Source organism: Bacillus sp. 05T21, from assembly GCF_056396785.1.
Map to the genome: position 1 here is coordinate 1 of NZ_JBFTMD010000033.1, position 40,499 is coordinate 40,499.

Genomic DNA, 40,499 nt, shown 5'->3' on the forward strand with positions numbered 1-40,499 from the left:
TTCTCTTTCTTCAACTCTTCAATTGCCATAGGATAGGCTGGGTTCTTGTCTACTGTGATAACACGGGGCTTTGAAACATGAAAAGACCGCAAAGCTTTCTTGAAAAAGCGCTTTGCAGCCTTATGATTTCTTGTTTTACTTAAATAAAAGTCAATCGTATTTCCTTTTGAATCAACGGAACGATATAGGTACATCCATTGACCTTTGACTTTCACATACGTCTCATCGACTCGCCAAGAATCATTGGTTGGCTTAAGATGACACCTTAATCGCTCATCTAATTCAGGGCCATATTGATGAACCCAACGCATGATGGTTGTATGAGCAATAAATAGCCCGCGTTCTTCCATCATTTCGACTAAATCACGAAAACTGAGATTGTACCGTAGGTACCATCTCACGGTTAATAAAATAATATCAGGTTGATAATGTTTCCACTTGAATAGATTTTTCTTTTTCATACTGATCACGTCCTTTTTTAGAGTACTAGTATCAGTATGTCCAAGTTTGGGAGATTACTTCCAGATATTTTGAATTTTTTGCACCAGAACCAAATTAACTCCTATTTCACAGAAAAATAGTCTAAACGTACAGTAAGCCCCTTAAATTGTGCCCAAAATGTGTCTAAACGTACAATTTTCTTTTTTTGATATGGTGACCCATGTCCATCAACTTAAGAGCGAGAACAACCTGATCTTTCGGATCATCGGATCAAAACATTCCTACAATAAAATCATACATCTTGCCAGTTCTTCAAAAAATACAGGTGTAACATATCCCTGAAATTCTTCCACAAATGGTTGTAGTTCATCCTTAAGTGAAAAATTCATAAAAAAACGTCATCCTTTCCTATAATTCTCCAGAAAAGATAACGTCTTTATAGCTTTATTGATTTTATAGCGATGTATCAGCGCCTTATAAACCTGTTTAATCATTATTTCTGTTACCTTTATACATTTACATAATCTTCATTATCAGAAATGCAAAAAGCTAGTATTTTACTAGCTTTTTTATCAGTAAAAAGTCATATGCTTTTTATCTTCTTTATAATATTGTAAACGATCTTGCAAAGTACCAGTATGAAACTCAAACTTGTGCCCATCGGGATCTGTAAAATAAATAGACCGTTTATCTCGGTCATCTCTTTCTCGTCCAGGTAAGATATTAACATGATTTTGAATTAATATTTCTTTTAAAGAATCAAACTCATTATTTGTTACAGTGAAAGCTATATGTGTGTAAGAGTACTGAACTTCATTTCTTGGTATACTTTCTTCCACATTTAGAGCAATCCATAAACCATTTAAATCAAAATAAGCTAACTTTCTACCTTTTACTAATAATTTCGCTTGAAGTATATTTTGATAAAACTCAATAGCCTTCTCTAGATTTATAACTGAAAAACAAATGTGGTTAATACTTTGTATCATGTTCCATTCTCCTTGTTAATTAATTAAGTTACATATCCCATTATAAGTAAAAAGACATTTTACTACTAGGAGTATAAACTTATCACCAGCAAGCTAAGGAAAGAAAATCTTCCAAGACGAGAAGAATAGCATCTCAACCAAAAAATGTACATTTTTTTGTTTTAGGACATGATAAAATTCTTAAGTTGATGGGCAAAGGGTCCCGCTAGCATTTCGGAAAAAACAACGCTAAGCAAAGAAATAAGCTGTCCATATAGGCAGCTTATTTACATAAAATTCGTTATTGGAAGTTAGATCTTGTAATATTCAAAGGTAAATCCTCCTATAAAAATCATGATGGAAACAACTGAAATGACAATACTAATTCTTTTAATATTCTTTTTTTGAACACTCATTGCGATCACCAAAGACAATAAAAAAACGAAGAGACTTATTGTTGTTAATACAGCAATTAATTTATCCAAGAAATACAGCCTCCATTTCTTATTCTGATTCTGATGTGGGACATGCTGATCCTATAACGGATAGAGGAAGAACAACGGATTCTAGAATGATTAGAAAAATAAGTAGTAACATGCTATCTTTTGGTCCTAGAAATAAAAGACCAAAAAATAAAATAAGTGTTATAACTAGTGTGATTCTAGATATTTTTCTTATTTTTTTCATTGATCTCACCTTAATTTTGATTTGTTTTTATTTTTAGCAAATAAGATGAGTTTATGCTTATTTTATCGTGGATTATATGTATACCATATTCATGCTCAGTTAACATAACGTCTCATTATCAGTAGTCAATATATCTTGAAACCTACCAAAGTCACTTGAGAGGTTTTTTCCAATTTGAATAATAATAAATGAACTGAATTATTAAAGTCATTATTGCAATGCCAGTTAAGACTACAAAATTAATTAATCCAAAATCTAATAAATATATAGCTATTAGTGAAATGACTACAAGAGGGGTTGAAGCTAATACATTGTAAAAACGTTTTTTATAAAAAAGTTCGTCTTTTGCGATTATATAATTATTGAACATGAATATTCCTTCTTTCCTATATAAATTTATTGTATACCTAAATTTTACAACATATTAGTCGTTTTTCGTGAAATATTCAAAAAACAACAATAAATCGAATAACTTTTAATTTCTTAGGGATTATTTTATGTTCCAAAAGGTACACCTTTTTTAGCACAGTAAACTCTATTAAATTCAGTGCTTCAAAAGGTTCGAAAACACACTTTTGAAGTACTAAATAATTAATGACACCTTTTGAAGTATATTTGTTATAATTTCATTAGGAACAATTTTGAAGGGATGTCTATTTATTTTGAATACAAGAAAATTTGGATATATAAGAGTCAGTAGCAAAGATCAAAATGAAGATCGTCAGCTCGAAGCAATGAAACAACTCATCACTGACGAACGAGATATTTTTGTCGATAAACAGAGCGGAAGAAACTTTAACCGTGAACAATACCAACTTGTAAAACGCATGTTAAGAAAAGATGATATTTTATATATTCACTCCCTGGATCGTTTCGGAAGAAATAAAGAAGCAATCCTTCAGGAATGGAAAGATATTACCCAAAATATACAAGCTCATATTATCGTATTAGACATGCCACTTCTAGATACAACTCAATATAAAGATAGTTTAGGAAATCTTATTACTGACTTGGTACTCCAAATCTTGTCTTGGCTTGCTGAAGAAGAACGAACGAAAATAAAAACTCGTCAACGTGAAGGAATTGAAGCTGCAAAGAAAAAAGGTAAGCATTTGGGTAGACCCAAAACTGAAATAACACCGGAATTTATCGATGCATATAACGATTGGAAAGACGGAAAGAGCACAGCGCTATACGCTATGAAAAAGTGCAATATGACAAGCCCTACATTTTATAGAGTAGTCAAAAGGTATGAAGATAAGGAGTGAAAAATATAGTATGACTACAAAAGAGACCCAAAATACAATACAAGGATTCTCTTCGTATTTATCAAACAAAGGAAGAAAACCTTCTACAATTAAACGATATATTTACGATGTGGAAAGCTTCATTCAATGGATGCACCAATCAAAAAAATTCTCGAACAATAACACTTGGGAATCACTACACAAAAAAGATTTCAAAACATTTTTTGACTATTTAAAAGAAGAACGCCAATACTCTGATAAAACTGTACACCGTATATACATAGTCCTAAACAGGTTGTACGAATACTTAGATTTACCAAGCCCGATAGAAGGTGTTATTCACATAGATCCACCTAATCGTGCATTGCGTAAAGAAGATTTCATTTCTCCACATGAAGAGAAGCGCCTAAAACAAGTAGTTTCTTCATTAGAAGGCCTAACAGAAAAGCAAAGTTCTACACGCCCTATGCTATTAGAACGTAATCTTTCTATTATAATCTTACTCCTGGACTACGGATTATCTTTACAGGAACTCGTTTCTTTGCAAATGAAACATGTTCATTTCGAGAGTAACACGCTATCTATTCCTGAAGACTCAAAAATAAAGCGTACAATCCATTTGAAAGAAGAAGACAAATTACATTTATACCATTACTATAAAACCATTCCTGAGCCTGTTCGTCCTAAGTATCACAGCAGCGATCCACTATTTGTTGCTTTTGACTTTACTCGTGGGACATACCATTGGAGCTATGACGATGATGCACCGAAATTTTTAACTGAAATCTCGGTACAAAAAATGATTCGTTTAGAAGTGAAACGTGCCAATCTTCGAAAGGGAATTTCTGCCCAACATTTTCGGAACACCTTTGTTTTAAGGGAAATTAATCAGAAAAACACACCTGAACATCTCATGCAGAAAGTTGGATTTAAATCTCACTTATCTCTAAAAAGATATTACGATTACTATAAGAAAAACGAAGTAAAAACAAATTAGAAATTAGCATTTAATATGTGATTTTTACACACCTACAGGATTTCAATTATTTTAAGGAGGAAAAGAGGATTTATAATGAAGAAAAACGAGGAATCATATTATATACATGAATATATCTTACGAGATAAATCCACTAAATCTATCAAGATTGAACCCTGGCGCTCATTAAAAGAAGAAATGCTAGTTTTGGGCATAAAAAAATAACATAGTGTTGTTTTAGAATAAAGTTAGGGTTCAGCCGAGATATACACGTATCTCGGCTGAACCCCTAATAGTGAAAACTCTTACATTTATGGACATAAGCGATATCTCTAAATATAAAAAAGAAGCTCACACCATTTTAGGATAGAACTTCTTGGATAAAACTTTTTAGATTAAATTCTTAAATATTAGCAACCACAGTGCTGAAATATAACGTTACCAGTACGTGGATTGATAATTCCTGTCGCATCAGTTTCTTCAAAAGTATAACAGTGTGGATAGTCATAATAACATACAATTTCTGCTGGTACTTCTTGACTTTTACCAAAAAGACTACTAAATAGTTTTTTCATTTTGAATATTCCCCTTTTTCAGATATTTACATAAACAATTATAACACACCTTGTTGAGAAATATAGCATTTTTGCCATTTTTTATATTTTTTACCTAATATAATCTATAAAAGAAAAATTCATTATGATATGATGAAGAAAATTATAGGGCAGGTGGAATAGCATGCGTATTTTTTTTAGGTTAACAGGAATTCTTTTCTTATTTTTATTAATAGTTGGTTGTTCGGATATTCAAACTTCACGAACAAGTACTTCTAAAACACCATCAAATGCTTCACAACCAAAAGAGGCGACCACTACTGATGAAAATACAGTAGTGTTTAATATGGGGAAAACAACTCAATTATCCCGTCTTTTAGAGTTTATAAAACATACCAAAACAGGACAAACAGATAATGTTAAAATACAAGTAATTACTGCTAATAAGAAAGCAAACAAGAACTTACAGTATGATGGAAATCAAATTACATATAAAAATGAAAAAGGAAAGACACTGGTATGTAAAAATATAGATATAAGTGAGCAAGCTTCAAATGCTGTATATGAAGTGAATGGTTGTGAAGGTGAAATAAATTCAGAATGGGTATTTCAATCAAGTGTGAGCGCATTAAAAGAAGCTGAAAAAGAGCATTCTTCTACTTTTAAAAATTAGTCTTATAGCTTAACTAGCATGTTAAAAACCTTTATAAATAAGAACAAAGAGAGTGTAGGATTAATCTCCTATTCTCTCTTTGTTTTCGTTTGAAACATTAAATGTAAATAAGTGTTTTTCTAATGTTAATTTTCGTTTCACTAGTTTTTGTTTTTTTATAGGAGATTGAACGATTCTTGTATTAAAAACATCTTGAATTCCTTCCGTCATTACTTTAATTGTATAAATGGTAATAAAGAATGCAATTAAAGGACTAAGTATAATCCAAGGAGAAACCATTAGTTCATAATTATTTATTCCTATTAGCCCTGACCACTCATTAGATAATGAAATATTTTTAAGAGTATTGTCATCTATAGGTACCAGTCTCTGACCACCTATAAATACATGTAATATTCCTAAATGTGTAAATAAAATTAGTGATTGCACAATATTTTGCATAAATAAGATAAGTAATTTGTCCTTTAAATATAGCCAAATATGTGTACGAATTAAGTGTAACTTAGTTGCTCCCATTATGATAGAGCTCATAACATGCTCATTTTTTTTATATTCATCTATCTCACTGGCAATAAATACAGAGACTGTTGGTACGCCTATACCAATCGCAACAAAAAGTTGATAAGTAATAAGCGCCCATTGTATAGCAACCGAAGTATCCTCACCTGTTACAGAAACATACAATGGTTTGATAAGAATAAATGCTAGAAAAATTGTTGGTATATAGTCAAACGCTTGACTTAATCCCCTAATAAATCCTTTTAGCCTTTTCATATACAAGCTGATAAATAATCCTATAACTGCCCCAAAGAATACACGGAAAAAACTTACAAATACCGCCAATCCAATTGTGTATTTTGCTCCTTCTAAAATCTTATTAAAGATCGGTACTCCTAAACGATCAGAACCAAATGGAGGCATCTGAATAGGAGTAAAAGGCGCAGAAGCCATTAACTCTCTTTCTTGATTAAATAGTAACCTTTTTTGAGTTGGAAGTATCTCCTTTAATAATGGATCATACAATATACTAGATAGTAGAAGAATCCCTAAAAAAATCACTCCAAACCTCACACGTTTAGAGGCCATTATTTTGCGTATCATAGTAGCCCCTCCTTATTTGTTACACGTCTAATTATAATAGAGATTACGCAGAACATTATATAAAACGGAACAAAAATAAGGAAGACCGCAGTTAGACTAATAACTGGATTTTGCGAGCCATAATCAAGTAAAAATTTCATTAAACCATTAATATTAAAAATATATTCTAAAACAAATAAGTTAGAAATCATAAAAAGAAAGATACTTTTAGAATGATAAAAGAGGTGAATGATTACGTTGCGAAATAAATGTACAAGTACAATATAGGGTTTCGTCAACCCTTTTCCTATTAGAAGTTCTACATAAGGTTTATACTGTTCTTCCTCTAAATACAAAATAAGAAAGCGGAACACTTGGATAGTTGGTAAGATACATAAACATAAAATAGGTAAGGCATATGCTCTATTTTCTTGAAAAGATAAAATTGTAAATGGCGCAAATTCCGTTTTTTTATAAATCCAAATAAAAAGGGCTTGTACAGAAATAATTACCATTATATCTGGGAATGACTCAAATACCAATAAAACTTGCTGTATCCATTTTCTTTTTCTGTGAGAGACCAACATATAAATATATGCCATGCTACATGCAAAAACAAAAGCTATAATAAAAGAAATGACAATAAGAGATATCGAATATATGTAGTTATTTAATAAATATGGTAGAAAAGGGTAAGTCTTTAAATGTGTACCATTGTGAACTTGAAAAGTAACATCATTTAAATGAAATAACTGTTTTAATGTATCTTCTAATGAAAACATATATAGAAACGGCTGAAAAGAAATTTTTTGATTATACGCTAACAAATAAGGTAAACATAGTACACATAGAATTCCAAATAAAATGATGAAAAAATTCATACCCATTTTTGATATTATTTTTATCATATGGCACTCCTTTAATAAAATTCAAACTCATTAAATATCAAGCAACGAAATTTTATATTGTAGAACAAGTTTCTGAAGCAATTTTTAAGCGTTAGATAAAATTCTTGATTTCTTTCTTTTTGTACTTTTAAGATCATTTTTTAGTTTAGTTAAATTGTTGATTGGACCTTTATTTATGACTTTACCCACATCATCTAAAATTACATAAAACGGAAATAGTTTAATGTTATTTTCCATTAGAAGTTCTTTAGATCTAATTGTAGGTAAATTTAGCCTTTCAAATTTCCCGATGTATTTACTTATTTCATCTGAATTCTTATCGTCTAAAAATGCTAGAAAGTTATATTCTTTAAGGAAAGAACGGTGAGATTCCAATGACTCAATGAGACTCTCACAAGGTGGGCACCCTACTGCAAAAAAAAGAATGACATTTGGATACTCGCCCCTGAAGTTCGTATTCTGTGTATGGTTTAATATACTTGGGAAAAAGCTTCCTACTTTCGGGCCAAATTCTTCTTTATTTTCATCTTGATTACTCATGTTTTTTTTAATAAATGCGATTTCTTTTATTAGTCTATATACAATTAGTATTAATAATAAAATTATTATTGATTGTAAACAGTAAGCGACTATCCCTACCCTTGACATAAAGCTTCACTCCCTCTAATCATTAAGTCTAGCAAATGCTCTTAAAACCAAAATAAATGCATACAGCAAAACAAAAGTAGTTACTATATATAGCACAGATTCATTATACAGAACTGATATATCTCCTAATTTTAAATATGCATCTACAGTACCTAACTCATGAGGTGAATAATTCATAAAGATTACTACTAATAAAAAAACTATATTTCTAATTACAAGTTTCCATGAAATTTTGGAGTCACCTAGTATACCTCCACAACCACAACTTAAATCATAGTTTCCTCTTATCAGGTTTACAATCATTGCAAATGCATATAATGATAATAGAAAGGCTGCTATAAGATTCATAAAGTTTACCATAATCCCTAATATCATTCCTATTCCAATAATCAATTCTAAAGTTATCTCTACATATACTAATGGCCTAAGAATATTTTCCGGAACTATTCGATAACTTCTGACTACTCCCATATGTGAGATGAAATTTTGAATTTTATCAATAAATGTTCCAATAAAAATACTTCCTATACATAACCTCAGACCTAAAGATAATTCGTCCAAATGCAATCACCACCATAATATAATTATTTAATCACTACTGGTTCATCTTCCATGTTGTATAATTCTGCTTGTAATTGATACATTCGTGCGTATTCAGAATCTATATTCATTAATTCACTATGTGAACCTTGTTCAATAATACTCCCATCTTTCATTACAAAAATTCTATCTGCATACTTTGCTGCAAACATTCTATGTGAAATGAATATTGCTGTTTTATCCCCAACAATTTCATTAAGATTTTGAAATAATTCTATTTCTGCGAAGGGGTCTAATGCAGATGATGGCTCATCTAAAACAAAAAATTGTCTATCCTTTAAAAGCGCTCTAGCAAGTGCTATCTTTTGCCATTGTCCACCTGATAGGTCTTCACCATCTTCAAAAACCTTTCCTAACCTTGTATCGTATGTATCTTTAAATTTTTTTACAAAACTATCAACACCACTTTGGATTGCAACTTCTTTAATATCTGCCTTTTTTGCTTTTAAATCACCAAATAGGATGTTTTCATTAACTGTGAAAGAGTATTTTATAAAATCTTGAAATACAGCTGTTATATTTTCTCTAAGAGAATCTGTTTTAATCTCTCTAATATCTAAATCATCAAAATGTATGTTTCCTTCACTTGGCATATATAGCCCCATCAAACATTTAATAAGAGTTGTTTTACCCGATCCATTTTCTCCAACTATTGCAATCTTTTCTCCAGGCTTAATGTAAAGATTGATATTATGTAAGGAATAGCATTCACTACCAGGATACTTAAAACTTAACTCCTGTATAGATACTCCTGCCTTTAAGGAATTAGGAAATAATTTGTTCCCACTTGATTCTTTAGAGTGACTATCTCTTTCCACAAAAGAAAAATAATCTTTAATGTAAAATTCATCTTCTTTTAATTTTGCTAAAACCTCTGATGCTCTACTGATACAATCTTGAATCCCTTGAGTTGCTTGAGTAATGGCAATAAATTCACCAACACCTAACTTTTTAAATTTCATAACAAAAATAATAATTACTGCCGCAATACAGTATAGCCCTCCTGTCAATAGATCCAAAAATATATTTGCTCCCTGCTCCTTCTTTAACAACTCTAGAGAACTCTTAGTATTTGTTTGAAATTTACTTGTCCACCTTCTTAAAAGGTGATTGGATAGATTGAAAATTCTAATTTCTTTTGCCGCATCTCGGTTTCCTAGCAGATAATCAATATATGAGATTTCTCTTGCAATAGGTGTTTGATAGAGAAATAAAGAAAATTTTTTGCTCCCAAACTTACTTTTAATGATGAACACAGGAAAAGCAATTAAAAGACTCACAAAAATTAAGCTCCAATGAATAGTAAAAAGAAGTATGCAATACGAAGTCATACTTAATGTTGATTGAATAATTTGCATTATATTACGAAATGGTAATAAAAATCTTGCTCCCATATTATTATTTATTCGTTTAAAGTGATCATAGAAGCTGGGTAATTCAAAATGATGTAAAGGCAATTGAGTAGCTTGTTTTATAATTCTTTGTTTGAGCTCCACTTCAAATATAAATTCAGTCTTTTTATCTATATAAGTTTTGGTATTTTCTATAATAGAACTAACTGTTCCTATTAATAATTGAATTATTAATAGGATAAATACTAACTTATAATCCGAATTCTCTGTCATCAAAATGTTAGAAATTTCATTAATTAATTCTTTGGTTATATATATACCTATTATGGGCAATAAACTTAATATAATTGTAATTAAAATAGTAAATGCAACCCACATTTTCCCTTTATTCCAAATAAATTTAGCCGTCTTCAGGTACGTATTATTCATCACAAAGATTCCTCAATTCCAAATATATTTAAGATAAAGAAAAAAATATAATTAATATCATGAATAGTTGTATATCATTTTCTATAATTATCATAAATTAGAAATAATTAGAATAAATCACTAAAACATAATTATAATCTATAGAAACGCAAATAAATAGTAGTTTTCTGTATATTTTCACTAATGAGAATATTATTTTTCTAGTTCTGGTGCAAAAATGTTATTTAGATATTTTACTTGTCTTATTGGGGGCATCAAGTAGCTTTTTCCTTTTCTTCAACTTAGCAATAGCCATCGAATAGGATGGGCTTATGTTTATTGTGATGATACGGGGGATGAAACACATTGCCATCAAGCAAGGTTTCATGATGCCCCCAAAACAAGAATTTTGTACATTTTACTGTTTTGGGGTGTTTCTTTTCACTAGCTTGATGAGCATGTGGCGATACCTCTAGTTGTAATGAAAATGGGCAAAGAAATCAAGAAAGAACGCTTAGAATGCCATTTATATGGGCAACTCATTAGTATTTTACTCTGTTCATCGACGATGTTTAAAATGCGTCAGTTACTCTTAGATAAGAAAAAGAAAAACGAACGAACTACAAATGATGACAAAGATACGTATCGTTGAACGAATTTATAAAGTGGATGGAGAAGTAAAGTTTGGTGTATCTGGTGAAAAGAAATTCCCTACAGCATTTCTAGAAAAGTTTCTTTTTTATGTTTTCATTTTACGTCAAAATATTTTTAAAATTTAAATTTTAAAAGGAATTGTCATTATTTTGAAGAATTTGTTACTACGTTTATAATAATTGCCAAATATTGTAGATTACGTTATAAACAGCCTATTCACAAAGTAGGTTGTTTATTATAGAAGACCAAATTTTACAAGTACTTAGGAAAATATCTTTAAATTTGGTCCTGGCATGACCTGTTTGCACATGAAGTTTAGTATTTTGATAATTTGAAATCTAAAAAGTAGATGGGTTAATTTAGCCATAGAGGGGAGCTGTTACATAAATTAACGTGTTTTTCTTATCATTAAAAATGGATCATCTGAGTCTCAAACTAAAAATTTTTGAAAATTAGGGAGGAAAATTCATGAAAAAAAAGTTACTTTGTTCATTATTGGCTTTAGGAGTACTGGGGACATCTACTGCTGCATTTGCTGATACAATCAGTAGAAATAGCAGAGGACAATCTTTCTCAAATGATTGGGAACTTAGTACTAGTGGGACAAACTATATTATGAATTATGGCTATAATACCTCTTGGATTAATGAAGATTATACTCATACAATGCATGGTAAATATGATCATTCTGCTACAGTGAGCAATAGTAATGGTGCTTATTCTGATAATGCGGGATCTGGTAGTTGGGCTAAAATAGAGGTTACGCACAGTGGTAGCTTCATTCAATATAGCTTAACTTATTAATTTATATTTTAAATACTAAACGTTTATTTTTAGTTTGTAAGATTTTTAGCTATCAATATAGAAAATAGAAATAATATGGAGTATCATGCTATTTAAAAATGCGGGGGGATATTTTTGAAAGGGATTAAGTATATTATTAGTTTTTTTGTTTTATTTATCGGTATATTGATTATAGGCGAAAGTCATACTTTCCAATTAAATGATTTTCAAACTGAGTTTGCTAATACAACGATGTACATACAACCAAATACATCTGATAAAGAAATGATAAGCGATATACTTAATTCTGCTCAAAAGAATAAGGTAGAAGTTTTTACTTTTATTAAGTCACCCCGTAGTACTTTTTATACACAATATGATATTTACGGTACCTCTGGAGTTGAGAATTACATAAACAAAAATTTAAATATATTTGAAAGAGAATATCCCAGTCTATTTTTAGGGAAAAGCCGATTTACTTTTAAGAAAGTAAACGATATAGCTACAATGGATCGTGTCAATGACTTTTATATCATAGGTGATAAAAAGCAAGTAAAGGCATTTAAAATGGATTTAATTGATAAATATGCCGGTAATCATCCTAAAGAAGGTTATAAAAATACGGATTTAAAGGCTAATATTCTTTTTATTTGGTTTCTTATTATAAGTATTATATTGTTATTAACCTTTTATGATGCTATTTTACAAAAGAAAGAAAATCTAATTAGGGTTTCTATGGGAGAAAACATACATAAGATTTATTGGAAGAATGTCATACTCGATTCACTAGTTTATATTTTTTATTTTTTGATAATCATATTTATATTATCAAAGTATACTTATGTATTTTTTGGAATTCGTATTTCTGTACTTTTATTTTTACTTTTATTAATATCAAATGCATTGCTTTATTTAAATTTATATTTTTATGATGTAAAAGAAGTCTTTTCTAATAGTAAAAGTTCTAGAAAATTATTATCCCTCAACTATAGTTTAAAATTAGTGACATCTATAATCACAATTTTTATTATATCCAGCAATTTGGCTTTAATATTTGAATCTTATAAATTATACAAACAAAAACCTTTTTTTGAAGATCATAAGGAGTATTATTACACAAGACTAGAATATAAGCCTTATCAAAATAGTGATGGATCAGTACCTGATACACTGACAGAAAGCGCAAAGGTTCAAGCAACGTTTTACAGAGAGTTTATTGAGAAATTTGATGCATTACCGTTGGTTAATATTTCTAATTTCGATGACGTAAAAGGGATTCTAGCAAATAGAAATTCATATAAGTATTTATCAAAAGAAATAGACGAATTAAATGGCATTAAATTAGATAAGGACATTTATTTTATTCTACCTGAAAAATTGAAAGGGAATACTAAACTTGTTAAACAACTAAATGCATCTGTAAAATTTTATGAAGGAAATAATATTAAATATGAATATGAAACCATTTATTATAAAAAGAACATAGAAATTATAAGTATAGATGAGAACTATACTTATGGAAGTGACTTAGTTAAAAATCCCGTAATTATCTTAAATAATCTATCGATAGATACATTAGTAAATCAACAAGTAGATGACTCTCAAAAGATAAATTATGTGCATGATGTTATGTATAAAATATCAAATGAAGAATTTAACCAATTTGTTGAGAAGCATCATTTAACTAATCAAATTGTCAGTAAAACGAACGTTCTAGATAATTATCAGAACAAATGGAACATTGCTAAAAGAGTTATATATATAAACTTTGTATTTAGCGCATTAATATTATTTTTAGAATTTATCATTATTAGCTCCATTATTAAATTAGAATATGAAGTGAATGCTATTGAACTCGCATTAAAAAAAGTACTAGGGCACACTTTATTTGAAAAACATAGGAAACTTATTTCAATGACAATAGCAACTTCAATAGTAAGCATAATAGCATCAGTTATTATTGCTAAAATAGTAGATATTAATGATGTATATTATCTCATTATTGGTGGAATAGCCATCATATTTTTGGAGGTCGCTTTAATGTCGTTCTATATTCATAAAACGGAAAGAATGAAACTCCAAAAAATTTTAAAAGGGGGAAATACATGATAGAAATAAAAAACTTGACTAAGATATTTGATGATAAAATACTATTTTCAGATTTCAACTTAAAAGTGGATAATGGGAAATTTGTTATATTTTCTGGGCCTAGTGGTTGTGGAAAAACAACTTTGCTTAATATGATTGGAGCTATTGAGAAAATTGATACTGGTGAAATTATAGTTGATGGTATAGATATAAAAAATAAAAAGAACCACCTAAATTATTTTAGATACAAAATAGGGTTTTTATTTCAAAATTTTGCATTAGTAGATAATAAAACTGTTAAAGAAAATTTGAAATTAATTCGTAAAGATTGTCAAACGAATTTATCAATAGAAGAAAGTTTAAAAATTGTTGGATTAACAGAAAAATTAAACAAAAAGGTGTACACATTGTCTGGAGGAGAGCAACAAAGAGTCGCTTTAGCTAGGTTAATGCTTAAAAAGTGTGACATTATACTTGCTGATGAACCAACTGGTTCCTTAGATAAACAAAATGCAGAATCAGTACTTAATATATTAAAAAAGCTCAGCAAACAAGGAAAGACTATAATATTAGTGACACATGATGAGGAAATAAAAAAACAAGGTGATATGGTGGTGGATTTATGCGGGAAATTGGTTTGAAGAATATAAATATTAAAAAACTCAATATAAAAAAAATAATTCTTATTTTGATTATACTCTTTGGACTTTGGAATTTAATCTGGTTCGTAACCGTCACAATTAAATACCAGAAATTTATTGATGCGGTTCCTAAAAATAAATATGGAGTTTATAATAAGGAAAAATCCGGTTATATCTTTAACGTTAAAACACCAGATTATTTACGATTCACGGGTAATTTAGGGGTTTCTAAAGTTGAGAGCCTGGACGGATTAATTATCTGGCCATTACTATTTGGTGGGTATGAATATGGAGTTCGCTTACAAAAAGGTGATCAAATATTTGAAGTTTATGTTGATGAGAATATGAATCCTATATATCAGGATGATGAAGCAGCTGTTGAACAAATAAAGGAAAATCAGGAAGAAGTACAAGCAATGATTTCTAAAGCGAATGAAATGTGGGGTTTGAAAAAATAGGTTCTGTTGTAATGTTTTCTAAACTAGGATAAACTCTGGAAAAAGCAAACGCTGAGCATAACAGATGAGGTGTTTTCCTTTAAGTTATCGTTATGTGTCTGCAATTCTGAAGGAACGTGGTATTTCAATTCATCCAACAACCATTATGCACTGGGTTCATGAATATAGAAATCTTATCTATCAAATTTGGAAGAAGAAAAACAAAAGAGCACAACTATCTTGGAAAATGGATGAAACCTATATAAAATTTCAATAATTACATAGAACAAGACCATCTCCATGTGCAGCATCGGTCTTTGCTAGGTCTTCTGGATTTCAAAAACTTCACCATGCTTCACGTACAATAAAAGGAATCGCAACGGTTCACGCCCTATATGGAGTCACTATACATGCCCATCAAGCTAAGGTTGGGTATTCCATGAACTTCCGTTCTTGATGCCCACATGCTTGATATTTTGTTTATTTGTTTTTAAAAATACGCATTCCAAATAAACCTTGATTAGGTTTATTTTTTAAGATTATGCAGTTTTCCGCTTTAGATTGGATACAGTGAAGCGAAAATATAGGTTATTGCCGTTTCTGTTCTGTTACTACACGAACCCCATTTATGGCTATGCAAGGGTAAGTACTCAACAACAAGATTTGATTCGTCAACTAGACATGCTTCAAAATTATAACTGTACTGAAATTTTAACTGAAAAAATAACAGGTACGAAAAGTGATCGTCCAGAGCTTACTCGATTAAAAGATAAAATTAGATCAGGTGATACATTAGTTGTTGAAAGCTTTTCTAGATTAGGAAGAAGTACCAAAGATTTAATTGAACTTGTTGATTTTTTGAGAATAAGGGAGTTAAGCTAGTTAGTATAAAAGAACAGTTTGATACTAATACACCTCAAGGGAAATTGATGTTAACTGTATTTCAAGCATTCAGCCAGTTTGAAAGAGACTTAATTGCTCAACGTACTCACGAAGGGCTTGAAAGTGCAAGAGCAAGGGGAAGAGTAGGTGGACGCCCTCGTGTTAAGGATAGTTTCCTTCAGAGAGCATTGAAGTTATATGATTCTAAAGAATATAGCATCCAAGAAATTGTCAACATGACAGGTATTAGTCAAGCTACACTCTACCGATATATACGAAAAAATAAGCAAACCGAAAAAGGCGAACAAACTAAAGAACAAACAGCCACTATTCGTATGTTGTTACGTGTAGAAAATAATAGTAAATTTGTACGAGGAAAGGGGAAAGTTCGAAAGAATATCGAATCCTTCCTTATATCACAATATAATATGGAACAACGTTCAGGAGAATACATATTTTATGTTCCTTACAACACAATTTCAGATTTAGAAAAAAAGGTAGCTAGCATAATTCGTGAAATTGATTTTGAAGCGGATTTACAAAACTGTTTTACGGAATTAGATGTGTACTGTGATGAATTGGAGCTACAATGGTAAAAGTAGCATTTGCTTATATAAAGAATTACATTATAAAATAATAAGAAGAAATGAAAGACAGGGAGAGGAAACCCATGTCCACAAAATTAGTAAATTTACGAATTGATTTCGCTTTTAAACAGTTATTCGGAACGAAGGGAAACGAAGAAATTTTAACTGGATTTCTAAACGCTATCCTAGAAGAATCTTTAGATGCACCTATTGCATCTCTACAACTCGAAGATCCACATCTTCATAAATCTTATGAAGATGACAAGTTATCCATATTAGACTTATTAGCAACATTAGACAACGGAACGCAAGTGAATATAGAGATACAACTTCGCAATACACATGATATGGTGAAGCGATCTTTATATTACTGGAGTAAACTCTATACATCCCAAATGCAAGAGGGGATGCCCTATCGTTCACTTCGGAAAACAATTACCATTAACTTATTAGATTTTATATTATTCTCCCAGGATGATTCATTTCATACCATAGGACAATTGTGGAATCCAAAAAAGCAACAGATACTAAGTGATGATATTGAAATTCATTTTGTGGAAATTCCAAAATTGGTCAAACAATGGCATGAAGAAAAAGTAAATCCATGGGAAAATGTATTTGTTCGCTGGATGTTATTGCTACCAGCACATGAAGATGAACATTTAACTCACACATTGGAGGAGATTGCGATGAATCAAGATCCAATTTTACAAAAAGCAATGAATAAATGGGAAAATATGAGCCATGACTCCTCATTCCGAACAGCTTATGAAGCTCGTGAAAAGTTACTTTTAGATGAACAAGCCAAGTTGGCACACGCTCGTGAAGAAGGATTAGAGGAAGGGATTCAAACAGGAAGAAAAGAAGGAATTGAAGAAGGAAAAATCCAATTAATCCGTGGTATGCATAAGAATGGTATGCCATTAGAAGATATTGCAAAATTCACAGGTCTCAGTACAGAAGAAATACGAAAATTATTATTATAATACATGTCATTACAAAAGCTTTGCGGAAAATCTCGCAAAGCTTTTTATTATTAATAAGATTCACTATACATTGCCATCAAGCTTAGGTTTTGAATCACTACCTAAATGAAAATTTGTGCTCTCAACAGTTGTTTATGAGGATTTTGTTCATTTTTTGTTTTGGGACCAATGAATTTCTTAACTTAATTGAAATTTATTATGTCACTGAGAGAGTGTCCATTTTAATATTATTGAATATTAAAAATATATTAAATATAATTACTATATATACCCAAAAATGGAAATACCAAACCGAGTTGAAACAGGATAATGAGAATATCTTGTTAAAATAGAAAGGAAGTATGCTATGACTACTTGTTTAATGGATGAATTACGTAATTATGGAGTTAATTTAGGTCATCTTAAGCAAATGGAACAAGAAAAACCTATATTATATAAGGAATTAGAAATGTATTACGACTGTATAGGGGCTGAAAAAAAAGACATGCTTGTAGAGATTTCAAAGATTAAGGGTTTAACAGAAACCAGATTAAACCCTAATTGTACCTGGACACAACATATAACTGGCGAAGCAGGCGTTTTAGCTCTTAATCGTATAGAAAAACATCATATATATTTACAGAAAAATGGCCTTTCAGCTCTCTTTGAGTATTTCCAACAGCCTAAACATAAAATCACACTAAATTATTTTAATAAAGAAGATATTTACGTAGTAGCTGATGGGAATCATAGAACAGTATTTGCAAAAATGATAAATGCCCCATATATGTTTGCTGAAGTTGTACCTTGGAAATATAATCACACATCACATCAGTATTATTTACACCATAAAAAATTATTAAAAGATTTAAAGATTAGTGCGGAAAGGTTAAACTTTACAATACAAAATGGTAAACTCATGTATAATGATATCCCATTAAACACTTATGATATTCCATTTTACTCTCGTTTTAACTTTCCTCAGACAGATATGATTTCAATAAAGAGGCGGTTTACCGATATACAAAATCAGTTATCCTTTCTGGAAGTAAAGATGCGTCTATTCTATTTTTTGAGTAAAAAATGGAAAATCAGAATTTGTAAAACCATGAGTCATATGGACAATAATATTGATACGCAATTGCTTTACGGTTCACTAGTTCAATTATATGAGGATGGATATGTATACAAATAAGAAATGTACAAAAATACTTTAAATTGGAGAATAAAAGATGAGTAATTTCGACTCTTTTTATAACCATCTTGGAATTAATAAAAATCAACCGCCAAAATGTATAGATCATAAAATGAATATTTATCCAAATTTTATAAATTTCTGTTGTGATAAGCATGAAGAAGATAAGTTAGTAAAGTGTACAAACATCACCAGTACTCGTCATGATAAATATAAAAACTCTACTGTTATAGAAGCATTTGAAAAATCAAATCCTGGAAGTTACATATTAGGCAGATATATAACAGAGCCCCAATATTTTGAGACATATATGAAAAATACACCCATGAATCGTGCTGGTTTATATGAGAATGCTATCGAGCTTGTAGAATACAAAAATCATTTCAAGGTAGCAGACGGAAATCATCGTGTTCTATTTGCGAAAGTCGTAGGGATTCCAGAATTATATGCCACTGTAACCGTGTATAAAGATTCTCCTCAAAAAATTAAACTATATGAAAAAGCAAAAAAATTAGGCTTCCATTTAGAACCCAACTCCAAGGATAGAAACTTCACCGATGTTTATATTTACTCAACATACAATTTTGATACATCTCGTAACGAAAAGATTGATACCTTCTATAATATAGAAGAATTAAGTCATTTTTTGCAGATATTCGAAAAGGTTCCTTTTATTGAAAATAGAGGTACGCTACTTTCTGATTTATTTCATCGCACTAGGGAAAAGCGAATGGAAAAAAAGTTCATTATATTTTTAAACAACTATTTTCAACAGAATCATATAAATAATGTACCACTACATGAAAAATTTTTAGATCGGTATCAACAATATATGTATCTGAAACAGATAATGATAGAACACAATAGTACATCAACTAATTAACCAATTCCAAGCATATAAGCATTTCTTAAAAAGAAAATTTTTATTACGCACATAATCTATTTAGGTTATGTGCTTTTTTGTCGAAATTAACAGATAGAATTTTCAGAAATATTATTGATTAATCACGAAAACGTGATAAAATAAAAACATAGAATATCACGTTTTCGTGATTATAGAGGAGGAATAGAATGACTGATAAGAAAAGTTTTGTAGAAAAAAATTTTTAAACTCCCCACTTTCCAATGTTTTTACATCAAGTGAAGCCGAACAGAAGTGGGGATTGGAAAAAGGTACCGTGAGATCGTCATGTGTACGTGGTAAATTAAAAAACTACGTGGAATTAGGATTAGTCAAGAAGTCAGGAAATACATGGCTTCTAACTAAAGAGGTTATGACTAAATTTTACGGATCTCAAAAGAATTAGGGATTACCCATTAAAAATAGACACGAAAAAGCCCCCACCACCGCCAAGTAAGTAAGGGCTTTTCCAGATACATTATAAAAGAAAGGCTGATTCTAGAAGGCAAATATATACCTAAAAACTCATCACAGCAAGAATATTTTATCACATTTAACTAAAAAAGAAAAAATAAAAATTATTATAAAAACCAATTTAAATAAGCGATATAATGTCACTTGTAAATGGTTTGGTATAGATAATTGTATTACCTCCCAAATTTGCTTCTTCGGTACATTTGGAATATCTATTTTTATGGTTGTAGCTACATATATGATCTCTGGAGTATATTTTGGGTTTTAATTCTAATATCTTTCAACCTGTATAATTAAGGAGGAACTATTTTATGAATAAAAAATCTGTAAATGTAAAAATTGGTGATCCTGTACAATTCCATTATCGTCATGATTCTTCAGTAACACTAATTGGTTCGGTAGTTAATGTATTAACTAATACCATTGTTGTGGATGTCTCCGATTCTTCAAATAAGATCCCTGGACTAGAAAATCGTCAACTAGTAAAGTTTGGTCAGTTTAAAAAAATTCGAAAATAAAATTTGCTCTTGGCGCAATAATCTTCCCTTATAACTAATTACTTTTAGGAGGATATAATATGAGGCCAAAACGCGGTGAATTTTTTCACTTTTCAAAAGATAACACTGTATACTTAGTTTTAGGTTACGCAAAAATGTTCGGTAATGAAGAACACAACTTTATTAATCTTAAAAGAATGAAAGACTCAACTACTATAACGCTTAGTGCCGATTTGTTTTTGCTCTATATACAAGCTGAAAAATTCGTAAAAGATAATGTACTAGTAACTAGTGAACTACTCGCCACTTAGCAAAGCTTGAAGTGGGAGCTTCTCAGTTCCACGACGAAAGCAACCTTTCGTCTCCCTGAGCGTTACTTCGGGGTGTTCCACCCCTAGATGTCCAACGCTTGGACGCTCTTTTGGTACGGTTGATATTTTACGCAGGAACCGAATGGCTTGGTTTTCGCACTCTATTTTCTTCCTGCAACCTCATATATCAAGTTATCAAAGAACTTTATATAGCTAGTTTATCAAAAGTTTTTGGCTATGCTAAATCGAAATTCATCTCCTACCTACCGTTGGGCTATCGCCCTTCACACGCTTGAGGAAGAAGAATTCTTCCGGTAAATTCGTTAAATAAGATCACATTTAAACAAATCTTTCCCACTGTATTTTCTTTTTTAATAGTATGGTGGGAAAAACGTAAAGGGTGAGAGAAATGAAAGGGAAAGAGGGAACGAAAGGCTTTTTTGTATTTAGTAAGAAACATGGGAGGACTTATGTTTACTTAGTACGTGCTACTTATAAAAATCAAAAGAAGAAAAATATCCCCTTATTTTCATTTGGTCGATTAGAGGATGCTCTCAATAATATGTATGATTGGCGTGATAATTTCGATTTATTTCCTGTAATTTTATCTGAGCTAGGTTACTCCTAGGAAGATTTACACGAATGGATCTTAACTTTAGAGACTGATTATAGCAAATACGGAAGAAAACTTTGCATAGCTAATGATTAGGAGGGGGTATATATTATGGAGAACTATCTGAAAGAAAAACATCGAAGAGAAAAGTTAGAACAAATTTCCAACCGTACAATAAAAGGGGAAAGTTATTTCCAATGCGATTCTTTCAGGTGGAAAAATATCGTATTTAAACATTACAATAAAATTAAACGAAAAGAAATGAGTATAGAACAACTCGTTTCAATAATACAAAAAGAAGGAATATCATTTACATAACATCCTTCTTTAATAACATATCCGATAATTGATTTTATAAAGTATATAGCGAAAATCTGTAAAGAAATAATAGAAATTGAGTCCTGTTAATACAGGACTTTTCTTTATAAATCATTATTGAAATACACATGAGGGAATTTTTGATAATGTCCGAAAGTATAAAGAAAAGGAACGGAAATTCAATTACACATGAACAGTTCCTAACTAAAATTTATGGCGTTTCTTATAAAGATACAATTCTAAGGGTGATTTTAAATACTTAATTATCTTGAACCTCATTTAATATATTTATCTCACATTCAAGTTCTTTTGTATCTATATTTAAAAAGTCCATTGTCATTGCAAGAACTTTTCCATCTTTATTTCTCTTAGATCCCCATAAACGAACAACCCTATTAATTTTACTATCTTCATATATAATTTGAACTGTTCTTAATTCTTCTCCATCCACAAATTCACGATGTATCCAACACTCTTTAAATTCCAAATCCTCATCAGATTTATGCATATTATATTTCAACATTACTTCTTCTAATTCTGGGAACCCCAAGCCTTTTTTCCCAAAACAAATATACTCAAAATCCCAAAACTCTCTAAAATGATAGATAAGCTCTTTTTGACTTTTCATCATAATTCCCCCACCCCATAATTTTTTAAGCGTTATGTATATTTGATATTTGTTACATGATTAATTTTAATATATAGTACATTATCATGTAGGTTCCTAATTCTTAATTGATTACAAACCATATCGAAGTAGTGAATATAACCAACTTCTGAATATGCTTTGTTTTGTTTTTGATATGAAATGCTTACTTGCTTATTTTCAGCAATTGCACAACACACAATTTCATTTATAAGTTCTAAATTTTGTTCATCTAAAATAGGCATCGGTACTTCATTTTGTTTTTCATACAATTCATTTAATCCTTCAAACTGTTCTTTTATTGCTGAAAATGGAACCCATCGCATCATACCTCTATCAATCATGATCTGTATTCCTCCATTGTCGATAGGTAAGTCTTTGAAGTAATCTCTAACTTTTCCCCCGATCCGCACCGTACGTGCCACTTTCATGGCATACGGCGGTCCACCTAAGTTGTAGTTTTCTTTTCATCCAATAATGATAAAATTCTAAGCGAACAACGCTAGTTGTTCATTATTTAGTTCCACTTCGGTTAGTGTTTCAATACAGATCCCCTCATTTTTGACTAGTTTTCGTAATTTATTGAGCTTATCTAACTTTTCCTCGTTGAGCTTTAGCTCATTGAGTATTTGGTTGATAGTTTCCTCTTTGGTTGCGTGTATTAGTCTATGAATACTTGGTTTGATGATGATAAGATTTTTGTAGCTGTCGTCCTTTGTTTCGCTCCATAATTGCTTATGGTGACAATGGATTTCCCAAGGTAAAAGTCTTTCTCCTGTTACACCACATAGTCCTTTTTGCGCGACATACAGTGAAATTCGGTTGTCATTGTATTCAACGGTTGTCCGTTCATTGACGACCATATTTTCCCTTAGCCATCTTAATTCCGTTTCGGTTATATCCGCCAAGTTTTTATGTATCAAGGCTCGTCCTTCCACGGTGTATTTGTTGATAGCCTGCTTTTTCATCATCGGGTTTCTTTGCTGTACGTATGAAATTGGTAGAATTGGTCTTTTCATGAGATATCTCATCATTTTAGACCTTAGATATGGTTTAATACCTTTATCTTTACCTTCATATGTTCCTTTTCCTGTGTATCCGTTTGAGTTTTCTTTTCCTCTTTTCTTAGCCTTGGGTAATCGATTATACATCATTAGGTCTAGTTCATAACTTAGTTTAGCGAAGTCTTGGGAGACATGCGTTGCTATTTGATAATAGTTATGCTTGCCAATAACCATACTGTTGTATATATTAATTCCTTTAATGGCTTTGATAGAGTTCGGGGTTTTCTGTATTTTCTTCACTTGTTTTGCTAATTCTTGTTTTGTTCTTTTCAGTGCATTTGGAGATACATGTGTTACTGCGGTATATCGTGTGTCCCCGTTTTTCTTTTTACCTTTCTTAACAGCTTTGAGAGTGAATCCTAAGAATTCACTTTCTTGCTTTTTTAGATTGGTTACTTTGGATTTTTCTGTCGAGATAGGCAGCCTCAGACGTTCTTCTAACCACATTTTAGATGCTTTAAAAATTTTCTCGGCATTGCTTCGTGTGTTTGTGAAGATCTTAAAGTCATCCGCATACCTTACGATATACATTGGTTTCATTTTAGAGGTTTTGGATAAAACTCCTGTTACGGTGTCATTACTCCAAATCCCATCCTTGTATCTTGGTTTTACCTTTTTGGCTTTAAAAGTTTCCCATTGGTCACTGACCCACCAGTCGAATTCATTAAGATTGACATTGGCAAGTAGAGGGCTAAGGATGCCACCTTGCGGGGTTCCTTTTGTCGGGAAAGCTATTGTGCCATCAGGCATTTGCACTGGGGCTTTCAGTATCTTTCGGATAATGACGAGTAGTTGCTTGTCACGGATACCCATTGTCCATAATTGGCGCATGAGTTTGGTGTGATTTACTTCATCGAAGAATCCTTTGATGTCTACATCTACCACATAGGTAAGGTTTTGTTGATTAACCTTTTTAACGCTGTCTGCTATTGCATGTTCTGCACTTCTGTTAGGTCGAAAACCATAACTTCGTTTACAGAATTGCGCTTCGCAGATAGGTTCAATTACCTGTAAGATGCATTGTTGAATAATCCTATCCCACATTGACGGTATCCCCAGAGGTCTGGTTTTCCCGTTGGGTTTTGGAATTTCCTTACGTCTTACTTTTTGTGGTTGATAGTTCTGAAGGCGTTTTTTGATTTCATTCAAGAAATAGCTTTGTTCCATTCTTTCAATGTCCTTCATGTTTACATTATCGCAAGATGCTGTTTTACTTCCTTTGTTTGCTTTGATGTTACGGTAAGCAAGAAGTATGTTTTCGTCTGATGTAATGATAGGCATTAGGCTTTTGAAAGAATCTTTTGTAGTTGCCCTCTGGTATAAGTTATCTAGGACTGGTTGGATACCATAGTATTCATTGTGTCTTAGTTTCTTATCCTTTGGTGTGGTCTTAGAGTTGTCATTCATGGTTTATCACCTACTCTCAATTGATTTGGTGACCTTTTGAGTCTTACCAGAATCCATGCTAGATTAGATGAAAGTTCAGTTCCTACAAATATAGGCTTGTGGCTGTTCCTCCAATTCCATTACAGAATCTTCAACGGTCGTACCACTACTCTCACTGTTATTAAGAATACTTCCCTCGGTTGCCCGTTTCGTATTCAACTATATCCGCCGATAGAGTCATAGACTCAACGTTAACAGCTTTCGACGTTCCGTTCAGACTATCATTGTTTTAAAGGTCCATGGACCTCCGATTTAGGTGCTTGCTGTACCACGTGCCTAGCTCCGTTGCCTATAACAACGTTAGGATTGTTACAGCATAAATTATTCCAATCCGTTAGACAAATCTTATTTTCAGATTCCGAATCATTTCTGACCCGTCACAATATCGAGGCGTACATTCGCAAATTCGTCAGTGTTTACACATTCTCACCATGTCGGTTGACAGCATACAATACTTTATCAGTTCCATTTGGTTTATTATTCCGAATGGCTTTCGGTTGCCCTGTAGGGCACTTCGGATAGTGATTGCATTTTTTACCCTGCTTCCAACATCACGCTACGCCTAGCATATGCTGTCGGGAATCTCACTGGAAGAGTTTCAGGTCGTTACTCCCTCATTCCTCTCACTTGTCTGAACAGTTATCCTGTTCTTGTAATCTTGAATTATTTCTTCAAAGAACAGTCATCGTTTGTCGCTTAAAACGTTGTAATACCAACGTTTAGCTTAGCCGATAACGTCTCGCGCTTATGCTTTATGTCCGGCTATTTTTCCGTTTCTTTCCCTTTGTGTAGCTCCTTTAATGTAGCTAATACCTCTCATGATTGAATTCTTACCATGTTTATGCCGTATACTATCCATTGTTTTTGCTAATTTCCTTTTAGTATCTTTTTGAGAAGTATCTTCAAACAATGACATTTGAATTGCATCATCCCTGGTTAAATTTTTTAGTGTAATATGTATTTGGCGCACTGGATGTCCAGAATGAAACCTTTTTAATAGTTGCAATGATGCCTCATACACATCTTCTGTTAAGCATGTCGGCTGATCTAATGTAATCGCTCGTTTAAATCCTCCACCGATATATTTGCTATAACCTATAGAAAGCTCAACCGTACGGCAGCATTTATCTATAGATCGTAAACGAAAACAAGTTTCTTCAATTTGTTCTAGAAGGAGTAATTTTAATTTAGTTGGGCTGAAACAGTCCTCTAACAAGATTTGTCCTTTTGTTATAGAGGTACTTTTAGGAATGTATTTATTTGCAATCCGGCTCTCATCAATACCATATGAGAAGCGATATAACTCTTCACCTTTTACTTTGCCAAATCGCTTGATTAGATGCTCTTTAGGTGTTTTTGCAACATCCTTTAAGGAAAATAGGCCCATGCCGTGCAACGCCTCTTCAGTAGCCTTTCCAATTCCCCATACTTTTTGAAGGGGGTTGATTTCCCATAATTTCTTTGAAACATCTTCGTATGTCCACATAGCAATCCTAGAGTCTGAATGTTTACTTTCCACATCAAGAGCAACTTTTGAAAGAAATAAATTCGGTCCAATTCCAATTGATGCGGTTATGCCAGTCGTATCATATATTTCTCTTTGAATCCTTTTAGCAATTACAATTGGATCACGTCCGAAAAGATGAGCTGTTTGTTGCATGTCTAGAAAGCATTCGTCGATTGAGTAAACGTGTAGATCCTCTAACGCTACATACTTCGTATAAATTTCTGTGATTTGATTTGAAATTTCAACAAATCTTCTCATTGTTGCATTCACAATAATAATGTTCGGATCTTTTGGGATTTCGTATAATCTGGTTGCTGTAGAAATACCTAGTTTTTTAAGTTCAGGAGTCGCAGCCAATACAATAGATCCATTTCTATTTACATCCCCAACGACAGCTAATTTTACTTTCATTGGATCTAAACCTCTCATAACACATGCACAACTGGCAAAAAATGAACAAAGGTCTATGCAGAGAATCATTCGATTCATGCACTTTGAATAATCAAACATCGTTTTAGCCTCCAAGAACAGAACGTTTGTTCTTATTATAAACCTATTGTTTTGCGTTATACAACCATTTAAAAAATATTTTTTATTATCATTATGGTACGTGAAATTATTTATTTAATTCTTCAATATTCGACCATTCAACAATATGATATCTCTTAATTTATTAAACTTGTTTTCATTACTCCATAAATTAAGAAAAGCCTAAACCCTTGTGTATCAACAGGTTCAAGCTTTTAATTTTATAGGAATACCATTTGCAACAAGTTGCCATTAGAATAGTGTATCAGCAACTTGTAGCTACTTATATGAATGCTAGATTCCTCAAAATTATTACATATTTTTTTATCCCGTTCTCTTTTAAACTATATGCCGTATCCAACAAAATTATTCACTTATCTAAAGTTTAGAAAACTAAAGATTTGGACATGCTTTTAATAAAATCAAATAATTGAGGTGAAACGCATGTCTTGGTTTAAAAAGCCTAGATCTAATTTAGGTAAATTTTTAGACAATCATGATATTAAACAAGTAGATTTAGCTCAAAACTCCGGTGTGAGTGAAGGAACGATTAGTAAATTGTGTCGAGCAAATACTTTTTATCCTTCATTTAAGAATGGACAAAAGATTATTAAAGCGCTGAAGAGAATGACTCATAAAGAAATCCACCATGATGACTTTTGGATGTAGTTTAAAATATATCGTGCATTATAAAAGTTCTCATAAACACATTTTGTTTTACAGCATATTGTTCTAATTTGGATTGCCGATAGTCTGATAATGTGAAAAAGATAATTACTGGAACAATAGCATTCTGTCTTTTATAGATATCTGTTATATGGCCATATAACTGTATTTTATGTTCGTTTGCCTTCATATGTTGCATACGATCTATTTCAACGAAGTGGGGAACATTTCCCTCAAAATACGTTGCGTCAGGAATGATTTGATACCGTTGACCATTGATTGAAAACTCGATAGGTCTTTCTGTTTTCCATTCTGGAAATCCAAGCCACATCCAGCTTTCGTTTCGCATTAATATGTGCTGTAATTGACTACTTTTCTTCACTTCTTTTGTAATGCCTAATAAATCCCGTCCCTTTTTGTTTAAATAATATACGTGTTCACGAGCCACTTTTGTAATGTGACAATATGAATGTAGATCCTTTAGTACACGATTTGCGTTTCGAATACTCCCTAGACAGTGGATGGCTTGTAATTGCCTCCTGGTTGCAAAATCTAACTTACTCAAAGTGGATAAAATCTCGATTTGTCTCGCTTTCTGTTTGAGTGTTTGATGCCTCATTTTGTTTCACCACCTTGTATTGCTTCAGTAACTTCCACATGTCTGTATCCTTTAAATAAGGTACCTGAATTTCCTCAGTACGATCTGTTTTAAACAATGCTCTTCCTGGAAGAGAAGGTAAATCCTCCAGACCTGGTTCATCCAAAGCAACTTGTGAAGCGACCGCTGTTGGTAATCGAAAGCCTATTTTCGCATCAGCATTTTGTTTAATTTGTCTTGGTAATGTATCAGAAGTAGGATATTGCGTACAAAATAGGAGCCGAAACCCTAAACCACCTCCAATTCTTGCGACTTCAGATAACATCTCCTGGCACAAAAATAATACATCACGTTGTTTTTTCGATAATCCTTGTGTCGGACAAAGATTTGCTCCTTCATCTACTATGATGAAGCAACGTTCTTTAATTGATGTGTCTATGATATTGGTAAAATAGGACTTCTTCATCATTTCAATCTGTCTTACCATCTTTTCACGTACCCTCATCAACATTTCTAACGCCTGTTCTGGATTTTCAGCGACCTCTACAACTTGAGACAAATTCTTATAGGGGCTAAATTCTAATCCTTCCTTCAAGTCAATAATAAAAAAACTTACATGTTGAGGTTGTTGTAAAATCAAACTTGTCATCACATTTTTTAGAAATACAGTCTTTCCAAACCGTGTCATACCCGACACGCACATATGCGGTGTTTTCTCGAAATCATGATACACATGTTTATCTAACGCTTTCCCCATCATAACTCTCCATGTACGCTCTTTTAATAGATCCTTAGACCAATTCCACATTTCAGGTATCTGTTGCTTAAATACGCGAATATGAAGCTCTCTTTGATGGAAAGATATTTTAACAGGTTTATATAGGCCTTCTTCTAATACTTCAGCTAACTTTTGGATAAGTTGACTAGGTACACCAAGTGGTAACTTGTAAACATAATTCATACTTATATCATCCTTAATTTCTTTTATAAAAATGGGGTATTGTAATTCATCTTTATGCTGGACACATATCTTTGCAATTTCAAAAAACGTTGCAATTTTTTTCTTATCACTCATTCCATTACTTTGATAAAAATAAGCTACAGTTATAAAGGTTGCTGGAATTAATAAAAGCGACAACATTCCCTCCATACCTCCTTAAGGTAGTTGAGCCTGTATGGAAGCTTAGAAAAAGCTGTTTAAGATGCGCTATTATAATCACTTTCAACTACCAGATGTAATACTAACGTAGAAACACATCTAGTATATCCATTAGAACGTACCAAACGCTCCCAATCAGCAAACATTTGAGACCCGCACGTAGCAACCAACCTGGAAGATAAAGACCTTTCTTCTTTAGCATTTTTATTCCTAAAATTGAAGCTCCTGTCACGCCATATACAATACCTAGTTCTCCAATGATTGTCATATTAACCCCATCCTTTTGGTTTAATGGACAAATTCCCTTTACCATCTTTAAAAAGTTGATATTCATCTAATAGCTCATTCCAGGAGACAGTCTGTTCATTACCATATAGATCGTCTTCGATTTTTTGACTTAAATAATAATAACCTCGGTATTGCCGATCCAGGTATACTTCATGTCTCAGCATGTGCTCTCGTATTGCACAAAGGTTATCTTCCTTCTTGGTTCCTTTGTACATTTGCCTGAGTGTTTCTGAAGAGTAGAGATACGGAGTGCTGTATAACATTTGATATTGGTTCATATTCTCACCATCCATATAGATTTCTAGTTACACTAAATACATATGATGGTGATCCGGATTTTTGAAGTTGTACCTTAAAAAAGTATAAAAATACGCCTTCCAATTTTCAGGATGACGTTCAGCAAAAATCTTCACTTATCCGAAACAATACTATAATGATATCAGCTGTTAGCATAAATCAATTTGGATTATTTTCCTTCTCAAACCACTATACTCATATACAATGCCCAGAATATCAAAGACTGTCTTCTTCTCATACCGGTGAGATTTCCATGTTTTAAATACAATCTCTATTTGCCAACGTAGAGAGTAGATATCATGAATATGTTCCATAACGCCATCCTTTCTGTATATTTCTACAAAAAGAATAACGTTTTTTCGATTTATGGCGATGTATGGTGACCCCTTATAGAACATTTAGAGGTTGAAATTAAGTAATTAAACGACAAAAAACATATTTATCAATTGGTATGGAAATTGTAAATAATATCATTAGCATCTAGAGAAAGTGCAAAAAAAGACATCTTCCCCAGTTGAAGATGTCTTTTTTGCTATGTGGGGTCACTATGTCATTGAATCTAAGTTAAGCGGAAAAGTATTAGATATAGAATTGAACAAACCCTCTAAAGAAAACTGGAAATTTAAGTAGAAATATACATGTGGTTATGAAAGATTGGACTTAAACTAAAAGGACAGAAGAATTGAATAAGAAAATAGTTATAATGGGACAATATTGGAAAAAGAAAAGGACAAATTATTTACATAATAAAATGTTTTAAATGATTTTTAGGAGGATAATATGGAACTATCTTTATTATTAGATTATGGATGGGTTTTAATTATTTTGATTCTTTTAGAGGGTCTGTTATCTGCTGATAATGCTTTAGTTTTAGCTATAATAGCAAAGCATTTACCAGAAGAACAGCAAAAAAAAGCTATTAATATTGGTTTGCTATTAGCTTTTATATTTAGAATTGGTGCAATTTTTATTATTTCGTTCCTTTTCCACGTTTGGCAAGTTCAAGCTATTGGGGCAGCTTATTTAATTTTCATTGCTTTAAAACATTTACTAAAAAAAGACAATGGAGAAAAAGAGAAAAAAGGAAAAAGTTATAATATGACTGTTGCTCAAATTGCATTAGCAGATATCGCATTCGCTGTTGATTCTATTTTAGCAGCAGTAGCTCTTGTCATTGACTTGCCCGATACGTCTATGGGTGCAATTGGTGGTATGGATGGTGCTAAATTTATTGTTATTATAATAGGTGCAATAGCGGGTTTAATTGTAATTCGATATGCAGCAGGATTCTTCGTTAAGTTATTGACAAAACGCCCTAGTCTTGAAAAAGCCGCAATGTTATTAGTTGGTTGGGTTGGGGTTAAGTTATTAATGCATACCCTTGCTCATCCATCAGTGCACATTGTTTCCCATGATTTTGTCGAAGGAGTAATTTGGAAGTCAATCTTTTGGTCTGTTATGCTTCTTATTGCTTTAGGTGGTTGGTTTTTATCTAAAGAGAAAACAGAAGAAACTAATGAAGAAAAATAATTACAAAAACCCCCAGCTACTTTTAGTTCTTATAATTAAGTGGAAATGTATTCAAGGGTGCTATTGTGGAAAATAATCAAACTTCTTTATAAAATCGAAACTTAAATATGCTAAATAAGAAACCATTTTGATCCATCTTTTTTCAAAATGCTTTCTTATGATTTATTGTAAAATGGGAGTTTTTGAGTTGTATTTGATCAAAGTTTATTTCAAAGCTACATTTAGGCTTCTTATAAAAAATTACGGCAAGGTTATGGATTATTTATAGGGGTCCCGCCACATCGCTATCAACTTAAGAAAAATAAACACCTCCAAAACGAAAAGATGCGCTGACTTCTCAAAGTAAGTAACTGTAGAGAAAAAATTTTCATTTTGGATGTATATTAAAACCTTAGCTTGATGGCTATGGGGGATATTCATCATTTAGAGGAGAACATTACTGGTGTAACCTAAAAATATTCTTTCTACGTAACGAATTAAAAAAGGGGGGATATTAAAAACCATCCTTTTTTTAGTATGTGAATGGAATATTTTTTTAATAATTTTTTTCAATCGTTTTAGTAACAATGTAATTGACGATTAGTTAATAAAATCTAATATAAATATATATCTTATATATATTTTAAATATAAAGATAAAACTTATATAGGACTGAGAAATGTACGTATATCCTTACTGTAACAAAGCCTTTTAACAATGCATAGCGTAAAAAATCATAAATAGTAGAATTTAACAACGGAAAATTAGGTATTAATATGATCTGGAATCTACAAATAATCATAAATGAAATTTAGTATTCCTACATAAAAAATGAAACAAATTGATACATTGTTAAACATATTTATTCAATCGTAAAAATTCATATGAATGCACTGAATCTCCACAATCTTATTGTATTTACCCACAAAAGATTCACATTATGTGTTAATTAATCAACATAATCCAAATCAAGCACATAACTCACATTAATATTGATGATTTTTGATAGATAAAGGCGTATAAGCTATTTATATCAATGATAATTGCACTAAATTATTCACATTATGTATTATTTATCTACTTATCCACGAAATTTAATTTTTTTCTTATGATTTCTTGTAGATATTTGAATGTATTTAGACAGCTCATACGTGTTTATATGAAAGTAAGTGTGGAAATTTAGATAGGTACCATACTATTTTTGTATATGATTGCATAAAAAAAGATTCTATTATGAATAGAATCGAGTAAAGTTACTTATTGTGAAGAATGAGTAAAAGTCTTTTAAATAAACGTATCAACACGAATAGCCCTCTATCTTGAATTTTTTTCAAAATAGAGAGCTGATTATGATTAGTTCGTTTGCATTACTGTGAGTACTTGCTCAGCTGTTGTTACTGGGATACCAGCGCGTATTAACTGTTCAAAGGCATGCATAAATGTAATTAAATTGAAGCTATCTGGTACTTCAATAACGCGAAGCTTTTCTTTCGGTAATCTATCTATCTTCTCAATAAACAATTCACGAACATCACTTGGAATAAAGCGATCTTTATGTCCTCTTGCTTTTAGGAGTTCACGTATTTCTATTTCTAAAGCCATATAAGCGTTTAGGTTTGTACCTTGTTCATAGGCATACTTTCTAAACAACGTTTCTTCTTGATACTTTAGATAGTTGCGGTGATACGATTCCTCTGTAACAGGTACAGCAAATTTGTAGTTTAGTAATTCATACGTTTTACGGAACAGCTTTTTGATGTTTCGAAGAGAGTACATAGAGAAATGCAATCCGAAATCAAATACAGCTTGTTCTTTTTGTTCTTTTGGAACATGTTGTGTAATAAGAGGATAAATACCTTCTTTAGCCGCTGTATCAAGAATTTGATATTGTGATGTTTGATTTAATAATTTTTTCAGTGTATATACTAACTTGCTTGGATATTCTTCATTACGATCTATCATGTCACGTAAGCTATGAATTACGCTTCGAATTTGTCGATGGCATGTATATTTAAGTACAGCAATAAATTTGTTCATGTCCTGTGTAAACTCACCAATATTCATCTCTTGTAGCACGGATTCGATAAAACGAGCTTTACGAGCATAAGTAAGCTTTGGTGTGAATGGATCGCGATACTGTACTTCGCCTGTTTCTTTTGTACATAAGAAATCCGTATGTAAGGATAGATATAGAGTCGTATATCTTTTTTTATTCTTAACTCCTTTTTGTAATTTACAAATTTTGAATAATGGAGTCCCTGTACATGGTAATGCAGTTGTTAATTCTGTTATAACTGCGCGTATTTGATGTGGATATTTTTTATGTAAAAAGCGGTACATCCCACCAAAATGAGTTCTATTTCCTCTTTCATCTTGTTTATCTAAGGAACGTTTTAGTGTAGTCTCACTGTGCTGTTGCATAGCAATATCTAAGAATAGCTTCTTAGCTGCAACTGATAGCTCAAAGAAAGCTTTCGTAAATACCACTGGGCTAATATAAACATATGCATTGGCCTTTTCAGTTTCTTCATTCATAAAATGAGTTAATTTAATTGTATATCGGCCATCTAATTCATTTTCAATCGTAATAATGTTATGTAGGTTTAATTTTTTTAATGAAATATAAAATTGAGAATGCTGTATGTAAGCAAATTCTTCTTTATATAGTTTATAATCTTCCCACATCATATGTATTGTTACATTTGGAATGACTCCATTCGTGTAACATTTTTTATGTAGATATAAGAAGACTTCCAAATCTGCGTTTGTAATGCCATATAATTTATGCTTTCTTCCCATTGTTTCCGAAATAGCAGATAGTGTACGACGTGAAAAAGATGGTTTAGCCTGTGCTACGAAGCCATCCACATCGGCAATACGCTCCTCATATGTCATATGATCAACAATATCCTCAAGGTATGTATCTTTATAGCTGTAGTATTTCTCTTCGAAAGTTTCAACAAGTTTTTGCCAAGACTTTAGTGTTACTAAAACTGCATTTGTAGATTGTCCATTTAGACTACGTTGATTACGAATAATAAATGATTTTCCCATCTTTTTCACCTCCTACCTATAAATTCAGAAATAAATGCCAAAACACTATAAAATATACCAATTTTGATTATACCAAATCGAAATTGGTTGAAATGCGTCCCTTTAAGAGAAAAAATAAAAAGATGAAACGTCCTTTAATCCCTTGTGTATCAAGGGGTTTCAGGATTCTTGAAATTTTTTTTATGGACATGATGTGGCTATGAATTTTCATATTGGTAGAAAAGAAGGAAAATAGCAAAAAAACCTTGTAAACATGATTAAATCAACAATTATATCGATTTTTTGAAAATTAAAAGGGACATGATATGGCTATGAATTTTCATGTTTATAATTGTGAATTAAATAGATAAAACCCTTTAAACAGTGATGTTAATGGGTTTTATCTGTAATTTTACAATTACAAAAGGAACATGAAGTGGCTAGGTGGGTTTTCATGTTTGGTTAAAAAAAGGGACATCATACAGCTATCGATTTTCATGTTGCATAAATACGTGAAAATAGGGTTATAAACGTGTAAAGCCTTAATATAAAAAGGTTTATGGGGTTTTCATCTAAAATAAAAGGGACATCATATAGCTATAAATTTTCATAACTAATAGTATAGCTGTAATAGAAACGCTTATATATCAAGCTTTAAGCACTTTTAGAAAAAAATTTCGAGTTAGTAAAAAGAGTTACATAATGTCATTTTTATTTCATGTTTTGATGGAAAGGGGAATGATATGACTATAAATTTTCATTTTTGATGAATTTGGGGTATTCGAAGTAACATATATATTTTCATCTTTACATTTTTGGCTTTTACTTCTCTGTTAAATGTAAGAGGAACTTTAGGGAGATAAATATGAATAATAGTACTGGAAATCTAATAGAAAAAGAATTAATGAATGAAAGATAGGTTATTGTATAAGTACTTGTATAATTGCTATTTGGATTTTACAAATTGATTGAGTCTTGTATAATCAGTTACAGAGAGGGCTATAAGTATGCAAAATAGAGACCTTACCATGTTAACAGTGAAATGAAAGAATGAAATATTCCGACTTTATTTCTAGTTTTATAAAAAGGAACATCATATAGCTAATTATTTTCAAATTAAGATCAATAATAACTAAATGTATATAAGGAGCCGAATTTATATGGAAGACGTTCTACAATTGTTTAGAGATGCACTATCAATAACAGAACCACTGTATAAACAAGATGAGCAATTGTGGCATAAATGGGTTTCCTATTATGTTGAGGTTGAAGCAGATAAAAGTAAAATTGTGACTTCAGAATACCTTTCTCCATCATTTTCAATGCTTGTACAGTGGCTAGAGCAACAACAAAGAAAAGGTGTTTCTCCTCTAGATATATTTAAAAATATAGATGAATACAGATTAATCATTCATGAAACCATAGGTGTCTTTATTGAACAAGAGTTTCGTAAAAATCAGACAGCTAGTACTATAGTGAATACAGCAACAAGTAAATCAGATGCGAACATATTGAATGAAAACTATTTAGAAGTAAATAACTCTGCGGTCTATTATAAGTTAAGAGATGGAATAGCTAAAAATCAATTTGAAGAAGATGAAAACACACAGTTAAAATCATATCCCATTGAAACAAAGGATAGTAATGGAGTGGCACAGCTTTCCTCTCATAAAGATGAAGATCTAAAGTTAACGAATATTGAAGAGGCAGCAAGATGGAATACATTAGTAGATGGTGTAATGAGTAATATGGATGATTTAACTGCAGATTGTTTAGACACCATCACAATTCAATGGTTGAATGAAGCAAAATCGCCTGATGAATTTATTGATTTTTCATATGAACAAGTTTTAGAAATGTGCAGTATTTCAAAGGCTAAGGCAAGTGGTGTCGAATATTATAGGGTAGAAGATAAAATTAAAGTAGCGAAACGGATTGCGGCCCTAGCGAGTATTTTTATATATCTAAATGATGACAATGAAATAGTCGTATTAAATGATCGCGCTGAAACAGGTAAGCATTATGAAGTAAAACGCGAGGTAATTAAAAGACTATTTGTATTAGATTCCGTAGTTCTATGGAGAGATAAAAACACAAACGAATACATGGGGATAGAATCGTGCCGAATCAAACCGGGAAGTTTCTTATCCGGATATCTATATGGATCTAATAGTACTACCGCATTATTATCAAAAAAGGCACTTGAATATAATAGTTATAGACACAAATATCATAAAAGATTAATTCGATATTTGACATGGCAATGGAGAATACGTCAAATGTTTTCTAGTTTACAAAGACCTTATTCTATAGGTGGAGATAAAGGTTTGTTAGCAGTTATGGGTATAAACCAGAAACAAAAACCTAATCGTATTCGCGAACAATTAGAAAATGTTCTTATTGATTTAGAAAAAGAAGAAGTAATTTCTCATTGGGAATATCATAATGGTTTAGAAGAAGAAAAACTGACAAAGAAGAATTGGTTTAAAAACTATTATTCACAGTTAGGAATAGTAATATTGCCACCCAAAGAACTAATTAGTTCAATGGAAAACTTAGCGAAAAAGAAAACAATTGATACAATACATGAGGAAAGTCAGCCAATAAAAATTGTAGAAAAACCATTAGATATGAGTGAAAATGAAGAAGTAATCAGAGAGAAAATAGAGTTTATGCATATGAAAAAGAATATAACTATGCGAGAACTTTCAATAGAGATAGGTATATCGCAGCCTACTCTTTCTAGATTCTATAATAAAAAAACAAAACGTCTCTCTAGTACGGCGAGAAGCAAATTAAATCAATGGTATAAAAGACAAATGATCATCGATAAAATGTAAGTTAAAGCTAAAAATTAGTATTAAAAAGATTCCTAGAAATAGGATTCTTTTTAATGTAGTTATTGAATTTTTTTGTTTTAAAATACACTAAACAATATAGAAATATCCCTATTTAGAAATAGGGATATTTCTATATTGAAGAGGAGATTATAGTAGTGTTATGTGGTATATACAATAGAATCAGTAATTTATATTATTGCAGTAACTTTTCAAAAGCTCCCTCCTATACCTTTATTTCTGTAACAAAAGCAACGGGTGTGGCTCTGAAATAAAGTGGAACTGTTTATAAAAAAGATGAACCGGAATTTCCTATCTCTTTAAAGAAAGGATTTCGGTTTTTCTTGTGGATTAAGAATTTGTTAAGTGATAATAAAGTTATTCCATTAAAGGGCCATATTCTCGAATAACATACTTGAAGGAAATCGTTATATATGAAGCTATTGAGAAAGCTTTAACTTAAATTAACTGGTGTTTTATCCCAAGTAAAATGATACAATGTCAAAAAAATACCGAGCAAAGGGGAAGAGAAAAATGAGATTTTGTATGGACTTTGGTGATACGAATTTTATTGGGGTAGCGAACACTAATAAATACGAATCATTCGTAGATGAAGATTGGGAGTTAGATAATCTCTTACAACATTTTGGAGACGAGATGAAGCAAGGGCATATTTTAGTTTTTCAAATGACTGAGGAAGGAATTGAATATTCTTGGAGAGTAGAGGTTAGAAAAGGTACAGAAGAAATAACTCATAAATGCTTTAGGAAAGCAGTAGGGTATATAGAAGTAACGGAAAATCAACTATATTTAGTGGATTATGACTGCCTTACAATGGCTGCTCAGTTTCAAAATAACAAAGTACCTGATCGAAATTGTTCCAAATATAAGATTGAAATAGAAAATGGCTTATATAAAGTTGAAGTGGTTCAATATTATAATGTAGATGAAGATGAATATGTAGGAGCAAGCAAAACGGATATTTTGTTAAATTTCATAAAGGTATCGGCCAGTGAACCAATAGCTGAAAAGGTATTTTGGTGTACATATTAAGTTAATAAGAGGGGACTATACCCCTTTTTTGTTGAATTAACGAGATAGCTTTAGCAAAATAACTAAGGTGTAATTTTTGCAATGTTTTTGCATTTTCCATTATTCCGCAATCTGTCGCTTTAATGGAACAAGGATCACTGAAATGATTAGACTTTTTTATAAAAGAATGATTCAATTAAATAAATTAAGAGTGTGTTTTGATCAATCTTTTTTCAAAACACGCTCTTTCTTTTTGCTCATTTATCAAGGTTATTAGTATCAATTTGACCAAACATTATTTCAAAGCTACAACAGGATATAGAAATATCCACTTATAGAAATAGGGATATTTCTATATTGAAAAGGAGATTATAGAGTGTTATGTGGTATATACAATAGAATCAGTAATTTATATTATTGCAGTAACTTTTCAAAAGCTCTCTCCTATACCTTCATTTCTGTAACAAAAGYAACAGGATATAGAAATATCCACTTATAGAAATAGGGATATTTCTATATTGAAAAGGAGATTATAGTAGTGTTATGTGGTATATACAATAAAATCAGTAATTTATATTATTGCAGTAACTTTTCAAAAGGCCCCTCCTATACCTTCATTTTTGTAACAAAAGCAACGGGATATAGAAATAGGGATATTTCTATATTGAAAAGGAGATTATAGTAGTGWTATRTGGTATATACAATAGAATCAGTAATTTATATTATTGCAGTAACTTTTCAAAAGCTCTCTCCTATACCTTCATTTCTGTAACAAAAGCAACGGTGTGCAGAGATAATAAAGTTGTTTAATTTACAATAAAGTCATTTAAAAAATAATATAATTGTTTAAAAATCTTTCTTCCACTAACGGAGTAGATTAGCTCAATAAGGAATCAAAATAAGAAATTGTAGCTTCTGAAGAAATGGAAAAAAAGCAAGATTTTAAATACAAAGTAGAGTCTGTTATACAGAGGTAGAGAGATATTATAATTCATTTGTGATAAATTAGGAATAGTTTGATTTGTTTAAAACTGAGTAGAGAATTATAAAGTGTGTGCGGTTTTTTGCCAAGTCCTATATGTCTTATTCTATGGAGGAAATATGCTTAAAGATAATTTTAAAATTAGTAATATTCCCACGGTTTTATGGGGAGATAAGAGTGAAAAAATTTTTATTGCAGTACATGGAAATATGTCAAATAAGGAAGATGCAGTTATTCAAATATTAGCTGAAGAAGCCAATCAAAAAGGTTATCAAGTATTAAGCTTTGATTTACCTGAGCATGGAGAAAGAAAAAATGATAATACTCCTTGCAAAGTACAGTTTTGTGTTAGTGAATTATCTATAATTATGAATTACGCAAAAGAACATTGGAAAGAAGTAAGCGTGTTTGCATGTAGTATGGGAGCTTATTTTAGCCTTTTAGCCTATCAAAATGATGTGTTAGAAAAGGCATTATTTTTATCACCAGTAGTTAATATGGAACGAATTATCGAAAATATGATGAAATGGTTTAATGTAACACCAGAGCTTTTGCAAAAAGAAATGACTATAGAGACACCTATTGGTCAAAAGTTATATTGGGATTATTTATGCTATGTAAAAGAACATCCTATTAATACATGGAATACAGATACATATATTATGTATGGAGCCAAGGATGAACTGTGCGAATTTGAAACTATTAACTATTTTACAAAAAAACATCGTTGTGAATTAGAAGTCATGGAAACAGGTGAACATTACTTTCATACTGAAGAACAGTTAAAGATATTTGAACAGTGGTTACACAAACATATCGATTAACAAATTACAATTTATCTTGAACCTGTTAGAGAAGAATGGTGAATATTTGAACTACCCCCACTTTCACTTCGTTTAGAAGAGGGGGATTCCTAAGTAAAGAGTTCTATCGAACTCTAATTTATTAGGCTATCTCCACAGTCCTTGCGGTTAGAAGCCTTATCGCTTCATTCTTTAGATTGATACTTGCGTTAATAT

39 protein-coding genes and 4 pseudogenes are annotated in these 40,499 nt (G+C 31.4%); 23 read left to right on the top strand and 20 right to left on the bottom strand.

Going from position 1 to position 40,499, the window contains the following annotated elements; translation table 11 throughout:
- The 4 genes from AC1DKZ_RS29145 to AC1DKZ_RS29160 form a co-directional block, all read right to left on the bottom strand.
- On the bottom strand, window positions 1–461 hold a 461-nt coding region (locus AC1DKZ_RS29145; protein WP_476997610.1), incomplete at its 3' end, for an IS6 family transposase.
- A 552-nt stretch (window positions 462–1,013) separates the two neighbouring features.
- A complete protein-coding gene (gene fosB, locus AC1DKZ_RS29150) occupies window positions 1,014–1,430 on the bottom strand; it encodes a FosB family fosfomycin resistance bacillithiol transferase (protein WP_002090011.1) in 417 nt (138 codons plus the stop codon).
- Window positions 1,431–1,720: 290 nt separating this feature from the next.
- On the bottom strand, window positions 1,721–1,894 hold the full coding sequence (locus AC1DKZ_RS29155) for a hypothetical protein (RefSeq protein ID WP_476997611.1): 174 nt from the start codon (window positions 1,892–1,894) through the stop codon (window positions 1,721–1,723).
- A 353-nt stretch (window positions 1,895–2,247) separates the two neighbouring features.
- The gene (locus tag AC1DKZ_RS29160) at window positions 2,248–2,466 is read right to left on the bottom strand and encodes a hypothetical protein (RefSeq protein WP_016097071.1); all 219 of its coding nucleotides are present in this window, start codon (window positions 2,464–2,466) and stop codon (window positions 2,248–2,250) included.
- 292 nt (window positions 2,467–2,758) lie between these two features.
- Between AC1DKZ_RS29160 and AC1DKZ_RS29165 the strand changes: the two genes are divergently transcribed.
- Window positions 2,759–3,364, top strand: coding sequence for a recombinase family protein (locus tag AC1DKZ_RS29165; protein ID WP_476997612.1), 606 nt, complete (start codon window positions 2,759–2,761; stop codon window positions 3,362–3,364).
- Window positions 3,365–3,374: 10 nt separating this feature from the next.
- Window positions 3,375–4,340, top strand: a complete 966-nt coding sequence (locus tag AC1DKZ_RS29170; RefSeq protein WP_476997613.1) for a tyrosine-type recombinase/integrase — start codon at window positions 3,375–3,377, stop codon at window positions 4,338–4,340.
- Window positions 4,341–4,729: 389 nt separating this feature from the next.
- Here the strand turns inward: AC1DKZ_RS29170 and AC1DKZ_RS29175 are convergent, their stop codons facing one another.
- Window positions 4,730–4,894: a hypothetical protein gene (locus AC1DKZ_RS29175; protein WP_427225475.1), complete on the bottom strand. Its 165-nt coding sequence runs from the start codon at window positions 4,892–4,894 to the stop codon at window positions 4,730–4,732.
- A gap of 163 nt (window positions 4,895–5,057) precedes the next feature.
- On the opposite strand from AC1DKZ_RS29175, the gene AC1DKZ_RS29180 reads away from it, so the two are divergent.
- On the top strand, window positions 5,058–5,546 hold the full coding sequence (locus tag AC1DKZ_RS29180; protein ID WP_476997614.1) for a hypothetical protein: 489 nt from the start codon (window positions 5,058–5,060) through the stop codon (window positions 5,544–5,546).
- Window positions 5,547–5,606: 60 nt separating this feature from the next.
- On the opposite strand, the gene AC1DKZ_RS29185 is transcribed toward AC1DKZ_RS29180, so the two are convergent.
- The 5 genes from AC1DKZ_RS29185 to AC1DKZ_RS29205 form a co-directional block, all read right to left on the bottom strand.
- Window positions 5,607–6,647 carry a peptide ABC transporter permease gene (locus AC1DKZ_RS29185; protein WP_476997615.1) on the bottom strand — a complete coding sequence of 347 codons (1,041 nt, stop codon included), beginning with the start codon at window positions 6,645–6,647 and terminating at the stop codon, window positions 5,607–5,609.
- On the bottom strand, window positions 6,644–7,534 hold the full coding sequence (locus AC1DKZ_RS29190) for an ABC transporter permease subunit (RefSeq protein ID WP_476997616.1): 891 nt from the start codon (window positions 7,532–7,534) through the stop codon (window positions 6,644–6,646). The genes AC1DKZ_RS29185 and AC1DKZ_RS29190 overlap by 4 nt, the downstream gene beginning before the upstream one ends.
- Before the next feature lie 84 nt (window positions 7,535–7,618).
- On the bottom strand, window positions 7,619–8,182 hold the full coding sequence (locus AC1DKZ_RS29195; RefSeq protein ID WP_476997617.1) for a TlpA family protein disulfide reductase: 564 nt from the start codon (window positions 8,180–8,182) through the stop codon (window positions 7,619–7,621).
- A gap of 15 nt (window positions 8,183–8,197) precedes the next feature.
- Window positions 8,198–8,743 (bottom strand): MauE/DoxX family redox-associated membrane protein, encoded by a 546-nt coding sequence (locus AC1DKZ_RS29200; protein WP_476997618.1) that lies wholly within the window; start codon window positions 8,741–8,743, stop codon window positions 8,198–8,200.
- A 23-nt stretch (window positions 8,744–8,766) separates the two neighbouring features.
- The gene (locus AC1DKZ_RS29205) at window positions 8,767–10,563 is read right to left on the bottom strand and encodes an ABC transporter ATP-binding protein (protein WP_476997638.1); all 1,797 of its coding nucleotides are present in this window, start codon (window positions 10,561–10,563) and stop codon (window positions 8,767–8,769) included.
- A 466-nt stretch (window positions 10,564–11,029) separates the two neighbouring features.
- Here AC1DKZ_RS29205 and AC1DKZ_RS29210 point away from each other — a divergent pair, with 466 nt between their 5' ends.
- The 15 genes and pseudogenes from AC1DKZ_RS29210 to AC1DKZ_RS29280 all read left to right on the top strand — a co-directional run bounded on the left by AC1DKZ_RS29210 (window position 11,030) and on the right by AC1DKZ_RS29280 (window position 21,978).
- On the top strand, window positions 11,030–11,194 hold the full coding sequence (locus tag AC1DKZ_RS29210; protein WP_476997641.1) for a hypothetical protein: 165 nt from the start codon (window positions 11,030–11,032) through the stop codon (window positions 11,192–11,194).
- Between the two features lie 470 nt (window positions 11,195–11,664).
- Window positions 11,665–12,000 (top strand): mediterrocin family bacteriocin, encoded by a 336-nt coding sequence (locus tag AC1DKZ_RS29215; protein WP_476997619.1) that lies wholly within the window; start codon window positions 11,665–11,667, stop codon window positions 11,998–12,000.
- Between the two features lie 114 nt (window positions 12,001–12,114).
- On the top strand, window positions 12,115–14,088 hold the full coding sequence (locus AC1DKZ_RS29220) for a DUF1430 domain-containing protein (RefSeq protein WP_476997620.1): 1,974 nt from the start codon (window positions 12,115–12,117) through the stop codon (window positions 14,086–14,088).
- Window positions 14,085–14,708 (top strand): ATP-binding cassette domain-containing protein, encoded by a 624-nt coding sequence (locus AC1DKZ_RS29225; protein WP_476997621.1) that lies wholly within the window; start codon window positions 14,085–14,087, stop codon window positions 14,706–14,708. Before AC1DKZ_RS29220 ends, AC1DKZ_RS29225 begins: the two co-directional genes overlap by 4 nt.
- The gene (locus AC1DKZ_RS29230; protein ID WP_476997622.1) at window positions 14,690–15,166 is read left to right on the top strand and encodes a hypothetical protein; all 477 of its coding nucleotides are present in this window, start codon (window positions 14,690–14,692) and stop codon (window positions 15,164–15,166) included. Before AC1DKZ_RS29225 ends, AC1DKZ_RS29230 begins: the two co-directional genes overlap by 19 nt.
- Window positions 15,167–15,239: 73 nt before the next feature.
- Window positions 15,240–15,419: pseudogene (locus AC1DKZ_RS29235) on the top strand (IS6 family transposase); the annotation flags it as partial.
- A 407-nt stretch (window positions 15,420–15,826) separates the two neighbouring features.
- Window positions 15,827–16,623, top strand: a pseudogene (locus AC1DKZ_RS29240) (recombinase family protein).
- A 74-nt stretch (window positions 16,624–16,697) separates the two neighbouring features.
- Complete coding sequence (locus tag AC1DKZ_RS29245) at window positions 16,698–17,600, top strand: Rpn family recombination-promoting nuclease/putative transposase (protein WP_476997623.1); 903 nt, start codon at window positions 16,698–16,700, stop codon at window positions 17,598–17,600.
- A gap of 346 nt (window positions 17,601–17,946) precedes the next feature.
- Window positions 17,947–18,774 (top strand): hypothetical protein, encoded by an 828-nt coding sequence (locus AC1DKZ_RS29250; protein WP_476997624.1) that lies wholly within the window; start codon window positions 17,947–17,949, stop codon window positions 18,772–18,774.
- A 37-nt stretch (window positions 18,775–18,811) separates the two neighbouring features.
- Window positions 18,812–19,657 carry a hypothetical protein gene (locus tag AC1DKZ_RS29255; protein WP_476997625.1) on the top strand — a complete coding sequence of 282 codons (846 nt, stop codon included), beginning with the start codon at window positions 18,812–18,814 and terminating at the stop codon, window positions 19,655–19,657.
- Window positions 19,658–19,904: 247 nt separating this feature from the next.
- Window positions 19,905–20,081 (top strand): annotated as a pseudogene (locus AC1DKZ_RS29260) (helix-turn-helix domain-containing protein); the annotation flags it as partial.
- 379 nt (window positions 20,082–20,460) lie between these two features.
- Window positions 20,461–20,667: a methyltransferase gene (locus tag AC1DKZ_RS29265; protein ID WP_476997626.1), complete on the top strand. Its 207-nt coding sequence runs from the start codon at window positions 20,461–20,463 to the stop codon at window positions 20,665–20,667.
- A gap of 59 nt (window positions 20,668–20,726) precedes the next feature.
- On the top strand, window positions 20,727–20,957 hold the full coding sequence (locus tag AC1DKZ_RS29270; RefSeq protein WP_476997627.1) for a hypothetical protein: 231 nt from the start codon (window positions 20,727–20,729) through the stop codon (window positions 20,955–20,957).
- Window positions 20,958–21,366: 409 nt separating this feature from the next.
- Complete coding sequence (locus tag AC1DKZ_RS29275) at window positions 21,367–21,585, top strand: hypothetical protein (protein ID WP_476997628.1); 219 nt, start codon at window positions 21,367–21,369, stop codon at window positions 21,583–21,585.
- Window positions 21,586–21,681: 96 nt separating this feature from the next.
- A pseudogene (locus AC1DKZ_RS29280) lies at window positions 21,682–21,978 on the top strand (hypothetical protein).
- Window positions 21,979–22,147: 169 nt separating this feature from the next.
- On the opposite strand, the gene AC1DKZ_RS29285 reads toward AC1DKZ_RS29280, so the two are convergent.
- The 4 genes from AC1DKZ_RS29285 to AC1DKZ_RS29300 all read right to left on the bottom strand — a co-directional run bounded on the left by AC1DKZ_RS29285 (window position 22,148) and on the right by AC1DKZ_RS29300 (window position 27,061).
- On the bottom strand, window positions 22,148–22,516 hold the full coding sequence (locus tag AC1DKZ_RS29285; protein ID WP_476997639.1) for a hypothetical protein: 369 nt from the start codon (window positions 22,514–22,516) through the stop codon (window positions 22,148–22,150).
- Window positions 22,517–22,548: 32 nt separating this feature from the next.
- Window positions 22,549–22,878 carry a YolD-like family protein gene (locus tag AC1DKZ_RS29290; protein ID WP_476997640.1) on the bottom strand — a complete coding sequence of 110 codons (330 nt, stop codon included), beginning with the start codon at window positions 22,876–22,878 and terminating at the stop codon, window positions 22,549–22,551.
- Between the two features lie 144 nt (window positions 22,879–23,022).
- Entirely contained in the window at window positions 23,023–25,005 is a 1,983-nt protein-coding gene (ltrA, locus tag AC1DKZ_RS29295) for a group II intron reverse transcriptase/maturase (protein WP_476997629.1), read from the bottom strand.
- Between the two features lie 784 nt (window positions 25,006–25,789).
- The gene (locus AC1DKZ_RS29300; protein WP_476997630.1) at window positions 25,790–27,061 is read right to left on the bottom strand and encodes a Y-family DNA polymerase; all 1,272 of its coding nucleotides are present in this window, start codon (window positions 27,059–27,061) and stop codon (window positions 25,790–25,792) included.
- Window positions 27,062–27,523: 462 nt separating this feature from the next.
- Between AC1DKZ_RS29300 and AC1DKZ_RS29305 the strand changes: the two genes are divergently transcribed.
- Window positions 27,524–27,748, top strand: a complete 225-nt coding sequence (locus tag AC1DKZ_RS29305; RefSeq protein WP_000118337.1) for a helix-turn-helix domain-containing protein — start codon at window positions 27,524–27,526, stop codon at window positions 27,746–27,748.
- Between the two features lies 1 nt (window position 27,749).
- Here AC1DKZ_RS29305 and AC1DKZ_RS29310 read toward each other — a convergent pair whose 3' ends face one another.
- The 5 genes from AC1DKZ_RS29310 to AC1DKZ_RS29330 form a co-directional block, all read right to left on the bottom strand.
- On the bottom strand, window positions 27,750–28,364 hold the full coding sequence (locus AC1DKZ_RS29310) for a replication-relaxation family protein (protein ID WP_476997631.1): 615 nt from the start codon (window positions 28,362–28,364) through the stop codon (window positions 27,750–27,752).
- On the bottom strand, window positions 28,303–29,484 hold the full coding sequence (locus AC1DKZ_RS29315; RefSeq protein ID WP_476997632.1) for an FtsK/SpoIIIE domain-containing protein: 1,182 nt from the start codon (window positions 29,482–29,484) through the stop codon (window positions 28,303–28,305). Before AC1DKZ_RS29315 ends, AC1DKZ_RS29310 begins: the two co-directional genes overlap by 62 nt.
- Before the next feature lie 100 nt (window positions 29,485–29,584).
- Window positions 29,585–29,770, bottom strand: a complete 186-nt coding sequence (locus AC1DKZ_RS29320) for a hypothetical protein (RefSeq protein WP_044441200.1) — start codon at window positions 29,768–29,770, stop codon at window positions 29,585–29,587.
- A 1-nt stretch (window position 29,771) separates the two neighbouring features.
- Complete coding sequence (locus tag AC1DKZ_RS29325; RefSeq protein ID WP_476997633.1) at window positions 29,772–30,068, bottom strand: hypothetical protein; 297 nt, start codon at window positions 30,066–30,068, stop codon at window positions 29,772–29,774.
- 168 nt (window positions 30,069–30,236) lie between these two features.
- Complete coding sequence (locus AC1DKZ_RS29330; RefSeq protein WP_476997634.1) at window positions 30,237–30,485, bottom strand: transposase; 249 nt, start codon at window positions 30,483–30,485, stop codon at window positions 30,237–30,239.
- Between the two features lie 382 nt (window positions 30,486–30,867).
- Here AC1DKZ_RS29330 and AC1DKZ_RS29335 point away from each other — a divergent pair, with 382 nt between their 5' ends.
- Window positions 30,868–31,617: a TerC family protein gene (locus AC1DKZ_RS29335; RefSeq protein ID WP_476997635.1), complete on the top strand. Its 750-nt coding sequence runs from the start codon at window positions 30,868–30,870 to the stop codon at window positions 31,615–31,617.
- Window positions 31,618–32,949: 1,332 nt separating this feature from the next.
- On the opposite strand, the gene AC1DKZ_RS29340 is transcribed toward AC1DKZ_RS29335, so the two are convergent.
- On the bottom strand, window positions 32,950–34,650 hold the full coding sequence (locus tag AC1DKZ_RS29340) for a hypothetical protein (protein WP_476997636.1): 1,701 nt from the start codon (window positions 34,648–34,650) through the stop codon (window positions 32,950–32,952).
- A 1,139-nt stretch (window positions 34,651–35,789) separates the two neighbouring features.
- Between AC1DKZ_RS29340 and AC1DKZ_RS29345 the strand changes: the two genes are divergently transcribed.
- From AC1DKZ_RS29345 to AC1DKZ_RS29355, 3 genes are all read left to right on the top strand, one after another.
- Window positions 35,790–37,469, top strand: coding sequence for a helix-turn-helix domain-containing protein (locus AC1DKZ_RS29345; protein ID WP_476997637.1), 1,680 nt, complete (start codon window positions 35,790–35,792; stop codon window positions 37,467–37,469).
- A 543-nt stretch (window positions 37,470–38,012) separates the two neighbouring features.
- Window positions 38,013–38,519: a hypothetical protein gene (locus AC1DKZ_RS29350; protein ID WP_328059179.1), complete on the top strand. Its 507-nt coding sequence runs from the start codon at window positions 38,013–38,015 to the stop codon at window positions 38,517–38,519.
- Between the two features lie 1,080 nt (window positions 38,520–39,599).
- Entirely contained in the window at window positions 39,600–40,304 is a 705-nt protein-coding gene (locus AC1DKZ_RS29355) for an alpha/beta hydrolase (RefSeq protein WP_033728392.1), read from the top strand.
- Window positions 40,305–40,499: the final 195 nt, after the last annotated feature.

Excerpts from the sequence above, each read along its gene's own strand:
- AC1DKZ_RS29345 (WP_476997637.1), top strand. The coding sequence starts at position 35,790 with ATGGAAGACGTTCTACAATTGTTTAGAGATGCACTATCAATAACAGAA.
- AC1DKZ_RS29350 (WP_328059179.1), top strand. The coding sequence starts at position 38,013 with ATGGACTTTGGTGATACGAATTTTATTGGGGTAGCGAACACTAATAAA.
- fosB (WP_002090011.1), bottom strand. The coding sequence starts at position 1,430 with ATGATACAAAGTATTAACCACATTTGTTTTTCAGTTATAAATCTAGAG.
- AC1DKZ_RS29250 (WP_476997624.1), top strand. The coding sequence starts at position 17,947 with ATGACTACTTGTTTAATGGATGAATTACGTAATTATGGAGTTAATTTA.
- AC1DKZ_RS29255 (WP_476997625.1), top strand. The coding sequence starts at position 18,812 with ATGAGTAATTTCGACTCTTTTTATAACCATCTTGGAATTAATAAAAAT.
- AC1DKZ_RS29290 (WP_476997640.1), bottom strand. The coding sequence starts at position 22,878 with ATGATTGATAGAGGTATGATGCGATGGGTTCCATTTTCAGCAATAAAA.
- AC1DKZ_RS29245 (WP_476997623.1), top strand. The coding sequence starts at position 16,698 with ATGTCCACAAAATTAGTAAATTTACGAATTGATTTCGCTTTTAAACAG.
- AC1DKZ_RS29230 (WP_476997622.1), top strand. The coding sequence starts at position 14,690 with ATGCGGGAAATTGGTTTGAAGAATATAAATATTAAAAAACTCAATATA.
- AC1DKZ_RS29210 (WP_476997641.1), top strand. The coding sequence starts at position 11,030 with ATGGGCAAAGAAATCAAGAAAGAACGCTTAGAATGCCATTTATATGGG.
- AC1DKZ_RS29315 (WP_476997632.1), bottom strand. The coding sequence starts at position 29,484 with ATGTTGTCGCTTTTATTAATTCCAGCAACCTTTATAACTGTAGCTTAT.
- AC1DKZ_RS29175 (WP_427225475.1), bottom strand. The coding sequence starts at position 4,894 with ATGAAAAAACTATTTAGTAGTCTTTTTGGTAAAAGTCAAGAAGTACCA.
- AC1DKZ_RS29275 (WP_476997628.1), top strand. The coding sequence starts at position 21,367 with ATGAAAGGGAAAGAGGGAACGAAAGGCTTTTTTGTATTTAGTAAGAAA.
- AC1DKZ_RS29285 (WP_476997639.1), bottom strand. The coding sequence starts at position 22,516 with ATGAAAAGTCAAAAAGAGCTTATCTATCATTTTAGAGAGTTTTGGGAT.
- AC1DKZ_RS29195 (WP_476997617.1), bottom strand. The coding sequence starts at position 8,182 with ATGTCAAGGGTAGGGATAGTCGCTTACTGTTTACAATCAATAATAATT.
- AC1DKZ_RS29355 (WP_033728392.1), top strand. The coding sequence starts at position 39,600 with ATGCTTAAAGATAATTTTAAAATTAGTAATATTCCCACGGTTTTATGG.
- AC1DKZ_RS29335 (WP_476997635.1), top strand. The coding sequence starts at position 30,868 with ATGGAACTATCTTTATTATTAGATTATGGATGGGTTTTAATTATTTTG.
- AC1DKZ_RS29340 (WP_476997636.1), bottom strand. The coding sequence starts at position 34,650 with ATGGGAAAATCATTTATTATTCGTAATCAACGTAGTCTAAATGGACAA.
- AC1DKZ_RS29310 (WP_476997631.1), bottom strand. The coding sequence starts at position 28,364 with ATGAGGCATCAAACACTCAAACAGAAAGCGAGACAAATCGAGATTTTA.
- AC1DKZ_RS29270 (WP_476997627.1), top strand. The coding sequence starts at position 20,727 with ATGAGGCCAAAACGCGGTGAATTTTTTCACTTTTCAAAAGATAACACT.
- AC1DKZ_RS29205 (WP_476997638.1), bottom strand. The coding sequence starts at position 10,563 with ATGAATAATACGTACCTGAAGACGGCTAAATTTATTTGGAATAAAGGG.
- AC1DKZ_RS29305 (WP_000118337.1), top strand. The coding sequence starts at position 27,524 with ATGTCTTGGTTTAAAAAGCCTAGATCTAATTTAGGTAAATTTTTAGAC.
- AC1DKZ_RS29185 (WP_476997615.1), bottom strand. The coding sequence starts at position 6,647 with ATGATACGCAAAATAATGGCCTCTAAACGTGTGAGGTTTGGAGTGATT.
- AC1DKZ_RS29325 (WP_476997633.1), bottom strand. The coding sequence starts at position 30,068 with ATGAACCAATATCAAATGTTATACAGCACTCCGTATCTCTACTCTTCA.
- AC1DKZ_RS29320 (WP_044441200.1), bottom strand. The coding sequence starts at position 29,770 with ATGACAATCATTGGAGAACTAGGTATTGTATATGGCGTGACAGGAGCT.
- ltrA (WP_476997629.1), bottom strand. The coding sequence starts at position 25,005 with ATGAATGACAACTCTAAGACCACACCAAAGGATAAGAAACTAAGACAC.
- AC1DKZ_RS29215 (WP_476997619.1), top strand. The coding sequence starts at position 11,665 with ATGAAAAAAAAGTTACTTTGTTCATTATTGGCTTTAGGAGTACTGGGG.
- AC1DKZ_RS29170 (WP_476997613.1), top strand. The coding sequence starts at position 3,375 with ATGACTACAAAAGAGACCCAAAATACAATACAAGGATTCTCTTCGTAT.
- AC1DKZ_RS29160 (WP_016097071.1), bottom strand. The coding sequence starts at position 2,466 with ATGTTCAATAATTATATAATCGCAAAAGACGAACTTTTTTATAAAAAA.
- AC1DKZ_RS29300 (WP_476997630.1), bottom strand. The coding sequence starts at position 27,061 with ATGTTTGATTATTCAAAGTGCATGAATCGAATGATTCTCTGCATAGAC.
- AC1DKZ_RS29265 (WP_476997626.1), top strand. The coding sequence starts at position 20,461 with ATGAATAAAAAATCTGTAAATGTAAAAATTGGTGATCCTGTACAATTC.
- AC1DKZ_RS29330 (WP_476997634.1), bottom strand. The coding sequence starts at position 30,485 with ATGTTCTATAAGGGGTCACCATACATCGCCATAAATCGAAAAAACGTT.
- AC1DKZ_RS29190 (WP_476997616.1), bottom strand. The coding sequence starts at position 7,534 with ATGATAAAAATAATATCAAAAATGGGTATGAATTTTTTCATCATTTTA.
- AC1DKZ_RS29225 (WP_476997621.1), top strand. The coding sequence starts at position 14,085 with ATGATAGAAATAAAAAACTTGACTAAGATATTTGATGATAAAATACTA.
- AC1DKZ_RS29180 (WP_476997614.1), top strand. The coding sequence starts at position 5,058 with ATGCGTATTTTTTTTAGGTTAACAGGAATTCTTTTCTTATTTTTATTA.